The organism is Duganella sp. LjRoot269 (genome assembly GCF_964254095.1).
GTDB classification, from domain to species: Bacteria; Pseudomonadota; Gammaproteobacteria; order Burkholderiales; family Burkholderiaceae_D; genus Rugamonas; species Rugamonas hordei.
The window spans coordinates 1,887,289-1,942,611 of the sequence record NZ_CAXUSL020000001.1 but is presented as its reverse complement, the minus strand read 5'-3'; the positions used below and the strand labels follow the sequence as shown (position 1 = coordinate 1,942,611).

49 protein-coding genes (2 of these 49 cut by a window edge) are annotated in these 55,323 nt (G+C 64.8%); 26 read left to right on the top strand and 23 right to left on the bottom strand.

Annotated features, from left to right (window positions below):
• Positions 1 to 235: the 3' portion of a VanZ family protein gene (locus tag ACSQ3S_RS08530; protein ID WP_436142114.1), read on the top strand. It extends 158 nt beyond the left edge of the window; the window shows 235 of its 393 coding nt (coding positions 159-393); its start codon lies beyond the left edge, outside the window; the stop codon is at positions 233 to 235.
• Between the two features lie 357 nt (positions 236 to 592).
• Entirely contained in the window at positions 593 to 1,105 is a 513-nt protein-coding gene (locus ACSQ3S_RS08525) for a hypothetical protein (RefSeq protein WP_436142113.1), read from the top strand.
• Here ACSQ3S_RS08525 and ACSQ3S_RS08520 read toward each other — a convergent pair.
• On the bottom strand, positions 1,099 to 2,010 hold the full coding sequence (locus tag ACSQ3S_RS08520; protein WP_176654923.1) for a TraB/GumN family protein: 912 nt from the start codon (positions 2,008 to 2,010) through the stop codon (positions 1,099 to 1,101). The genes ACSQ3S_RS08525 and ACSQ3S_RS08520 overlap by 7 nt on opposite strands.
• Positions 2,011 to 2,307: 297 nt before the next feature.
• Between ACSQ3S_RS08520 and ACSQ3S_RS08515 the strand changes: the two genes are divergently transcribed.
• Positions 2,308 to 3,291, top strand: a complete 984-nt coding sequence (locus tag ACSQ3S_RS08515) for an LLM class flavin-dependent oxidoreductase (RefSeq protein WP_176654922.1) — start codon at positions 2,308 to 2,310, stop codon at positions 3,289 to 3,291.
• A gap of 111 nt (positions 3,292 to 3,402) precedes the next feature.
• Positions 3,403 to 4,542, top strand: coding sequence for an MFS transporter (locus tag ACSQ3S_RS08510; protein ID WP_176655220.1), 1,140 nt, complete (start codon positions 3,403 to 3,405; stop codon positions 4,540 to 4,542).
• A gap of 111 nt (positions 4,543 to 4,653) precedes the next feature.
• Here the strand turns inward: ACSQ3S_RS08510 and ACSQ3S_RS08505 are convergent, their stop codons facing one another.
• The 5 genes from ACSQ3S_RS08505 to ACSQ3S_RS08485 all read right to left on the bottom strand — a co-directional run bounded on the left by ACSQ3S_RS08505 (position 4,654) and on the right by ACSQ3S_RS08485 (position 7,952).
• Positions 4,654 to 5,118 carry a hypothetical protein gene (locus ACSQ3S_RS08505; protein ID WP_436142112.1) on the bottom strand — a complete coding sequence of 155 codons (465 nt, stop codon included), beginning with the start codon at positions 5,116 to 5,118 and terminating at the stop codon, positions 4,654 to 4,656.
• On the bottom strand, positions 5,118 to 5,969 hold the full coding sequence (locus ACSQ3S_RS08500; protein WP_436142111.1) for a hypothetical protein: 852 nt from the start codon (positions 5,967 to 5,969) through the stop codon (positions 5,118 to 5,120). Before ACSQ3S_RS08500 ends, ACSQ3S_RS08505 begins: the two co-directional genes overlap by 1 nt.
• A complete protein-coding gene (locus ACSQ3S_RS08495) occupies positions 5,969 to 6,763 on the bottom strand; it encodes a hypothetical protein (protein WP_176654919.1) in 795 nt (264 codons plus the stop codon). Before ACSQ3S_RS08495 ends, ACSQ3S_RS08500 begins: the two co-directional genes overlap by 1 nt.
• Before the next feature lie 47 nt (positions 6,764 to 6,810).
• A complete protein-coding gene (locus ACSQ3S_RS08490; RefSeq protein WP_176654918.1) occupies positions 6,811 to 7,320 on the bottom strand; it encodes a DUF6160 family protein in 510 nt (169 codons plus the stop codon).
• Positions 7,321 to 7,442: 122 nt separating this feature from the next.
• On the bottom strand, positions 7,443 to 7,952 hold the full coding sequence (locus ACSQ3S_RS08485; RefSeq protein ID WP_176654917.1) for a DUF6160 family protein: 510 nt from the start codon (positions 7,950 to 7,952) through the stop codon (positions 7,443 to 7,445).
• Positions 7,953 to 8,506: 554 nt separating this feature from the next.
• Here ACSQ3S_RS08485 and ACSQ3S_RS08480 point away from each other — a divergent pair.
• From ACSQ3S_RS08480 to ACSQ3S_RS08455, 6 genes are read left to right on the top strand one after another with little or no spacing between them, the layout of a single operon-like run.
• Positions 8,507 to 9,274, top strand: coding sequence for a C39 family peptidase (locus ACSQ3S_RS08480; protein ID WP_176654916.1), 768 nt, complete (start codon positions 8,507 to 8,509; stop codon positions 9,272 to 9,274).
• Between the two features lie 35 nt (positions 9,275 to 9,309).
• Positions 9,310 to 10,341: a transporter gene (locus tag ACSQ3S_RS08475; protein WP_176654915.1), complete on the top strand. Its 1,032-nt coding sequence runs from the start codon at positions 9,310 to 9,312 to the stop codon at positions 10,339 to 10,341.
• Between the two features lie 46 nt (positions 10,342 to 10,387).
• Positions 10,388 to 11,980, top strand: coding sequence for an OmpP1/FadL family transporter (locus ACSQ3S_RS08470; RefSeq protein ID WP_436142110.1), 1,593 nt, complete (start codon positions 10,388 to 10,390; stop codon positions 11,978 to 11,980).
• Positions 11,981 to 11,999: 19 nt separating this feature from the next.
• Positions 12,000 to 12,560, top strand: coding sequence for a DUF2059 domain-containing protein (locus tag ACSQ3S_RS08465; RefSeq protein ID WP_436142109.1), 561 nt, complete (start codon positions 12,000 to 12,002; stop codon positions 12,558 to 12,560).
• Positions 12,557 to 13,558, top strand: coding sequence for an AraC family transcriptional regulator (locus ACSQ3S_RS08460; RefSeq protein WP_176654912.1), 1,002 nt, complete (start codon positions 12,557 to 12,559; stop codon positions 13,556 to 13,558). Before ACSQ3S_RS08465 ends, ACSQ3S_RS08460 begins: the two co-directional genes overlap by 4 nt.
• A 21-nt stretch (positions 13,559 to 13,579) precedes the next feature.
• The gene (locus tag ACSQ3S_RS08455; RefSeq protein ID WP_176654911.1) at positions 13,580 to 14,293 is read left to right on the top strand and encodes a hypothetical protein; all 714 of its coding nucleotides are present in this window, start codon (positions 13,580 to 13,582) and stop codon (positions 14,291 to 14,293) included.
• Between the two features lie 99 nt (positions 14,294 to 14,392).
• Here the strand turns inward: ACSQ3S_RS08455 and ACSQ3S_RS08450 are convergent, their stop codons facing one another.
• Positions 14,393 to 15,721: an IS4 family transposase gene (locus ACSQ3S_RS08450; RefSeq protein WP_176656081.1), complete on the bottom strand. Its 1,329-nt coding sequence runs from the start codon at positions 15,719 to 15,721 to the stop codon at positions 14,393 to 14,395.
• A gap of 149 nt (positions 15,722 to 15,870) precedes the next feature.
• Here ACSQ3S_RS08450 and ACSQ3S_RS08445 point away from each other — a divergent pair, with 149 nt between their 5' ends.
• Positions 15,871 to 16,185: a transposase gene (locus ACSQ3S_RS08445; RefSeq protein WP_353403268.1), complete on the top strand. Its 315-nt coding sequence runs from the start codon at positions 15,871 to 15,873 to the stop codon at positions 16,183 to 16,185.
• Positions 16,182 to 17,048, top strand: coding sequence for an IS3 family transposase (locus ACSQ3S_RS08440; RefSeq protein ID WP_413449690.1), 867 nt, complete (start codon positions 16,182 to 16,184; stop codon positions 17,046 to 17,048). Before ACSQ3S_RS08445 ends, ACSQ3S_RS08440 begins: the two co-directional genes overlap by 4 nt.
• A 112-nt stretch (positions 17,049 to 17,160) precedes the next feature.
• Here ACSQ3S_RS08440 and ACSQ3S_RS08435 read toward each other — a convergent pair whose 3' ends face one another.
• The gene (locus ACSQ3S_RS08435; protein ID WP_436142108.1) at positions 17,161 to 18,786 is read right to left on the bottom strand and encodes a M28 family peptidase; all 1,626 of its coding nucleotides are present in this window, start codon (positions 18,784 to 18,786) and stop codon (positions 17,161 to 17,163) included.
• A gap of 85 nt (positions 18,787 to 18,871) precedes the next feature.
• Between ACSQ3S_RS08435 and gluQRS the strand changes: the two genes are divergently transcribed.
• Together gluQRS and ACSQ3S_RS08425 are read left to right on the top strand one after the other, a co-directional pair.
• On the top strand, positions 18,872 to 19,771 hold the full coding sequence (gluQRS, locus tag ACSQ3S_RS08430) for a tRNA glutamyl-Q(34) synthetase GluQRS (protein ID WP_436142107.1): 900 nt from the start codon (positions 18,872 to 18,874) through the stop codon (positions 19,769 to 19,771).
• Positions 19,772 to 19,810: 39 nt separating this feature from the next.
• Positions 19,811 to 21,322: a CHAD domain-containing protein gene (locus ACSQ3S_RS08425; RefSeq protein WP_436142106.1), complete on the top strand. Its 1,512-nt coding sequence runs from the start codon at positions 19,811 to 19,813 to the stop codon at positions 21,320 to 21,322.
• 10 nt (positions 21,323 to 21,332) lie between these two features.
• On the opposite strand, the gene ACSQ3S_RS08420 is transcribed toward ACSQ3S_RS08425, so the two are convergent.
• Positions 21,333 to 21,737 carry a hypothetical protein gene (locus ACSQ3S_RS08420; RefSeq protein ID WP_436142105.1) on the bottom strand — a complete coding sequence of 135 codons (405 nt, stop codon included), beginning with the start codon at positions 21,735 to 21,737 and terminating at the stop codon, positions 21,333 to 21,335.
• 27 nt (positions 21,738 to 21,764) lie between these two features.
• On the bottom strand, positions 21,765 to 22,364 hold the full coding sequence (locus ACSQ3S_RS08415; protein ID WP_436142104.1) for a LysE family translocator: 600 nt from the start codon (positions 22,362 to 22,364) through the stop codon (positions 21,765 to 21,767).
• Positions 22,365 to 22,549: 185 nt separating this feature from the next.
• On the opposite strand from ACSQ3S_RS08415, the gene ACSQ3S_RS08410 reads away from it, so the two are divergent.
• Positions 22,550 to 22,969: a DUF2000 domain-containing protein gene (locus ACSQ3S_RS08410; RefSeq protein WP_436142103.1), complete on the top strand. Its 420-nt coding sequence runs from the start codon at positions 22,550 to 22,552 to the stop codon at positions 22,967 to 22,969.
• Positions 22,970 to 22,978: 9 nt separating this feature from the next.
• Here ACSQ3S_RS08410 and ACSQ3S_RS08405 read toward each other — a convergent pair whose 3' ends face one another.
• The gene (locus ACSQ3S_RS08405; RefSeq protein WP_436142102.1) at positions 22,979 to 23,818 is read right to left on the bottom strand and encodes a helix-turn-helix domain-containing protein; all 840 of its coding nucleotides are present in this window, start codon (positions 23,816 to 23,818) and stop codon (positions 22,979 to 22,981) included.
• A complete protein-coding gene (locus ACSQ3S_RS08400; protein WP_176655657.1) occupies positions 23,815 to 24,771 on the bottom strand; it encodes a LysR family transcriptional regulator in 957 nt (318 codons plus the stop codon). The genes ACSQ3S_RS08405 and ACSQ3S_RS08400 overlap by 4 nt, the downstream gene beginning before the upstream one ends.
• Positions 24,772 to 24,870: 99 nt before the next feature.
• On the opposite strand from ACSQ3S_RS08400, the gene ACSQ3S_RS08395 reads away from it, so the two are divergent.
• The 4 genes from ACSQ3S_RS08395 to ACSQ3S_RS08380 are packed head-to-tail and all read left to right on the top strand — an operon-like array spanning position 24,871 to position 28,451.
• Entirely contained in the window at positions 24,871 to 25,572 is a 702-nt protein-coding gene (locus ACSQ3S_RS08395) for an HAD family hydrolase (RefSeq protein ID WP_436142101.1), read from the top strand.
• A gap of 54 nt (positions 25,573 to 25,626) precedes the next feature.
• The gene (locus ACSQ3S_RS08390; RefSeq protein ID WP_436142100.1) at positions 25,627 to 26,901 is read left to right on the top strand and encodes an NAD(P)/FAD-dependent oxidoreductase; all 1,275 of its coding nucleotides are present in this window, start codon (positions 25,627 to 25,629) and stop codon (positions 26,899 to 26,901) included.
• Between the two features lie 21 nt (positions 26,902 to 26,922).
• Positions 26,923 to 27,462 (top strand): DinB family protein, encoded by a 540-nt coding sequence (locus tag ACSQ3S_RS08385; protein ID WP_436142099.1) that lies wholly within the window; start codon positions 26,923 to 26,925, stop codon positions 27,460 to 27,462.
• Positions 27,459 to 28,451 (top strand): 2-hydroxyacid dehydrogenase, encoded by a 993-nt coding sequence (locus tag ACSQ3S_RS08380; protein ID WP_436142098.1) that lies wholly within the window; start codon positions 27,459 to 27,461, stop codon positions 28,449 to 28,451. The genes ACSQ3S_RS08385 and ACSQ3S_RS08380 overlap by 4 nt, the downstream gene beginning before the upstream one ends.
• Here ACSQ3S_RS08380 and ACSQ3S_RS08375 read toward each other — a convergent pair.
• Positions 28,441 to 30,426: an ATP-binding protein gene (locus tag ACSQ3S_RS08375; protein ID WP_436142097.1), complete on the bottom strand. Its 1,986-nt coding sequence runs from the start codon at positions 30,424 to 30,426 to the stop codon at positions 28,441 to 28,443. The genes ACSQ3S_RS08380 and ACSQ3S_RS08375 overlap by 11 nt on opposite strands.
• Positions 30,423 to 30,986 (bottom strand): YfiR family protein, encoded by a 564-nt coding sequence (locus ACSQ3S_RS08370; protein ID WP_176655651.1) that lies wholly within the window; start codon positions 30,984 to 30,986, stop codon positions 30,423 to 30,425. Before ACSQ3S_RS08370 ends, ACSQ3S_RS08375 begins: the two co-directional genes overlap by 4 nt.
• Positions 30,987 to 31,239: 253 nt before the next feature.
• Here ACSQ3S_RS08370 and ACSQ3S_RS08365 point away from each other — a divergent pair, with 253 nt between their 5' ends.
• The 3 genes from ACSQ3S_RS08365 (at position 31,240) to ACSQ3S_RS08355 (ending at position 36,085) form a co-directional block, all read left to right on the top strand.
• Positions 31,240 to 33,336, top strand: a complete 2,097-nt coding sequence (locus ACSQ3S_RS08365; RefSeq protein WP_436142096.1) for a TonB-dependent receptor plug domain-containing protein — start codon at positions 31,240 to 31,242, stop codon at positions 33,334 to 33,336.
• Entirely contained in the window at positions 33,320 to 34,615 is a 1,296-nt protein-coding gene (locus tag ACSQ3S_RS08360) for an ABC transporter substrate-binding protein (protein ID WP_436142095.1), read from the top strand. The genes ACSQ3S_RS08365 and ACSQ3S_RS08360 overlap by 17 nt, the downstream gene beginning before the upstream one ends.
• An 84-nt stretch (positions 34,616 to 34,699) precedes the next feature.
• A complete protein-coding gene (locus ACSQ3S_RS08355; protein ID WP_176655648.1) occupies positions 34,700 to 36,085 on the top strand; it encodes a DUF3422 family protein in 1,386 nt (461 codons plus the stop codon).
• Between the two features lie 21 nt (positions 36,086 to 36,106).
• Here ACSQ3S_RS08355 and ACSQ3S_RS08350 read toward each other — a convergent pair whose 3' ends face one another.
• Together ACSQ3S_RS08350 and ACSQ3S_RS08345 are read right to left on the bottom strand one after the other, a co-directional pair.
• Positions 36,107 to 37,240, bottom strand: a complete 1,134-nt coding sequence (locus ACSQ3S_RS08350) for a hypothetical protein (protein ID WP_436142094.1) — start codon at positions 37,238 to 37,240, stop codon at positions 36,107 to 36,109.
• A 72-nt stretch (positions 37,241 to 37,312) separates the two neighbouring features.
• On the bottom strand, positions 37,313 to 38,155 hold the full coding sequence (locus ACSQ3S_RS08345) for an alpha/beta hydrolase (RefSeq protein ID WP_176655646.1): 843 nt from the start codon (positions 38,153 to 38,155) through the stop codon (positions 37,313 to 37,315).
• A 115-nt stretch (positions 38,156 to 38,270) separates the two neighbouring features.
• Between ACSQ3S_RS08345 and ACSQ3S_RS08340 the strand changes: the two genes are divergently transcribed.
• The 3 genes from ACSQ3S_RS08340 to ACSQ3S_RS08330 are packed head-to-tail and all read left to right on the top strand — an operon-like array spanning position 38,271 to position 41,252.
• The gene (locus tag ACSQ3S_RS08340) at positions 38,271 to 39,044 is read left to right on the top strand and encodes an alpha/beta fold hydrolase (protein ID WP_353400374.1); all 774 of its coding nucleotides are present in this window, start codon (positions 38,271 to 38,273) and stop codon (positions 39,042 to 39,044) included.
• 58 nt (positions 39,045 to 39,102) lie between these two features.
• Positions 39,103 to 40,101: an acetamidase/formamidase family protein gene (locus ACSQ3S_RS08335; RefSeq protein ID WP_436142093.1), complete on the top strand. Its 999-nt coding sequence runs from the start codon at positions 39,103 to 39,105 to the stop codon at positions 40,099 to 40,101.
• Positions 40,098 to 41,252, top strand: a complete 1,155-nt coding sequence (locus tag ACSQ3S_RS08330) for a M23 family metallopeptidase (RefSeq protein ID WP_436142092.1) — start codon at positions 40,098 to 40,100, stop codon at positions 41,250 to 41,252. The genes ACSQ3S_RS08335 and ACSQ3S_RS08330 overlap by 4 nt, the downstream gene beginning before the upstream one ends.
• On the opposite strand, the gene ACSQ3S_RS08325 is transcribed toward ACSQ3S_RS08330, so the two are convergent.
• Positions 41,239 to 41,712 (bottom strand): MerR family transcriptional regulator, encoded by a 474-nt coding sequence (locus tag ACSQ3S_RS08325; RefSeq protein ID WP_436142091.1) that lies wholly within the window; start codon positions 41,710 to 41,712, stop codon positions 41,239 to 41,241. The two genes, ACSQ3S_RS08330 and ACSQ3S_RS08325, sit on opposite strands and share 14 nt — an antisense overlap.
• On the opposite strand from ACSQ3S_RS08325, the gene ACSQ3S_RS08320 reads away from it, so the two are divergent.
• Entirely contained in the window at positions 41,711 to 42,940 is a 1,230-nt protein-coding gene (locus ACSQ3S_RS08320) for an NADH:flavin oxidoreductase/NADH oxidase family protein (protein WP_436142090.1), read from the top strand. The genes ACSQ3S_RS08325 and ACSQ3S_RS08320 overlap by 2 nt on opposite strands.
• Positions 42,941 to 42,950: 10 nt before the next feature.
• On the opposite strand, the gene ACSQ3S_RS08315 is transcribed toward ACSQ3S_RS08320, so the two are convergent.
• The 6 genes from ACSQ3S_RS08315 to ACSQ3S_RS08290 form a co-directional block, all read right to left on the bottom strand.
• On the bottom strand, positions 42,951 to 45,731 hold the full coding sequence (locus ACSQ3S_RS08315; protein ID WP_436142089.1) for a glycoside hydrolase family 2 TIM barrel-domain containing protein: 2,781 nt from the start codon (positions 45,729 to 45,731) through the stop codon (positions 42,951 to 42,953).
• Positions 45,728 to 48,067 (bottom strand): glycoside hydrolase family 95 protein, encoded by a 2,340-nt coding sequence (locus ACSQ3S_RS08310; protein ID WP_436142088.1) that lies wholly within the window; start codon positions 48,065 to 48,067, stop codon positions 45,728 to 45,730. The genes ACSQ3S_RS08315 and ACSQ3S_RS08310 overlap by 4 nt, the downstream gene beginning before the upstream one ends.
• Positions 48,064 to 49,614 (bottom strand): GH39 family glycosyl hydrolase, encoded by a 1,551-nt coding sequence (locus tag ACSQ3S_RS08305; RefSeq protein WP_436142087.1) that lies wholly within the window; start codon positions 49,612 to 49,614, stop codon positions 48,064 to 48,066. Before ACSQ3S_RS08305 ends, ACSQ3S_RS08310 begins: the two co-directional genes overlap by 4 nt.
• Positions 49,615 to 49,616: 2 nt before the next feature.
• Positions 49,617 to 52,493 carry a TIM-barrel domain-containing protein gene (locus tag ACSQ3S_RS08300; protein WP_353400360.1) on the bottom strand — a complete coding sequence of 959 codons (2,877 nt, stop codon included), beginning with the start codon at positions 52,491 to 52,493 and terminating at the stop codon, positions 49,617 to 49,619.
• A 17-nt stretch (positions 52,494 to 52,510) separates the two neighbouring features.
• Positions 52,511 to 54,103 (bottom strand): DUF5597 domain-containing protein, encoded by a 1,593-nt coding sequence (locus tag ACSQ3S_RS08295; RefSeq protein ID WP_353400357.1) that lies wholly within the window; start codon positions 54,101 to 54,103, stop codon positions 52,511 to 52,513.
• Between the two features lie 66 nt (positions 54,104 to 54,169).
• A protein-coding gene (locus ACSQ3S_RS08290) for a TonB-dependent receptor (protein WP_436142086.1) crosses the window boundary here: on the bottom strand, positions 54,170 to 55,323 show its end. 1,852 nt of this gene lie beyond the right edge of the window; the window shows 1,154 of its 3,006 coding nt (coding positions 1,853-3,006); the start codon falls outside the window, past its right edge — the gene reads right to left on this strand; it ends in the stop codon at positions 54,170 to 54,172.

The following is a 55,323-nucleotide window of genomic DNA, read 5'->3' as shown; positions in this document are numbered from 1 at the left end:
CGCCGGCCTGACCTTCCTGCTGTTCACCGGCGGCACCGGCAGCCTGGCGCAACGGGCCGGCAAGGCGGTACTGACCATCGCCCTGATGGGGGCGCTCGACGAATACGTGCAGAGTTTCTTCCCGTACCGCCATGGCGCCGTGTCCGACTGGCTGGTCGATTGCAACGCCGCCGTGCTGATGGCCGCCTTTATGTGGGCCCTGTGGACCCGCTTCCGCATCCAGCCGTCGCGCTGATATCGCCTGTGCAGTTCGCGGACGCACACAAGGCCAGCTCGACATCCAAACGCATCTGCTGCAACTGCTCGGCCTTGGCCACACGTACCAATTCATGCAATGAATGCGCCAACAAGTGCCGGCTGCGGGGCGTGCCGCAGGTTGCATTAATTAACTCTTCGATAATAGTATCTGTCACGTGTGTCAACATATCGATGTCCTATAAAGTGATACCCGACAATTATTGCTTGCGACTAGCAACTTTCAATTGATGTACATCAATTGGCCGTCCGTAGAGCGGGAACAAAACGGCGGCGCCGCCCTCTGACTCAAATGGGGAGCCATTTTGATTAATCGACCGGGGGAGGAACTATGAAGATGAATATGACCCAAAAAGCCATCGCCGCACTGTGCATGCTGGCCGTGGCCGGCTGTGCGGCGGATCGCAGTAGCAGCAGTAGCGACAGCGGCATGTCCAGCAGCAGTTATCCATCCAGCAGCGGCAGCACCGGCAGCATGGCCAACACCACCGGCTCCGGCGCCACCGGCACCTCCGGCAGCAGCCCGAGCACGGCCGGCAGCGGCACCGCGTCCACCGGCAGCAGCTATGGCAGCGGCGCGCAGTCCGGCACCAGCACCTCCAGCTCGGCGCAAACCTCGTACGGCGTGGTGCAGGCCATCGACCAGATGCAGCGTCAGGATGTGGGCGTCGGTGCCGTGGGCGCGGCGGCGGCGGGCGGCAGCGCCGGCTTGCCAACCGACAAGGTCTACCGCGTCACCGTGCGCATGGACGATGGCACCAGCCAGATGGTGGTGGTCGACTCCATGCCGTCGTACAAGATCGGCGACCGCGTCCGCTACAACAACGGCATGCTGAGCAGCTATCAGTAGAGCTGTTCGACCTGGTAGCCGCGCCGCTTCAGCAGTTGCGGCAGGCCGTCGTCGCCCACCAGGTGCAGCAGGCCGACGCCGACAAACGCGACCTGGTCCTGCTGCATGATGCGCTCGATATTGCTGGCCATCTCGGGATTGCGCTTGCCTAGCAGCACGCGGTTCATGAAGCCGGCCGAGATCGAGTCGCCGCTGGTGGCGGACTGCCACGCCGCGTGGATGCCCGGGGCGTCCGCGGCGCTCCAGGCGTCGATCAGGGCGGTGGATTTCTTCAGCGAGGCGCCGTCGGCCAGGTCGGCCAGGTTTTCGAGCAGGTACTGCTCCTGCTGACGTTCGTCCAGCGTGTCGAACAGGCTCAGCTGGTAATCGGCGCTTTCCAGCTGGCGAACGGTTTTATCCTGCTTTTGCGCCGCCGCCAGCAAGGCATACTCCACCGCCTGGCTGCGCTGGTAGCCATGGACTTCCATCTCCGCGCCGATCAGCAGGTTGGCGATCAACCATGGCTTGTATTGCTGAACCGATTGCAGCGACAGCCCGGCTTGAGCCAGTGCCTGCACCGTCAGCCGCAGCGTGGCCGGGCTCAGATGATTTTGCACCGTATCGCCGTCGGCGTAGCGGCCATGGCGGGCCAGCGCCAGCTGGAATGGCGCGGCCTCGCGGATGTCGAGTTCGATCACCAGCGCCTTGGAATCGAGCAAGGCGCGCGTCACCACCGGGTCCAGCGGGTCAACGCCATCCCTGCCGACATGAATGGTCCCAAACAGATAGCTGGTCTTGCCGTCGTGCGTGACCCGGTACAGCTGGCCGCGATGCGCGGCCGGCGCCATCTCGGTCAGGCCGGCGCCGAACGCCGCCTGGCATACACCAATCAACACGCTAAATAAAATGGCAATTTTCGACGGCATGAGTTTTCCCCGCGAGGGCACGGAATGCCATCGAGATAATATTTACATTGAATAAGGGATTGGTAACGCGGCTTGGGTTACTGTTTCCAATAGTAAATCAGGAAAACGCCAAAGAAAATATCTTTTTAAAGGCCGATGAAAATATCGGCAAAAGCAACACATTTAAATATCAGGCCGCCAATAAAATAACTATTAAAAGATCAAGTTATTAGCGCTTTAATACTTTAACTGATGTCATACCCACATTCTTGCCATGGGTTTCATTGATAAATGTCGTACCGGCCCGACATACCGCCCATGATCCCATTTTCCATACTCGACCTTTCCCCGATCGCCGAAGGCAGCAATCCTTCCGCATCGTTCCGCAACACGCTGGACCTGGCGCAGCACGGCGAACGCTGGGGCTACCAGCGCTACTGGCTGGCCGAGCACCACGGCATGCCCGGCATCGCCAGCGCCGCCACCGCCGTCGTCATGGCGCACGTGGCCGGCGGCACCTCGACCATCCGCGTCGGCGCCGGCGGCATCATGCTGCCGAATCACTCGCCGCTGGTGATCGCCGAACAGTTCGGCACGCTGGAAGCGCTGCATCCGGGCCGCATCGACCTCGGCCTGGGCCGCGCGCCCGGCTCGGACCAGACCACCGCCCGCGCCTTGCGCCGCACGCTGGAAACCGACGCCGACGCCTTCCCGCAGGACGTGCTGGAACTACAAGATTACATGTCCGACACGCCGCGCCAGCGCGTGCTGGCCGTGCCCGGCAAAGGCGCCAAGGTGCCGCTGTGGATACTGGGATCGAGCACCTTCGGCGCGCAGCTGGCTGCGCACCTGGGCCTGCCGTTCGCCTTCGCCTCGCACTTCGCGCCGCAGATGATGATGCAGGCGGTGTCGCTGTACCGCAGCAACTTCAAGCCGTCGGCACAGCTGGACAAGCCGTATGTGATGTTGGGCTTCAACGTCTTCGCGGCCGACACGGACGAGGAAGCCCACTTCCGCGCGACGTCGATGCAGCAAGCCTTCGTCAACCTGCGCACCGGCAAGCCGTCGCAGTTGCCGCCGCCCAAGGCCGGCTATCTGCAATCGCTGGGGCCGCAGGAGCGGGCCATGCTGGACACGGTGCTGTCCTGCGCCGCCATCGGCGCGCCGGAGACGGTCGGCCGCCAGCTGCGCGAATTCATCGAGCGCACCGGCGCCGACGAGCTGATGATCACCTCGCAGATCTTCGACCATGCGCAGCGGCTGCGCTCCTACGAAATCACCGCCGAAGTGCGGCAGTCGTAAGAAAATACCTGCGCTCAGCAGCAATTTGTTATCGCCGGTAAAATTACGGCCTGCAAATTGAAGGAGCGCCCAGTGAGCCAGTCCCACGCCCAGCAAGACATCTCCTCCGGCATGGTCTGGCTGTTCGCCACCGCGACCGGCCTGATCGTCGCCAATCTGTACTATGCGCAAACGCTGATCGGCCCGATCAGCCGGGCCACCGGCCTCGACCCCGGCGCGGCCGGCCTGATCGTCACGCTGACGCAAATCGGCTACTGCCTCGGACTGCTGTTCATCGTGCCGCTGGGCGACCTGCTGGAAAACCGCCGCCTGATCTTCATCGCCCTGCTGACCACCGCGGTGGCCCTGCTGGCGGCCTCGTTCACCAGCAGCGCCGCCCTGTTCCTGCTGGCCGCCTTCTGCATCGGCCTGGGCTCGGTGGCGGCGCAGATCGTGGTGCCGTTTGCCGCCCACATGTCGCGGCCCGAAAAGCGCGGCCAGACGGTGGGCAAGGTGATGAGCGGCCTGCTGATGGGCATCATGCTGGCGCGTCCGGTGGCTAGCCTGGTGGCCGATGCGCTGAGCTGGCATGCGATCTTCGTCATCTCCGCGCTCACCACCACCGCCTTGGCGTTCTTGCTGCGCGCCAGGCTGCCGCAGCGCCAGCCGGATTCCGGCCTGCACTACTTCGCGCTGCTGGGTTCGATGTGGCAGCTGCTCAAGACCACGCCGATACTGCGCCGCCGCGCCGCCTACCAGGCCTGCATGTTCGGCGCCTTCAGCCTGTTCTGGACCTGCGTCTCGCTGGAGCTGACCGGCCCCTACTTCCACCTGAGCCAATCGGGCGTGGCGATCTTCGCGCTGGTGGGCGTGGCGGGCGCGATTGCCTCGCCGATCGCCGGCCGCCGCGCCGACCAGGGCAAGAGCCGCTCGACGACGGCCGCCGCGCTGACCTTGGGCGCCATCGCCTTCGCGCTGCCGCTGCTGATCCATTCGACGCGCCTGGTCGACCTGGGGGTGCTGGTGCTGACCTCGATCATATTGGACATGGGCGTCTCCGCCAATCTGGTGACGGGCCAGCGGGCGATCTTCGCCTTGCCGCCGGAAATCCGCAGCCGGCTGAACGGCCTGTACATGGCGCTGTTCTTCATGGGCGGCGCGCTGGGATCATCGCTGGGCGGCTGGATGTTCGCCGCCCACGGCTGGACCGGCGTGCTGTGGACCGGCCTCGCCTTCCCATTGACCGCCCTGTGCATCTTCGCCACCGAATAATCCGTAATCCGGGGTCAGATCTGACAATTGGACACGGGCTCTACCGTAGCAGCAGCTACGGTAGAGCCCGTGTCCAATTGTCAGATCTGACCCCGGATCCAGACTCCGGATTTAATGCGACCAGAGGCGGACCTGGCCTTGCAGCGAGATGTTGCCGTTGATGTTGAAGCTGCCCAGGTTGCCGGTGACCGGCGCGTTCGGGTCGGTCTGCACGCTCAGCGATTCGAAGCCGAAGTTGGTGTAGCGTACATATCCCGGCAGGCCGATGGCGATGTAGTCGCCGCCGCCGTCGCTGCGGTTCTGCACGCCCAAGGTGACGGCAAACATGTCCACCATGCCGCGCACATTCTTGAACACGATGTAGCGGTTCTGCCCGTCGCCGTTGAAGCCCAGCGACAAGCGGCTGTCGGCCACCGCCCCCACCAGCGTCGGATCGTTCAGCGAAATGTGCGCGGCAAAGCTGATGCCGTCCTGCCCGCTCACCTGCGACAGTTCCTTGTCGTCGAGCGCCTGCAGCGTGCCGCCCCGCGCCACGCCCGCCGCCAGCATCAACAGTAAATAGAGTGCGCGCGCCATCAGTGCTTGAACTTGATATCGAGGTACTGGATCTGGATCGAGCCTATGCGCGACGATCCCAGGTCCACCGCCGGCTGCCCCGGGCTGACGAAGGAAATATTGTCGACCGCGATCCCGCCCGCCGGCGCCACGCCGCTGCCGTAGCGCGGGTCCGGCCAGTCGATGCCGATGTGCAGCCGCGGCCCCGTCTCGTCGGTCAGCGCGTTGATCACCGCCGGCTGCGAGGCCACGTTCGCCAGCATCCACGGCGTGTTGTTGAACACGCCGTTGCCGTCGACGCCGCCGATGCGCACGCCGCTGAGCACCATCGCCTCGGTCGCATCCGTGCGTCCGCGCGGCTGGAACGACAGCTGGCCGATATCCATCCGCAGCGCCGCGCCGAAGGCGATGCCATCGTTCACCTGCGGCGTCGAGAACTGCAGGCCGCCGCCGTAGAACACCATGTCCTTGACCACCACGCTGCCCTGCTCGCGCGTGACGCCGTCCGCGCCCACGCCCCAGTCGTAAGCCATCTGCCAGCGCTGGTCGGCACTGGTGTTGAGCGGGAAGGCGATGTTGATGACGTCGGCCAGCCCCGGCGCGCCGGACACGATGTCGAGTTTGTAGGGGTCGGAAAACGGCAGCGGATTGTCGCTGCGCGAGGCGCTGAATTTTTCCGCGTACAGGCTGGTGCCGGTCGGCGTGGTGTAGGTGACGCGCGCATCGCCGCTCATGGCGAAACCGCTCAAGTCGAAACTGACGCCGTCGCGCCCGCGCACCGACGACAGCGCCGCGTCGTTCAGCGGCTCCATCGCCAGCGCCGGCAAGGCCGCCAGCAACGAAGACAACAGCAACGCGCGCGCCGCGCCCATCACTTCACCTTGGGCAGGTTGGGCGGAACGATGCCGGTGGTATTCAAGGCCTGCAGCTTGTCGCGCCAGTTCAGCCAGACGCCGGCCTGCGCCGGATCCGACACCGGCGCCCCGGCCGCCGTCGGGAATTGCACGCCGTTCTTCAGCACCGACACCCAGAAGTCGCGGCTCGGGCCGCTGGCGTCGCCCGCCGTCACGCCGCCCAGCTGCGCGAACGACAGGCACGGCGCCGTGCACGAGCCGTCCCAGCGCTTTCCGCCCAGCGCATCGGTATGCGAGTCGAGCAACACGCCCGTGCCGTCGGCCGCCAGCCCGCTCACCTTCATCGAGCCGGACAGGGTGTTGATCTTCATGCCGACGTCGCCGCTGATGGCGTCGAAGCCGAAGCGCATGCCGATCACTTCACGCGCCGCGCCGTCGCCGGCGTTGCGGTACACAAATTCAAAATAGGGATTGCTGATATGCACCAGGCGCTGCGCCTCGGTGCCGTCGCTGCGGCCGAACTGCAGCAGGCCGATGTCGATGTCGGCGCCGCCGCCGTTGCGCAGCGAGTAGTTGTATTCGCCCAGCCGCATGTTGCGCAGGTTGGCGCTCAGCGTGATGTCGGCGTCCAGCGCGATCTTGCTGAAGTCGTAGCCGCCCAGACTGCTATTGGTGAGCGCGACCAGGCCCTGGCCACGCGTGTTGGACAGTTCCTCTTCGCTCAGCGGCTGCATTTGCGCCGACGCCGGTTGCGTGCCGCAGGCCAAAGCCGCGCACAGCGCCAGCGCACGCCAGGTGGTGGGGGTTCTCATGATGGCGGGAGCGGCAGCCGCGCACGCGGCCGCCGCAGCTCAGCTGATTAGTGAGCGAAGATCCACACGGTGGTGCCGCGCATGTCGATCTGGTTCATCGCTACCGAGCCGAACGACGCTGCGTTGTTGCCCATCTTGATCGCGTCGACCGACACGTTCAGGTAGTGGCCGTCCGCAACCACGGAGGCTGGGATCGCGATCTGCACGACGTCGCCGCCGGTCGCCGGGCTGTAGAAGGTGCCTGGGTTGGTCACGCCGGCGGCGCCGGCAGCGGCCAGGAAGGAGTTCTTCGACAGGATATCGATGTTGGCGGCGATCAGGCCGTTGACCTTGATGCCGTTGAACGATACCGAACCGCCACCCAGGCCGTTGGCGTCGAGCGCGTCGGTGTCGGTGTAGGTGAACGAGTTGATCTTGATGTTCAGGTTGGCCGCGATCGACACGCCATCCTGGCCGCTGACGGTGCTCAGTTCAGCGTCTTGGATTGGGGTCATGGCCGATGCCGAGAAGGCCAGGGTTGCCAGGGCTGCTGCTACTGCGGTCTTGATGAATTGCATGTGTCGTCTCCGTGATGGTTTTGGTGTGGTTTTTTTTATACTGCGGGACCATCTTATGGCCCCGCAGCTGCTATCGTCCATGACTCGTCAGGCCAAGCTACAGGCCTTGCGAGCCGCCGGCATTAGTGTGCGAAGATCCACACGGTGGTGCCGCGCATGTCGATCTGGTTCATCGCGACCGAACCGAACGACGCTGCGTTGTTGCCCATCTTGATCGCGTCGACCGACACGTTCAGGTAGTGGCCGTCCGCAACCACCGAGGCTGGAATCGCGATCTGCACGACGTCGCCGCCGGTCGCCGGGCTGTAGAAGGTGCCTGGGTTGGTCACACCGGCGGCGCCGGCGGCGGCCAGGAAGGAGTTCTTCGACAGGATGTCGATGTTGGCGGCGATCAGGCCGTTGACCTTGATGCCGTTGAACGATACCGAACCGCCACCCAGGCCGTTGGCGTCCAGTGCGTCGGTGTCGGTGTAGACGAAGGAATCGATCTTGATGTTCAGGTTTGCTGCGATCGATACGCCGTCCTGGCCGCTGACGGTGCTCAGTTCAGCATCCTGGATCGGGGTCATGGCCGATGCCGAGAAAGCCAGGGTTGCCAGGGCTGCTGCGATTGCGGTTTTAACGATTTGCATGGTGGTATCTCCGAGTTAAAGTTGGAATTTTTTGTCTGGGCTCACGACCGTCAGGCTGATCCTAGGCTCCGGGTAGGAGCCGCGGCGCGCACTGTCCGGTGCCGTGAAAATCTTAATATTTGACTATTAATTAAGTTAATCATATGAGTCGCCCCCGACACGGGTCCATCTTTTCACGCTGACTTGGAAAGCCAACGTCTTGGCCTTGAGAGCCATACAGAGTGGGGGCTGTGCCACGCAAGTGTTGTCTGCGATAGCATAAGTTCAGTCCAAAATTTCTAGAGTCACATTTCTAAAAAACTTAATGCCTGACACAGGCAAAACATGCGTTAATAAGTTACAAAAATACAAAGACGAGTTGTCGCCCTAATAAAGCACGGTCGTTCTAATCTAGAATATTGGAGACAGCATGAAACCAGCATTGGGGCGCCCGACGCCTCTGGGCGGAGCTTATTCGCGAGCTTTGCCGGCACCCTCGCTTCATCATTTTTTACGCGCGCGCTTGAGTACGCCGTCGCGCGTGCGCAGCTGCCTGAGCTCGGCAGGCTGACGCCATGCTGATGCTGTTGCTGGGCGTAGTCGCCGCCCTGATAGGCGGCGCCGGTGTCATGTCCCGACACGAACCGCAGGACCGTCCGAAGAGCCAGTTCGAGATGCCGCAAGCCATGCTGGGCGGCGGCGCCTACGTGCAATCGGTGAGCCTGGAACCGTTTTCCGAACTCAAGTACAAGCACATCGTGCGCCAGGCGTTCGACTACAGCTGCGGCTCGGCCGCGCTGGTCACCATCCTCAACTATCACCTCGGCGTGATGGTCAACGAACAGCAAGCCATGGAAGGCATGCTGGACAAGGGCGAGAAGGAAAAGATCATCGAGCGGCGCGGCTTTTCGCTGCTCGACATGAAGCGCTACGTCGGTTCGCTGGGCCTGTCCGGCGCCGGCTTCAAGGCCGAGATCAAGGACCTGAAGACGCTGGAGGAACCGGCCATCGTGCCGATCGACTACGCCGGCTCCAAGCACTTCGTGGTGCTGCGCGGCATCCGCGACGGCGTGGTCTACATCGCCGATCCGTCGGCCGGCAACATCGTGTTCTCGGTCGAGGAGTTCGCGCGCTGGTGGGACAAGAACACGCTGTTCATCATCTCGCCGGCCAAGGGCCAGCGGCCGGTGGCGCAGCTGGCGCTGACCGACCAGGAACTGGGCGTGACCGACATGGACCGCGTGACCGGCAAAGGCCAGCAGACCGGCATCAGCAACTCGGCCCAGCTGTTGCTGCGCGCCGTCAATTCGGGCGCCGCCGGCACCTGGATGCACCGCAATTAATTCCGCAGCGCCCACACTTTCTCGAGGATGACGATATGATTTTCCGTACCATGCCTGTTGCTGCAGCCATCGCAACCATCATGATGGCGCTGCCGGCCACGGCGCAACAGACCAGCACCGGCAACGCCGCCGCCACCGCGCCGGCCAGCGCCGACGCCGCGCGCGACGCGCTGGCCAAGAAGGAAGGCGAAGGCGACCAGAGCGCGCTGCTGAAGCAGACGCTGACCGCCGTCGACAAGCAATACTCGCTGATACGCCGCAACCAGCTGTCCGTCACCTACGACCTGAGCTACGCCTACGTCGGCGAGGAGCGCATCGTCACCGACCTGGCCAACGGCAGCACCACGCTGTTCAACATCGAGAACACCAGCTCGCACACGGTCACCAACACCTTCTCGGCCGACTACGGCCTGCTCGACAACCTGACCGGCAACGTCACCTTGCCGCTGATCTCGCGCTACTCGGACAACAACCTGTCGAACGGCATCTCCAACTCGCTGGGCGACCTCAGCCTGGGTGCCCGCTGGCAGCCGTTCGAGGCGCGCCGCGACACGCCCAACCTGACCGTCACCACCAATGCCCGCCTGCCGACCGGCCGCAGCCCGTTCAAGATCATCGCCGGCAGCGGCGAGGCCACCGGCAGCGGCGTCGGCGCCTTCTCGGCCGGCCTCAACGTCAACAAGATCGTCGACCCGGTCGCGCTGTTCGGCTCGCTCAACTTCACCGCCAGCCTGCCGGCCAAGCATCTGTACCAGGTCAACGGCACCCGCATCCTGACCCGCGTCCAGCCCGGCAACTCGGTCGGCTTCGGCATGGGCTTCGCGTATGCGCTGTCGTACGGCATTTCCACCACGATCTCCTTCCAGGAGGCGATCTCGGCCGGCTCGAAGCTGCGCTTTGCCGACGGCCTGGAAGCCAAGACCCATATGCAGACGTCGAGCATCCTCAACATGGGCCTGGGCTACCGCGTATCGCCCAAGACCACCGTCAACGTCTCGGTCGGCATCGGCCTGACGCCGGACTCGCCGCAGTTCACCATCGGCATGAACCTGCCGCTGAATTTCTGATATGGCCATGCACAGCAACGTCCTCATGCGGAGGCGCGCCACGGCCATGGCTGCAGCGGTTGCCGGCGCGTGTGCCGCGCTGTGTCCGCTTTCCGTCCATGCCGCGCTGACCGAAAACCTGACCACCAGTGTGGTCGCCATGTCGCTCGGCAACGCCGTGACCGCCGATCCGCCCGGCATCGCCTCGATCCACTTCAACCCGGCCGGCCTGGCGCGGCTGAGCGGCGACGGCGAGAGCATCCACAACTTCGTCGCCTCGATCCGCACCTCGGCCGCCTTCACGCCCGGACCGAACTTCGACATCGGCGGCTGGACCGAGGATCCGATCTCCAACACCCGCACCGGCCCGGTGCGCCAGGTGATGTACGTGCCCGGCTACGGCATGCCCGGCTGGCGCCTGCCGGCGGTGGCCGTGCCCGGCATCGGCATGTACTGGAACAAGGCCGGCTCGCCGTGGACCTTCGCCACCGACAGCTATATGTCGCAGGCGATGAGCCTGGACCGCACCACCGATCCCAACGATCCCGGCCAGTACCAGGGCCGGCAGGAACAGATCCAGCGGCTGGTCTACCTGTCGCCGTCGATCGGCTACAAGTATTCGGACACCCTGCGCTTCGGCGTCTCGGTGCCGATCGCCCACGCCGCCTTCGTGGTCGACACCAATATGCGCTTCCCCAATGAGCTGCTGGGTGTGTTCGGCCAATTGCAAAAAGGCTGGTGCCCGGAAAACGGCGGCAACATCATCGACGTGTTCGGCTTCGGCGTGTGCGGCGGCGGCAAGGACGGCATGGTCAGCCCGTTCAAGAAGGCCGCCAACATGCGGCTGGAACTGACGGCGCCGGTCGACCCGACCATCAACCTCGGCGTGCTGTGGGAACCGGCGCCGTGGCTGGGGCTGGGCGCGGTCTACCAGGGCGGCTCGAAGACGCACTACACCGGCACCTATGTGTTCGACACCGAGCCGATGCTGCGCAACTTCGTCAAGGGCCTGAACGCCTCGCTGCTGGGACCGATCGCCGGCGCCGTGCTGGGCTTCCCCAACTCGATTCCGGCCACGCAGCGGGGCAATATGAGCGCGATCATCCCCTTCCCCTCCCACGTGCAGCTCGGCATCAAGCTGCGGCCGGTGCATTTCGCCCAGCTGAACGTCGACGCCAGCTACGCCCGCTGGAGCGACTGGGACGCGCTGCGCTTCCAGTTCGACCAGAGCATCAAGCTGCTGGAAGTGGCACGGCTGTACGGCATCCCGGATTCGACCCGGCTGGTGATCCCGCGCGGCTACAAGAGCGTGGTCAACTTCGCCTACGGCCTGCAGCTGTATCCAATGGAGCGGCTGGCGCTGCGCTTCGGCTTCGAGCCGCGCAAGTCCTCGGTGCCGGCCGACAAGATCGACCTGCTGGCGCCGCTGCCCAACACCAAGCTGCTGAGCGCCGGCCTGAGCTTCAAGCTCAACAAGAACACCGAGATCAGCGTGACCGGCTCCTACATGACGGGCAAATTCAACACGCCGGCCAACACCGACTGCAATATGAACTGCAGCAATTTCCTGAACATCATCTACAACCCGTATGCCGGCCAGAACGTCCAGGGCGACATCCATGTGCGCTATTTCGGTTTTGAGATCAACAAGCGTTTCTGATTTTTTGAGGAGCAAAAACATGACATCGACGAATACTCTGTACAAACGCGGTTTGCTGCTGCTGGCCCTGGGCGCGGCCTGCGCCGGCGCCCAGGCGGCGACGGCGCCGGTATCGCCGGCCAAGCAGGCGCTGGTCGACCAGGTCCTCAAGCTGTGGAACCCGGACTACATCGGCCAATCGATGCTGCAAGTGCCGGTGGGCGACGCGGTGCAGCAGGCGCGCGCCATGCTGCAGGGCCGCGCCGCGCCGGAGAAGCGCGACGCCGCGATGAACGACATCGTCGGCGAAGCCAAGCAGTTCATGGCCGAGGCCACGCCGATCACCAAGGGCAGCGCCGACAAGCTGATCCCGACCACCATCGCCCCGCTGCTGGCCGAGCGCTACACCGAGGACGAGCTGAAGCAGCTGATCGCCATCCTCGAATCGCCGGTCAAGAAAAAATTCGAGGCCATGCTGCCGGAAATGCAAAAGACCCTGGGTGAAGGCGTGGCCGCCGACACCCGCTCGGTCATCGATCCCAAACTGCAAGGCCTGAAAGAAAAAATCGGCCTGCGCCTGCGCACCGCGGTCACGCCATGACTTACTCCTCCGCCCTGCATCTGGTGCGCGGCGTCAAATCGCGCCTGACCCATTCCGGCGTGGAAGCGGAAGCGCTGTTCGCGCAAGCCGGACTGGACGAAGGAGACGGCCTCGCCTGCGACGCGCTGACCCTGTCCGACAAACTGAGCCACCTGTGGGAGCTGGTGGTGGAAAAATCGGGCGATCCGCTGATCGGCCTGAAGATCTCGTCGCCGCACCGGCTCGGCTGGCTGGGCGTGATGGGCCACATCATGCTGGTGTCGCCGACGGTGCAAAGTTCGATCGAGCGCTGCCACGGCCACACCCGCGTCGGCCTGTTGCTGCCGGGCGCGCGGCGCGACGTGCCGCAGCAGCGCTACGACTTCGTCTGGTGCGTGCTGCTGCGTTCGCTGCGCTGCGCCGCCGGCCGCGACGACATCGCGCCGGTGGTGGTCGAATACACCTTTCCCGAGCCGGCCAACGCCCACGTGTACCGCGAAACCTTCGGTTGCCCGGTCAAGTTCTCGATGCCGCACAACGTCATGGAGTTTTCCGACACCGACCTGGTGATGGCGCTGCCGGCCAACCCGCCGCTGATGCCGGGCAGCGGCGAACGCGTGCTGGCCTCGCTGGCGCGCGCCGAACCGCCGACCTTCAGCGCCAAGGTGCAGGGCCTGCTGGCGAGCCTGCTGCCGAAAGGCCCGCCGCACCGCGACGACGTCGCCGCCCAGCTGATGATGAGCGAGCGCACCTTGCAGCGGCGGCTGGCCGAGGAAGGCACCAGCTTCACCAACCTGGTCGACGACACCCGGCGCGAGCTGGCGCGGCAGTCGCTCAGTTGCGGCGAGCTGTCGCTGAAGATGCTCAGTTTCCAGCTGGGCTTCTCCGAGCCGAGCGCCTTCTACCGCGCCTGCAAGCGCTGGTTCGGCATGGCCCCGTCGGACATCCAGCATCTGGCGCACCAGCCGGGACCGGAGCCGGAATCGATGAACGCCACCACGCCGCGCAAGTCGGCATAAACAACAACGAGGGAGATGGCGATGGGATGGTTATCGAATAATCAAAGCAAGTCGATGCTGGGTCAGCTGCTGGTCAAGCAGAAGCTGATTACCGAAGAACAGCTGGCCAGCGCGATCGAGCTGCAGCGCGCCACCGGCCAGCGGCTGGGCGACATTTTCGCCGAGCTGAACCTGATCTCGCAGCAGCACATCGAACAGGCGCTGCGCAAACAGCGCCGCCTGCGGATGGCGGCGGCAATCGCCACCTCGCTGCTGGCGCCGATGGAGACCTACGCGGCGCAGGCGCTGCCGTCGCTGGCGATCGGCACGCCCATCATCCTCAGCAAGGACCAGCGGGGCTTGCAGATCAGCGAGCGCTCCGGCCTGCAGGCGCTCAGCGAAGAAGAACTGGGCGAGACCTCGGCGCAAGGCCTCAGCGACGAGCTGGTGACCGCCGTCAAGCAGGCCAGGAACAACGGGCTGGAAGTGGTCGGCGACATGGCCAAGCTGGTCAATCCGATCCTGGGTTTCCTGGAGGCGGACACCAGCATGAAGAACGTCGTCTACGACCCGAGCAAGGCCTCGGCGACGATCAACAAGGACGGCTCGCTGACGCTGAGCATGCCGTCGTCGATCGGCGAGATCAACTTCAACAACATCCGCGTGAAGGGCACGGAAGGCGCCAGCTTCGGCAGCATCTCGATCAAGGGCATAGACCTGACCGGCACCACCATCACGATGGCCTTCCACCATTAAAAAAATCCGGGGTCAGATCCGACATTTGGACACTAGCTCTGCCGTAATAGCCATTACGGCAGAGCTAGTGTCCAAATGTCGGATCTGACCCTAATGCCGTTAAGTTAAGGATTTCCTGAGCCTCCGTTCAGGATAGCGTTGCGGTTTTGCTTTGGTGACCCGATCGAATTTCCGGTCGGGTCGATAGACATTGAGTTCGAGGATCATCCTCTCGCGCATCCGTTTGATCGTTCCTGGTAGATTGCCCAAGGCCCGTTCGGAGGCCGCATGTAGCATCTCGAGCTGAAATATGCCGAGGGCGAAGACAAAGCTAACGTCATTGGGAGCGCATTTTGCCTGGTCGGCCGTGCGCGCCATTTCTAGTCGCACGAGGTTATAGGCGATAAGAATGCCCCAGATTTCCTGCCTGGTTGCTGCGACACTTTGGCTGCGCAGGCATAGGGCCATCCCCATCATGGTTTGCTTGATCTCGCGGTAGCTCGTTTCGATCTGCCAGCGCTCGCTATAACAGTCGCGGACGGTTTTGGCGGAGAAGCGCCGGCGATCCGTCAATGAGGTCAGCAAATAGCACAGTTTGCCCGTCGGATCTTTCGTTGCAATGGCACGCGCTTGCCACTGCTCGGGCATGGAGGGGACGCGCTTGCGTACTTGTGGGGAAACGCGCATTTCGACGATGCCATCCTCACTGTCGCCGCTCACAAGACGCCATTGCGTATTAGCCTTGGCCGGCACGAGGAAGTGCCGCTCCTGGCCTTGCATACGAAGTTTATGCAACAGCTCGGCGGCTAGAAAACCTTTATCGAAGACCGTCAGCGAATGGTCGGGTATATCGTCTAGCAACGGCAAGGCAAAGCTCATCTCGCCTTTGCTATAGGGGCCAAAATCGGCGGCCAAGACCAACTGGGTGCGCAGCGCAGCCAATGTCACCATGCGGGCATGGGGGTAACTGGCCAAAGCTCCCTTGGCGAAGTGTGGCGAATCGAAATGTGCCCGGTTTTCCGCGCTATCGGCTAATTTCAGGGTCGTCCCATCCATGGCGAGCAGTTGGAGGCCGTGGAAGTCGGAACGATGGGCGTCTTGCATCTGCCAATGGCGCGCGGACGTTGAGAATAGCCACGCCAACGGTTCTTCGCCCAGCCGCTGACGTGCTTGCGTTACAGCGCTATCAGTGACGCAAGTGTCCTTCAGATCCGGTAGCGCCAGTTCCAATTCACCCAGCACTTGTCGCACTGAGTGATGTCGGTAGATCGCTAGCGCGATGACCAACCAGACTACCTGCTCCGCCGGCAGACGCCGCTGCCGAATACTCGCCTTGCCGGTGTAGCTCAATGCTCCCATGATCCATTCGACGGGCAACTGCTCCCCAAGCCGGCCCCAGTCCGGAGCTGGCAAGTCACACGTGGTCAAAGGGAGAACGTCGGAAAGCATGGCGCGAAGGTTAACAGCCTTCGCGCATGTTTACAACAACTAACTGGGGCCGGCCTAGTTCCTTAACTTAACGGCATTAGGGTCAGATTGAGGAACCCCGGGTTTCATGGACACTCTAACAGAGGTCAGCATGCCTCGGGAGGATAGCCATGGAGAACGAAACAGCCAGACTGCGCACAGTGTTCTCGGATGAGTTTAAGCGGCAGGCGGTCGTTAGGTTGCGGCAACGAGAGCAAACTGCGACCGACCTGGCACTGGAACTAGGTATTCGCCGTAACCTGCTCTACAAATGGGCCAGGAAATTTGATCAGCTGGTTCCGGATGAGAAATTCCGAATCCCGGGGCGTCCACGCTTGGACGAGGAGGATGAAGTGACGCAACTGCGGCGCCGGTTGGCTAAGGCCGAGGAAGAACTGGACATCCTAAAAAAGTTCGATGCGTACTTAACTCGCCTAGCGAAGTGAAGTACGCCTATATCGACCGCTACCGCCGCGAGTTTGCCGTCAAGTCATTGTGCCGGGCGCTAGACATCAGTCGTAGCCGTTATTACGCCTACAAGGCGGCGCCACAGAGCTTGCATAGCTTGGAAGATATGGCCTTGCGGCAGGAGATTGTTCGCGTGCACACGGAACACCGCTGGATTCCGGGTTCAGTCAAGACCTGGCGCCTGCTTAATGGGCAAGGCGTTCGTTGCGGCAAACACCGCATTGCCCGGTTGCGTAAGCTCGACGGGGTGAAATCCAACCGCAGCCGTCGTGCTCACTCCAAACAAGCCAAGGACCGCTCGCAGCCACCGGCCCCCAATCTGGTGCAGCGTCGCTTTCAGGTTGGGCTGCCGAACCAGGTCTGGGTTGGTGACATGACGATGATACGCACCAAAGAGGGATTCCTGCATCTGGCGGTAGTCTTAGATCTGTTTGCGCGTCGGGTAGTGGGCTGGTCGATGCATGATGCCCCGGTCGTCGCGTTGCCGACCGCAGCACTTCAGATGGCTATTGATCAAAGAAAACCTGCACCGGGCCTCATCTTCCACAGTGACCAAGGCAGCGCCTATGGATCGCACGACTATCGAGAGTTGATGGGGCGACATGGCTTGCAGGCCAGCATGAGCCGCAAAGGAAACTGTCACGACAATGCCGTGGCCGAGAGTTTCTTTTCAAGCTTGAAGAATGAACTGATACACGACCGGATCTTTCCGACTCGCGCTGAGGCGGCAGCGGTCGTCAACGACTACATTGCGGTGTACTACAATCAAATGCGTCTGCACCAAACCTTAAGGTACCAGACACCGGTAAAAGTCGAGGCACAATTCTGTGTGCCTATTTAACTGTCCGGGAAATCCGGGATACCTCAGATCCGACATTTGGACACGAACCCTGCCGTAGCAGCCGCTACGGCAGGGTTCGTGTCCAAATGTCGGATCTGACCCCGGAGTTGGTTTACTTCAAGTTGCGCGGCTTGGCGAAGGCGTCGCCGGCTTTCCATTCGGGCAGCTTGGCGCCGTCGGCGATCAGGCGGCCCAGGTTGAGCGTGTATTGCGCCGTCTGCACCATGCCCGACAGATCCCAGGCGGCATCGTACTCGTCGCTGACCTGGTGGTAGCGCTTGTCGTACGCGTCGGCCTTGGCTTTCGAACCGGCCGGATCCTTGATGTACTCGCGGCCCGATTCGATCGAGAACGCCGGCACGCCATTCTTGGCGAAGTTGAAGTGATCGCTGCGGAAGTAACCGCCCGCCAGGTCCGGTTCCGCCTCGGCGATGTGCATGCCCATTGCCTTGGCGGCCGTCTCGGCCAGCTTGCCCAACTCGGTGCGCTCGCTGCCCTGGGTGCCGATGTCGCGCGTGGCGCCGACGAAGTTCAGGCTGTCCAGGTTCAGGTTGGCGGCGGTCTTGGCCAGCGGCCACAGCGGCGAGGCGGAGTACGCGGCGCTGCCCAGCAGACCCTGCTCTTCAGCGGCCACCCACAGGAACATCTGGCTGCGTTTGGCCGGCGCGCGCACGGCTTCCTGCGCCATCGCCAGCAGGGCGGCCGAACCGGAGGCGTTGTCGACCGCGCCGTTGAAGATCGTGTCTCCACTATCCCCCTGCTTGCCCAGGTGATCCCAGTGCGCGCTGTAGATCACTACCTCATCCTTCAGCTTTGCATCCGTACCCGGCACCACGGCGGCGATGTTGAACTGCTCGACCTTGCGCACAGCCGCCTTCATCTCGCCACTCAGCCTGGCGGCCAGCGGCACCGGCTTGAAGTCCTTGCTTTCGGCGGCGGCGCGCAGCGCGCCCAGGTCCTGGCCCGCGGCCTTGAACAGCGCGCGTGCGGTATCGTCGGTCATCCAGCCCTGCAGCTCGGTGCCCAGCGTGCCCGCCGCCAGCTGGAAGCGCTCCACGCCCGACCAGCTGTTCTGGATCACGCTCCAGCCGTACGACGCGCTCGGCGTGGTGTGGATCAGCAGCACGCCGGCGGCGCCCTGGCGCTTGGCTTCCTCGAACTTGTAGGTCCAGCGGCCGTAGTAGGTCAGCCCCTTGCCGTTGAAGCGCTTCGGCTGCTCGGCGGTGGGCTGCGGGTCGTTGACCATCATGACCAGGATCTTGCCCTTGAGGTCCATGCCCTTGTAATCGTTCCACTGCTCGTCCGGCGCGGTGATGCCGTAGCCGACGAACACCAGATCCGCGTTGAAGCTGTGCGCGGCGGTCGCATCGCCGGGCGCGAACACCCAGTCCTTGCCAAAGCTGATCGGCAGCGCCTGGCCGCCCGCTTCCAGTTTCAGCGTGCTCTCGGCCGGCTGCGTCTTGACGCCGGCGATCTGCACCGACTGGCGATAACTGTCGCCATTGCCCGGCTTCAAGCCCAGCGCCAGCGCTTGCGTTTCCAGATAGGCAACGGTCAGGTCGGCGCCGCGCTGGCCGGTGCCACGGCCTTCCAGCACGTCGCTGGAAAGGAAGGCAAGGTGCGCGCGCAACGGCGCTTCCTGCACGGTGGCGGCGTTTTTCGCGGCGTGGACAGGGAATGCCAGCGCCAGGCTTATGGCCAAGGCGGAGGCAACAAAGGATGGAGTCATTTTTTGCATGATTTCCTGGATAGGTAAGGGATAGGCGCGGTCCGTTAAATTGCCGCGCGCACATTGTATGCGATCGCCGCGCTAAAATGGCGGCATGACAGACCGCTCCCCCTACATCGGCCGCTTCGCGCCCTCGCCCACCGGCCCCCTGCACATCGGCTCGCTGGTGGCGGCCATGGCCAGCTACCTGGACGCCAAGGTGCACCACGGCCAGTGGCTGGTGCGCATCGAAGACGTCGACGGCGACCGCAACGTGCCCGGCGCCGACGAGCACATCCTGGCCTCGCTGCGGCGCTGCGGCATGCAGTGGGATGGCGACGTCACCTGGCAAAGCCGCCGCACCGATTTGTACCAACAGGCTTTGCTGCAACTGGGCGACCTGGTTTATCCCTGCGGCTGCTCGCGCAAGGAAATCGCCGATTCGCAACTGAGCCTGAGCGGACGCCAGGCACAAGCGCTGATCTATCCCGGCACCTGCCGCCACGGCCTGGCCCAGGGCAAGAGCGCCCGCGCGCTGCGCCTGAAGGTGCCGCGGCAACCGCACTGCGTCGTCAGCTTCGACGACCGCTGGGCCGGTCATGTCAGCCAGGACCTGACCGACGATGTCGGCGACTTCGTCATCAAGCGGGCCGACGGTTTCTGGGCCTATCAGCTGGCGGTGGTGGTGGACGACGGCGCGCAAGGCATCACCGACATCGTGCGCGGCGCCGACCTGCTCGATTCCACCCCGCGCCAGCTGTACCTGCAGCAAGTGCTTGGCCTGCCGCGGCCGACCTATCTGCACGTGCCGGTGGTGGTCAACGAGTCCGGCGAAAAACTGTCCAAGCAGACCGGCGCGCAAGCCTTCGACAACGGCGCCGCGCCGCAACAGCTGTTGCAGGACGCCATGCTGCCGGCTGCGCGTTTCCTCGGCATGGACATCCGCGCCGGCAACATCGAGGAATTCTGGCGCGCCGCCACGCCCGCATGGGAACAGGTTTTGCGCCAAAGATAAGGTGCGCTGCGCGCGTCCTACTTCATCTACACTGAAACGATGGAAGTCGAACTCAAACTTCTGCTGTCCCCGGCAGACAACGACAAACTGCTCAAGCATCCGCTGGTGGCCGCCCACGCGCGCGCGCAGCCGCGCACCCAGCAACTGTCGGCCCGCTATTTCGATACGCCGGACCTGCACCTGATGCGCCACGGCGCCGGCCTGCGCGTGCGCAAGGCCGACGGTTCGTGGACGCAAACCATGAAGGCCGGCGGCAGCGTGCAAAGCGGCCTGCACCGTCGCAATGAATGGGAAGGCCCGGTGGACCGGCCGTGGCCGCGCCTGGGCAAGCTGCGCAAGCTGATCGGCGAAGACGGACAATGGCAGGCGCTGCTGGATTCCGCCGACCTGAAACAGCGGCTGGAACCGCTGTTCGTCGTGACGGTGGAACGCCGCGTGTGGGACCTGGACGTCGACGGCAGCCATATCGAAATGGTGCTCGACCACGGCCGCATCGAGCGCCACGGCCATCAGGTGCCGGTCAACGAGATCGAACTGGAACTCAAGGAGGGCGATCCCGCCAGCCTGTTCTCGTTCGCGCTGCAGCTGCAGGAGCAAATTCCTGTGCGCGTCAGCAACACCAACAAGGCGGAGCGGGGCTACACGCTGTGCCGGCAGACCGGCACCGTGCCCTATCGCGCCAAGCCCGTGCAGCTGGACGCCGGCGCCACCGTCTCCGACGCGCTGCAGGCCGTGCTGGGCAACTGCCTGCAACACATCCAGCGCAACGAGAACGCCGTCATCGAGGGCGACGACGCCGAGACGCTGCACCAGATGCGGGTCGGCGTGCGCCGCCTGCGCTCGGCGCTGAAGCTGTTCGACGCGGTTGCGGCGTGCCCGCCTGGGCTGCTGGAGGACATCAGCTGGCTGGGCACGCAGCTGGGTGCGGCACGCGACTGGGATGTGCTGCTGACCTCCACGCTGGGCCAGGTGCAGGCGACGCCGGGGGGCAAAGGCGGCCTGCTGGACCTGCAGGCGCTGGCGCTCGACGCCGCGCGCACGGCGCGCCAGCGCGCGGCGCAGGCGCTGCTGTCGGCACGCTACTCGCGCCTGCTGTTGGCGCTGGGCTTGTGGATGCAGCAACTGACCTCCGAGCCCGGCCTGCAAGCACCCGCCGACGATTTCGCGCAATGGACGATCCAGCGCCTGCACCAGAAATTGCTGAAGCGGGCCAAGCGGATGGACGACAGCGACGCCACGACCATCCACCGCACGCGCATCGCGGCCAAGCGCGCCCGCTACGCAATGGAATTCTTCCACACGCTGTATCGCGGCAAGGCGGTGCGCGACTATCTGAAAACCCTGTCGGCGCTGCAGGATGAACTGGGGCAGCACAATGACCTGGTCGTGGCCGACCGCATGCTGCAGGAATTGGCGGAGGCGCAGAACGGGGCGGCCGCCGGCGTCGATTTCGCGCGCGGCTACTTGCGGGCGATACATGCCCAGCGCGGTGTCGACCCTGCTGAAATACGCAGGCAGCTGCACGCGCTGCGGCAACCTCGCGCCATCTGAACGGAAGCCTTTATTTGACCGGTTGCTGCAAGGCCGGCACCAGCTTCGACGCCACCGTCCACGTCAGCTTGCCGGGGCAGCGCGCGTGCTGCACGGCGGACAGCGCGTCGTCCGCTTCAGTGTCGGCCTGCGCATACTCCTTGCTGGCCGTCACCTTGAAATGCAACACCGGATCGGCCGAGCTGGCGGTTTTCGACAGCGTCCGCAGCAGGCCGCGCGCGGCGAGAATCTTGCCGCAGCGTTCAATGCCCACGCCGTCGTCCGATTCGATCTCGATGCTGAACACCCAGCGCTCCGCGTAACCGCGCACCGCCAGGGCCGGCGTCGGACGCATCAGGTCCGAGGGCAAGGTGACGGCGCCGGCAAGCACGGCGACGCCGGACAGCAGCAGCCCGGCAAGAATTCGGCGATACATCGGCACTCCTCGTTATCCGCTAAAACCCTATGTTATCAGGATAGGGTACAAGGTAGCCACCAGCGCCAGCGCCATCACCACATTAAAGATCCGCACCGAGCGCGCGTCCTGCAGCACGCGGCGCATCGCCACGCCGAACATCGCCCAAGAACCGACGCAGAAGATGCCGATCACGCCGAACACGCCGGCCAGCAGCGCCACGTCGCCCACCTTGAAGCCGGGCGGCAGATAGGTGGTCAGCGCGCTGACCGCCATCACCCAGCCCTTGGGATTGACCCACTGGAAGGCCGCCGCGCCAAGAAAGCTCATCGGCTTGGAGATGGCGGCCTGCTCGGCGCTCATCGGCGCCGCATGGGCCAGCTTCCATGCCAGCCACAGCAGATACACCGCGCCGGCGTATTTGAGCATCACCTGCAGCATCGGCGCCTGTTCGAACACCGCGTGCAGCCCCATGCCGGTGGCGAAGATCATGAAGGTGAAGCCGCAGGATATGCCGAACAGGTGCGGCAGCGAGCGGGCAAAGCCGTAGTTCAGACCGGACGCCAATATCATCGCGTTGTTCGGTCCGGGCGTGATGGAACTGATGGCGGCAAAGGTGCACAGCGGAAACAGCAGATCGAGCGACATAAGAAATATCCGGTGATGGGCATGAATATTCATTGTAGTGAAAGCGCACGATACTGCACCAGTACACTTTTACAAACAGTTGTTAGTGGTGTACTGGTCGTTTCGCCGATACGAGCGTGCAATAGCGTTCAAGACAGGCGCGGTGCCACATGACATGATCAGCTTTTACCCCAACTGGAGCAAGCATGGAAACAGCAATCGCAACCCCGCGCTGCGTGGTGATAGTGAACAGCGACCTGGCCGCGGGTCGCGCCGCAAACGCGGCCGCCGTACTGGCCTTGACGATGGGCCAACGCCACCCGTGGCTGGTCGGCGGCGCGCTGATCGACGCCTCCGGCTTCCCGCATCCGGGCTTGATACCCATAGGAATAGCGGTGCTGGCCGCCGGCACCGGCGAGCTGGCGGCGATACGCGGCAAAGGCATCGCCGCCGGCTGCGACGTGGTCGATTTCCCCACGCAAGGCCAGCAGACGACCGACTATGCGGCGTTTCAAACCGCGGTGCTGGCGGTGCCGACGGACGATCTGTCGTATGTGGGTGTCGCGCTGCTGGGCGAGAAAAAAGCTGTCGGCAAGATCGTCGCCAACCTGGGCCTGCTGAAATAGCCGGCGCCCCTAGCGGGCGGCCTTGCCCAGCACAGCGCGCTGATACTGGCCCGGCGTGACGCCCATGAAACGGCGGAACCAGCGCGTCAGGTGGGCCTGGTCGGAAAAGCCCGACATGACGCCTGCCTCCACCAGCGCATGGCCGCGCCGGATCAGCTGTATCGCCAGCCGCACCCGGGCCTGGCGCTGATATGCATGAGGCGTCATGCCCAGCGCGCGTTCGAAGGCGCGGAACAGCTGGAACGCCGGCAGGCCGGCAGCGGCGGCGATATCCTCCAGGCTGACCTGGTCATCCAGATGCTGATCGAGGAATTCGCGCGCGCTGCGGATCGCCGCCCGCTCCGTGCCGGCGTCCGGCGGTGTCACCGCATGATGCAGGTAGCGGCCAGTCAATCCGGCAGCGAAGTTAAGGTAAGCCTGGTCGCGCAACAGCGTGGGACCCTGCTCCTGCGAACAGCGGTGCATGGTGTAGAGCGCGTCGGCCAGGCCGGCGTCGCGGATGATGGGCCCGGCCAGCGGGCGGGCATGCGCGGCATGCTCCTCGCCGGCGAGGCGGCGCAAATGCAGCATGTCGACATAGAGCGTGCGCTGCCGCCAGCCGCCGTCATCCACCGGCCAGCCGGCATGCGCTTCATCGGCATCTATGGCATACAGGTCCCCCTGCCGCGCCACGAACTCGCTGCCGCGCATGCGGATGCGGATCGCGCCATGCGTCAGCAGCGCAAAGCATGCCGTTTCATGCGTGTGCACGTCGTAGCTGAAATCCACGAAGCGCCCGCGCAACAACTCCGCCTTCAGTTCGGGCGCGTGCCAGATGGCGATGTCGCTGGAATCCTCCCGGTCTGTCACTGTTTTCCCTTGCGCTGGCGGCCCAGCAGTTTGTAAAAGCCCTCCAGCTCGCGCCGCACCAGGTCCTGGCCATTCTCGATGACGAAATCCTGGAACGACGCCGCCACCTTGGGAATGGGCTGGTCGGTCAGGTGCATGATATGCCAATCCGCCTCCACCGGGTTTTCCTGCATCGGCAGGATCGCCAGCAGGCCGGCCTCGAATTCCAGTCCGCAGGCGTGCACCGACAGGAAGCCCAGCCCCAGCCCGGCAGACACCATGCGCTTGATCGCCTCGTTGCTCGACACCTCGGAGCCGAACTCCAGCGGGTGGCCGGCGTCGCGCAGCAGACGCTCGACGGCGGTCCGGGTACCGGAGCCGCGTTCGCGCACCAGCAGGTTGGCCGCCATCACGTCGTTGAGCGTGATCTTTTTCTTCTTCATCAGCGGATGCGCGGGACTGGCGACAAACGCCATCGGGTGCCGCGCGAACTTGGCCGCGTTGGTGCGCAGCTCGCGCGGCGGCGTGCCCATGATGGCCAGCTCGATCTCGTGCCGCGCCAGCATCTGCACGATCTCGGCGCGGTTGCCTACCTGCAGTTTCAACCGCACGTCCGGACGTTCCATCGTAAACGGCACCAGCAACGGCGGCAACAAATGTTCCGCCGTGGTGACCGCGCCAATGCGCAGCGTACCGCTGGTGACGCCCTGCAGCGCGGCCAGCTCGTCGCCGGCCTGCTCCCACAGCCGCAGGATGCGCTCGGAAAATTCCACCATCACCTCGCCCGCCGCCGTCAGCTGGATGTTGCGGCCGACCTTGCGCGTCAGCGCGATGCCGGCGATCTCCTCCAATGTGCGGATTTGCAACGATACCGCGGGCTGCGTGACGTGCAGCGCGTCGGCCGCGCGCGACACGCTCTCGTGCCGCGCCACCAGCACCAGCGACTGCAGCTGGCGGAAACTCGCATGATACATAAGTCGTTCCTTATCGATTATCGAATATGTTTAATTTTTCTTTTGTTCATTCTACCTCTATATTCATAATCATCTGATATCGTTTTAAGCGAGACCGACATGAGCATCGACGTGATCTTCCTGGGCCTGGACGGCGTACTGTTCGACACCGAAGCGCTGCACCTGGCCGCGTGCAACGCGGCATTCGCCAACGCCGGGCTGTCCGTACGCTGGACCTTGCCGGCGCTGCGCAGCGCCGCCGCCACCCACGGTTACGCCCGCGCCATCGGTTCCGCCATCGCCTGCGAGCTGTTGTCGCGCGACAAGCAGCGCGTCGCCGAGCTGTTTGCCGACAAGCACCGCCAGTTCCACCAGGCGATCAGCGCCAGGCCGCCGCAAGCGCTGCCGGCCGCGCTGGCCCTGATCGACGACGCGCTCAACGCCGGCTGCAAAGTCTGCGTGCTGACCGACCTGCCCGCCCCCGCCACGTCCGCGCTGCTGGCCAACTGCTTCGGCGCCGACGTCAACAGCCTGTTCACGGTGGTGACCGGCGGCGCCAATTTCGACGGCCCGTCCGGCACCGGCCCGTATGCCCGCGCGCTGCACGCGATGGGCGTGGCGCCGCAGGACGCGATCGCCATCGACACCGCCGTACCCGGCCTGCGCGCCGCCGAGGAAGCGGGCCTGTGGACCGTCTCCGTCGCCCCTTACGGCAACGACGTCGTGCGTCCACGCCAGTTCATCACGTTCGACGCCTTGCGCGAACTGCATTCCAGTCCCTACACGCCGGACCAGCACCAGCGGGACGTGCTGGCCGCATAGCATAGACAGCAGCGGCAAGCTGCGCACAGTTTTTTACACTCGTCTGGAGGCATCATGGAAACCATCGTCATCGTAGGCGGAGGTGCGGGCGGACTCGAACTCGCCACCCGCCTTGGAGATACACTCGGCAGCGCCAAGCGCGCCCGCGTGGTGCTGGTGGACCGTTCCCACGGCCACTTCTGGAAGCCCCTGCTGCACACGGTCGCTTCCGGCAAATGCGACCCGCAAGTGGTGGAGCTGGCCTTCCCGGCGCAGGCGCTGGAGCACGACTTCGAATTCGTGCAAGGCGAAGTATTGTGCCTGGACCGCGCGCACCAGACCATCACGCTGGCGCCCCGCCACGGCAAGGGCAGCGACGGCGCCTGCCGCACCATCGCCTACGACAAGCTGGTGCTGGCACTGGGCTCGGTGACCAATTTCTACAACGTGCCCGGTGCCGCCGAACACGCGCTCACGCTCGACAGCGTGGCCGATGCCGAAGCGTTCCGCCGCCGCTTCAACGAAGCCTGCATCAAGGCCGGCGAACAGGGCACGCAGGTGGACGTGGCGATCATCGGCGGCGGCGCCACCGGCGTCGAGCTGGCGGCCGAGTTGAGCACCAGCGCCCGCGCGCTGGCAGCGTACAAGGTGCACGCGCTGGACCCGGACCGCGACATCCGCATCAGCGTCATCGAGCGCGGCCAATACCTGCTGCCACAATTGCATCCGCAGCAGTCGCAGCGCGCCGCGCGTCACCTGCGCTCGCTCGGCATCGAGGTGCTGACCGGCACCACCGTCGCCGAAGTGACGCAGGACGCCGTCATCGACGCCACCGGCGCCGTGCACCGCGCCGACCTGACCTTGTGGGCGGCCGGCGTCGAGGCGCCGCAGCTGTGCGCCACCTTCGGCCTGCAGGTCAACCACCTGAAGCAGATCGTCGTCGATGCCAGCCTGTGCTCGGCCAACGACAGCCAGATCTACGCCTTCGGCGATTGCGCCAGCTACACCTGCCCGGTCAAGGGCGCGGCGCCGCCGCGCGCCCAGGTCGCCCATCAGCAGGCGATGTTCCTGGCCGACCTGCTGACGCGCCGCAACGGCACGCCGCGACCGCACTTCCGCTACCACGACTACGGTTCGCTGGTGTCGCTCGGGCCGCAATCGGCGGTCGGCGTGCTGACCGGCGCGGTCACCGGCAAGAGCGTGCGCGTCGGCGGCGCCGTCGCCGGCCTGCTGTACCGGCTGATGTACCAGAAGCATATGCTGTCGCTGCACGGCACGCTGCGGGTGGCGACTCAGGCTCTGGCCGACTGGCTGCGCGCACGCATCCTGCCGCCGGTGAAGCTGCACTAGGCTTGGGCATATAATGGGGTCATGAATACTCCAGACCTCACCATGCTGATGGCGGCGTACAACGCCTCGATGAACGAGAAGCTGTACGCCGCCGCGGCCAGGCTGCCGCACGCCGAGCTGGCCGCGGACCGCAAGGCCTTCTTCGGCTCCATCCTCGGCACCATGAACCACCTGCTGGCGGGCGATACCATCTGGCTCAAGCGTTTCGCCGCCCACTCGCCGAAGTTCACCGCGCTGGCGCCGATGCTGGACATGCCGCAGCCGTCCGGCCTGACGCACACCTTCGGCGACGACCTGCCGCCGCTGCACGAACACCGCCTGCGGCTGGACGCCATCATCACGCAATGGGCGGCGCAGGTGGACGCGCACGACCTGGCGCAAACCCTCGAGTACCGCAGCACCAAGGGCGACTTGTACCGCAAGCACTTGGGCAGCGTGGTGCAGCACTTCTTCAACCACCAGACCCACCACCGCGGCCAGATCACCACGCTGCTGTCGCAGGCGGGCGTCGACATCGGCGTCACCGACCTGCTGCTGTGGGTGCCGGACCTGCCGGCATGAAGATCGCCGTCTACAGCGCCCAGCCCTACGACCGCCGCTTCCTCGGCGAAGCGTGCCCGCCGGCGGCGGAAACGGTTTACTTCTCCGATCCGCTGACCCTGGACACGGTGGCGCTGGCGCAAGGTTGCGGCGCCGTCTGCGTGTTCGTCAACGACGTGCTGGATGCGCCGGTGCTGGAGGCGCTGCATGCGCTGGGCGTGCGCGCCGTGCTGCTGCGCTGCGCCGGCTTCAACAACGTCGACCTGGGCGCCGGCGCCCGCCTCGGCCTGTTCATGGCGCGGGTGCCGGCCTACGCGCCGGAAGCGGTGGCCGAACACGCGCTGGCGCTGGTGATGACGCTCAACCGTAACACGCACCGCGCCTACGCGCGCGTCCGCGAAGGCAACTTCGCGCTGGATGGCCTGCTGGGCATGACGCTGCACGGCAAGACCGTCGGCATCGTCGGCGCCGGCCAGATCGGCACGGCCGCCGCGCGCATCTTCAACGGCATGGGCTGCAAGGTGCTGGTGAGCGATCCCTCGCCGTCGCCGCAGCTGGACGGACTGGCCGCGCGCGTCGGCCTCGACGAGCTGCTGGCCGCATCGGACATCGTCTCGCTGCATTGCCCGCTGATGGACGCCACCCGCCACATGATCGACGCCGCCAGCCTGGCGCGCATGAAGCCCGGCGCGATGCTGGTCAACACCTCGCGCGGCGGCTTGATCGACACCGCCGCCGTCATCGAGGCGCTGAAGTCGCGCCACCTGGGCGCGCTGGCGATCGACGTCTACGAGCAGGAGGCCAGCCTGTTCTTCCACGACCACTCCAGCGACATCATCGCCGACGACCTGTTCCAGCGGCTGATGACCTTCCCCAATGTGCTGGTCACCGGCCACCAGGGCTTCTTCACGGTGGAGGCGATGCGCGAGATCGCCGCCGTCACCTTCGCCAACCTGGCCTGCCACCTGAACGGCAGGCCGTGCGCGAACGCCTTGCCGGTCAGCTCGTGACGGGCAAGGTCAGGATGAAGCGGGTGCCTTGACCCAGCGCACTCTCGACTTCGATCTTGCCGCGCAGGAGGCCGTAGACGATGTTGTAGACGATGTTCAGCCCCAGCCCCGAACCGCCCCGCCCCAGCTTGGTGGTGAAGAACGGATCGTAGATGCGGCTCATGTTTTCCGGCGCGATGCCGGCGCCGTTGTCGCTGACGACCACCTGCACCCGTTCGTCCTCGAGCGCGCGGGCCGACACCAAGATCTCGCCGTCGGCGCGGCCTTCGAAGGCGTGCGTCAGGCCGTTGTTGATCAGGTTGATCAACACCTGGCCGAACGGGCCGGGATAGCTGTGCATCTGTATCGTCGCCGGAATGTCCTGGCGCACCGTGATGCCGCTCTTCTTGAAGGTCGGCACCAGCACCAGCAGGATCTCGTTGGCCAGGTCGGACAGCAGGAACTCGCGGCACTGCGACGTGGTGCGGTCCACCGCCACCTGCTTGAAGCTGGACACCAGGTCGACCGCGCGATGCAGGTTGCGCAGCACGATCTCGCCGCCGCTGCCCACGTCGTCGATGTAGGCCTGCAGCGTCGAGCGCTTGATGCCCTCCTCGCTCATGCGCTTGAAGACGCGGGTCTGGTCGATCAGCGTGCTGACGGCCAGCAGGCTGTTGCCGATCGGCGTATTGAGCTCGTGCGCCACGCCGGCCACCAGCGATCCCAGCGCCGCCAGCTTCTCGCTGCGCACCAGCTCATCCTGCGCGCGCCGCAGCGTCTCCAGCGATTCAGCCAGCTCCCTGTTAGCCTCCTGCATCTGCGCCGTGCGCAGCTGCACCAGTTCCTCCAGCTTGTCGCGATACTGGATCAGCTCCACCTCGCCCTTCTTGCGGTCGGAAATATCGGTCGAGATGCCGCCCATGGCCCAGACGTTGCCTGCCTCGTCGCGCAGGCAGAATTTTTCCGAGATATAGGTGCGCAGCTCGCCCTCGGCGTTCGGCACGGCCTCCTCGTAGATGTAGGAATTCGGCGACGCCAGCGCCATGCGGTCGCCGTCGCGTATCACCGCCACCGTCCGCTCGTCGAACAGGTCGGCGTCGCGGTGGCCGATCGGGTCCACCGAACCGGCCGGCAGCACCTGGCGCAGGCGCTGGTTGACCATCAGGTAGCGCCCCTCCAGATCCTTGACATAGATCACGGCCGACGACTTGTCGGCGATGTTGGTCAACAGCGACTGGCTGACCCGTAGCGCGGCGTCGCGCGCGGCGATGGTCGCCAGCATGGTGTTGAAGGTGGCCGACAGCCGTCCCACCTCGTCGTTCGAAGCGACCGGCGCGCGCAAATCGTAGCGCTGCTCGCGCGTGACCTGGTCGGCCAGCTTCGACAGCGCCAGCAAGGGCTGCGTCACCAGCCGCCGCAAGCCGATCGCCTGCAGCATGCCGCCGATCAGCAGCGTCAGCGCCACCATCACCAGCACCAGGCCGTATTTGCTCAGGCGCTCGGTCACCGGCGGCAGCGCGTAGTCGACCTGCAGGTAGCCCACAACCTCGTGCTGGAAACGCACCGGCGCCAGCATCGACAAGCTGTCGCCGTGGAAGCTGTGGCCCGGCGCCGCCATGTCGTCCGGCCATGTGCAGCGCACGGCGCCGTTGCCGTCGCCATCGCTGCCGCTCGCGCGGCGGGAATAGCTGGCGAAGGTTTCGTGCAGCGGATCGAACAGGCAGGCGCTCTCGATGTCCGGCGTGCCGCGCAGTGCGGACAGCGTGCGGGCGGCCGCGCTGCGGTCGCCGAAATTCAGGTCCACGTCCAGGTTCACCGACACCAGCTCCATGCGGCTGGCCAGGTCCGCCACCAGCCGCGTGCGCACCACGCTGATGTCGTAGGTGACCAGCGCCGCCAGCGCCACCAGCATCGCCGCCAGCGCCGTCGCCAGCGAGACGATCAGCAGCTTGCGCTGCAGCGCCATGTCTTGCCAGCGCATCATCAGTGCGCTCATTTCGCGTCTCCGCCGACCACCCGCTCGGCCAGCGCCAGCATGCGCGGATTGAGGCTGACGCCCGAATGCTTGGCGGCAGTCAGGTTCACTTCGAAACGGATGCTGCCGTCGACCAGCATCAGGTTGATGATGCCGCCGTCGGCCAGGAACGACGACGAGTCGCCGATGGTGAGTACGGCCTGCCCGCGCAGGCGGGTCAGCCAGGCGGCCTGGCGGCTGCGCTCTCCCACGGCCAGATAGACCGCGTGGCAGGCGTCGGTTTCTTCGATGCGGCTGATGATGCGCAGCTCCAGCGGATGGCTGCCGGCGGCGCGGCTGCGCAGCTGGCGCGCCACGTCGGCCGCGCCGGCGCCGGCCATGCATACCACCAGCGGCGCGTTCGGATCGGCCAGCGCCGGAGGCGGCCAGATGGCGTAGCGGGTGAAGTTGAGGATGTAGGCGGCCTTGACCTGCTGCTCGGGGATGGCCTGTTCGGCGCTAGCGCTAACACAACCCAAGACAGCCAGCAGGCAAGCCCGCACGGCCAGCTTCCTGATTTCGGCGGCGCCCAGTCGTCTCATCGTGCACGCATCTCCTTGTAGCGCAACCCGCATGTTCGCATGGTTACAGCACGTCACGATTCTATCCGAATAGCCCGCAGCGCAAGTTTTTTTTGCGTGGCGCAAGCCGGTTGTGCGCGAAACACAACGTAGTAGGCGCGTAGTCTGCAACACCGGCGCCGGCCGCTTGTGATCGTGTCGGAATTAGGCAATACTTTGTTAAAAATCGCAGCGGAGGGATGTTCTTTTGACCGACTGTAAAGAGCAGCATCGCATGTCCGCGGCACCGCTACGCCTTCATTGGCGCCTGGCCGCATGTGTGGCCGCTTGCGCCTTGCTACCGTTGACCTGCGCGGCCGCCGACGGCGACAACAACCTGTTCGACCTCAGCCTGGACCAGCTGCGCAACGTCAAGGTGCTCACCGCCACCAAGACCGCCACCCCGCTGCACGCCACGCCGGCCGTCGTGACCCTGGTCACGGCCGACGACATCGCCCGCTACGGCTACCAGACGCTGGCCGAGGCGCTGTCCCACGTGGCCGGATTCATCGAAAGCGACGACCGCCTCAATCACAACTTCGGCGTGCGCGGCATCAACGCCGGCGCGCAGTCGGCCAGCCGCGCCATCAAGATCCTGCTGGACGGCCAGCCCATCGCCTTCCGCAGCACGCAGCAGCAGCTGATCGGACTGGAGTTCATCCCGATGAACATGGTCGAGCGCATCGAGATCGTGCGCGGGCCGGTGTCGGTGCTGTACGGCGCCGATGCGCTGCTGGGCGCGGTCAACGTCATCACCCGCCGCGACGGCACCGAACAGCGCCTCGCGCTCGGCCATGAATGGTCCGGCGGCGGCCGCGACGCCAGCGTGCTGGCCGCCAGCGGCAGCGCGCAGTTCGGCAACGGCGATACCGCCGCAGCAGCGCCGGCCTGGCTGGCCTGGGGCGTGCAGGCATCGCGGGCCGATCGCAGCGGCCTTGCGCTGCCGCGCATCTCGCCCGACTACAAGCGCTACGCCGCGCTGGGCGCGGCCCCGATCGACGATGCCGCGCCCCGCAGCGCCTACCTGCGCCTGGGCTGGAGCGGCGCGCAGGACGAGCTGCAGGCCAGCGCCTTCTGGCAAAGGCAGGACAGCGACAACGTCTTCGCCAGCCTCAATCCGCTGCTGCATCCGCCCAGCCACGTCGACCTGCAGCAGGGCTTTTTGCGCCTCAACGCCAACCACCGCTTCAACGACGAACACATGTTGCGCGCCGCCGTCAGCTACGGCGAGGGCGAACCGGGCGACGGCGACCGCGTGCAGACCGGCGCCAAGGACTATTACCTGGTGCGCGACTTCGGCTACAAGGCCGTCGACGGCGGCGTTGAATGGCTGTGGCAACCGAGCGCGCAAGCTAGCCTGCTGCTGGGCGCCGACATGCTGCGCGACCGCGAAACGCTGGAATCCTTCCAGCGCCACAGCCTCGTCGACGGCAGCATTTTCCAGCTCAGCCAGCCGTCGAGCAAGACGCTGCGCAACACCGGCCTGTATGCGCAGTGGCAGTTCCCGCTGCTCGCCCAGTGGCAGGCGATCGTCGGCGGTCGCCAGGACCGCCACTCGGTCTACGGCAAGCAGGAATCGCTGCGCGCCGGCGTGGTCGGCACGCTGCCCGGCGATTGGGGCGTGAAGCTCCTCAGCGGCACGGCGTTCCAGGCCCCGTCGGCCGAGCTGCTGTATCGCAGCGCCGTGCAGCCGGGCGACATCAAGGGCAACCCCGACCTGGCGCCGCAGAAGACGCGCACCATCGAACTGCAACTGAGCACGCCGCCGGCGCCGCACTGGAACGGCGCCCTCACCGTCTACCACACCAAGGTCAGCGACCTGGTGACGCTGGAGCAGGCCTTCTTCAACCTGGTGGCGCGCAACAGCAGCGACAGCAAGGTCAATGGCATCGAGCTGGAACTGCGCTACCAGCAGGACTGGTTCAACGCCTACGCCAACCTGAGCCGCGCCAACACCGACCGCGGCCTCAACCGCTACACGCTGGCGCCGCTGGCACAACGCAGCGAAGGCGAACTGTTCCCCACCAACAGCGCCAACTTCGGCGCCAGCGCCAGCCTGCTGGAGCAAAAGCTCCTGCTCAGCGTGGACACGCGCTACGTCGGCGCGCGGCCGGCCGCCACCGCCAACGTGCTGCTGGCAAACCAGGCATATCATTTATCCAATTACACCGATACCACGCTGAGCGCGCGCTGGAGCCTCAGCCACCGCTCCAGCATCCGCCTGCAGGTGCGCGATTTGTGGAACAGCCGGTACGTCGATCCGGGCGTGGGCGGCATCGACTATCCATCGCTGGGCCGCCGCTATGGAGTGCAATATGAATACCGCTACTAGGTCCGCGCTGGCCGCCGCGCTGGCGATGCTGGTCTCCTGCGGCGGTAGCGGCAGCGGCGGCGCCGGCGACGCCACCACGCCGCTGCCGGCCAATCCGGTCAAGGCGCTGATCGATCCGGACGCCATCAACATCGGCTCGGTGGGCTGGCGCACCTCGACCCGCGACGCCTTCCTGCTGGCGGCCAAACAGATCAACGACGCCGGCGGCGTGCTGGGCAAGCGGCTGAACGCGATCGCGCTGGTCGCGCGCGACAACGCCGAGGCGCAGGACATGGGCCAGCAGCTGCTGGACGCGGGCGTCATCGCGCTCAACGTCTCGACCTCCACCCGTGTGCTGAACCTGCTGCCGCAGGCGATGGCCAAGGGCGTGCCGATACTCACGGAATCGAGCTCCTCGCCGACGCTGACCAGCGTGGCCGACAACGACCTGGTCTACCGCATCGGCGTCTCCGACGTCGACGCCACGCCGGTGCTGGCCAGCGTCGCCTGGCAGGCCGGCAAGCGCCGCGCCGTGGTGCTGGTCAACGAGGGCGATGCCTTCGGCGCCGGCCTGGCCAGCCTGTTCTCGCCGGCCTTCCGCCAGATCGGCGGCGAGGTGGTGGCCACGGTCACGATACCTTTCGGCCTGAAAAGCGGCTTCGCCTCCTACCTGCAAAAAGTCTACGACGCCAAGCCGGACGTGATCCTGAACGGCATCCTGGCCGCCGACATCTCGGCCAATGTGCTGAACGAGGCGCTGCCGTTCCAGAGCAACGCCATGTGGCTGCTGCCCGGCACGGCGGCCGGCAACCAGACCTTCATCGACAACCTGGCCGATCCCGGCAAGATCCTCGGCGGCGCGCGCGGCGCGGCGGCCACCATCGGCGCCTACGGCAACAGCTCCTACCAGGCCTTCCGCGCCGGCTACATCGCCCAGTACGGCGCCGAGCCGCAGGACTTCACCGCGCCCACCTACGACATCGCCATGGTGATGGCGCTGGCCATCGAACGCGCCGGCCTGGTCAACAACAGCAAGCCCCCCACCGGCCTGATGGTGCGCGACAGCCTGCGCTTCGTCATGAACGCGCCGGGCGACAAGGTGAGGCCGGAAAACATCGCCGCGGCATTGACGCAGATCAAAGCCGGCAAGGACGTCGACTACGCCGGCGCCTACGCCGACATCGACTGGGACAGCCACGGCGACATCGTCGGCATGGTGCCGTTCACTGTGTTCCGGCTCGACGCGGCGGCCCGCAGTTGGGACGCCAGCCAGCAGCTGATCATCTCCATTCCCCGGTGAGCGGCATCGCTTGTGCTGAAAAAGTGATCGCTTAGATACTTTTTTAACGGTACCATCGAAGTTCCACACTTTATGGGGAAGGTCATGTCTCTCGCTTACCGCGCCAATGCCGATTTCGCCAAGCTGAATCACCCGATGCGGGTACCGCTGTCGGCGGAAATCCACTCACGCCCCTTCCTGCAGCTGCAAGCGCCGGAAAGCCTGACCCATTTCGCGCTCTATGTGCAACAGGACCAGCCATCCCAAAAAGTCCACCGCAGCACCCAGCACCAGATCCTGCAGCAGCTGTGCATGCACTACGGCGTGGCCGTGCCCAATCCGCAGGCGCGCTATTTCTTCCATGATTTCGGCCGTTTCCGCCTGAAATGGGAGTGCCACACCGAGTTCGCCACCTACACCTTCGTCGAGCGCGGCGATCCGGCCACCGGCTGCGTGGAAGCGTTCGAGCGCATGCCGCTGCAGCACGTGCCGCAGGAGTGGCTGGCCGGCCTGCACGGCAAGATCATCGTCGCCTCGCACGTGCTGCTGTGCAAGGGCGAAGCGGACGACAGCGGCGTGGTGGAAGCCATCCGCGACATGTTCCAGGGTAAATCGCTGGTCGGCAGCAGCGTCGGCAGCGGCGCCGAGGTGTGGACCGACTTCCTGATCCAGCCGGACGGCTTCAGCCGCTTTGTCGTGCGCGACCTCAATCTGCGCGAATTCCAGGCCGGCCGCCTGGTCGGGCGCCTGCTGGAGATCGAAACCTACCGTATGATGGCGCTGCTTGGCCTGCCGCAGGCCGAGGCCACCCAGCCTATGTTGAACGGCATCGAGAACGAACTGGCCGACCTGACCGCCCAGCTGGTGCAGGCCGACCAGCCGGACGGCCAGCCCGGCGAGGCGCGCGAGGAGCAGACGCTGCTGCACCGTATCACCAGCCTGGCGGCGCGGCTGGAGAAGCTGTCGGTCAACAACAGCTACCGTTTCGCCGCCTCGCAAGCGTATTTCAGCCTGGTGCAGGCGCGCATCCACGAATTGCGCGAAGTGCGCATCCCCGGCATTCCGACGCTGGCCGAATTCATGGGCCGCCGGCTGGCGCCGGCCATGCACACCTGCACCTCGGTGTCGCAGCGGCAGGAAGGGCTGGCCAAGCGTATCGCCCGCAGCAACGACCTGCTGCGCACCCGCGTCGGCATCGAGCAGGAACGGCAGAACCGCAAGATCCTGCAATCGCTGGACGCGCGCGCGGCGCAGCAGCTGCGCCTGCAACAGGCGGTGGAAGGCTTGTCGGCGGTAGCGATCTCCTACTACACGCTGGGCCTGATCGGCTATGCGGGCAAGGCCATGAAGGCCAGCAACCTGCCCGTCAATCCGGACATCCTGACCGGCATCGCGGTGCCGCTAGTCATAGGCAGCGTGTGGCTGGGCTTGCGCCGGCTGCACAAGGAGCTGACCGGTCCGGGCGGCGCGCTGGCCCGCCATGGCGCCTGACGCACGACGGCGCGCCCGGCATCAGGGAGCGACGCTGACGTCCAGCTCCTTCTTGCCGGCCCAGCGGCCGCGCAGCGCGCGGGCAGGTTCCGACCAGCTCAGCTGCAGCGTCGCGCTGACCTTCTCCCCGCTGTGCTCGTTCAGCGTCAGCTTGCCGTCGCGCTCGGCGCCATCAAGCGCGATCGGCTGGCGGAACTTATCGTAAAAATACGTCCCCTGAATGGAGCCGTCGCTCTCTTTTTTCAGCGTCATCGTGATCGCCATCGGCCCCAGGCTGCCGTGCAGCACCTGGCCGGAATAGCCGCCGCCAGCCGGCACCGCCCCCGTTCCCACCAGCAGCGCCTTGCCATACGGGCTCAGGCGCGGCGACAGCTCGGCATAGGGAATGGCCAGCCTCACGCTGTCGACATCGTCCAGCGCGCGCTCGGCATGGCTGGAGCAGCGCGGCGCACTGACGTTGTAGTTCTGCGTGGCCGCCTCCAGCTGATAGGACTGGAATGCCGCAAGCAAGGCGGCATCGGACTGGCCATCCGGCTGATTTTCCGCGTCGGCGCAATCGCTGTTGAACGCCACACGCTGCTCCAGATCGTCGATATCGTCTTTGGACGCGTTCCTTTTCTTGCGCAGCGCGTCCAACAGTGTTTTCTGCCGCGCCGCCTCGTTGCGGTAGCTTGCCAGGCGCTGCTTGTGCATCTGCCGCGCCAGATCGCGCATGCCGGTCACGCTGAACATGTCCTCCGCCTCCATCGACCGCCCGCTGGCCATGTCGAAGCTGTAGTAGGTCTGCGAGCTCTCGCAGTAGGCGGCGCAGAATTCGCTGTCGAAGGCGATGGTCAGGATGCGGCCGTCGTTGCGGCTGATCTTGAAGGATTGGGAGGTGATGCCGTCAAGGGCGATGCCGTCGGCCGCGCCCACAGACTTGCCTGCCTGCTTGGGCGCCAGCACGCCAAAGCGCGAGAGAAACAGCTTGTCGTTGATTTTCGCCGACACCAAGGGATCGCCGGCCTGCACCAGCGGCATGACGATATCGCCTGCGGGCACCGGCTTGCCATCGCCCTGCTTGCCCTGAACCGCCAGACTACGGACAACGGCGGGCGCGGCTGCCTGCGCCAGGCCGGCACAGCACAGCAGCAGCAACAAAGGAGAGAAACGCATGACCGACCCCGCTATGGTGGAAAAGCCACAGCATGTCCTGATTGCCTGGCGTGGTCAACCTTTAAGGCGCCGTCAGCTGGCCGGCTGGCTGAACCGTCCGCTGAGGAAGCTGGCGATGCGGTCCTGCGTGGCCTCCAGGTAGGGGATGTTCATGTGGTCGGAATCGGGCACGGTTTCGTCCGCATGCAGCCGGCCCAGCTTCTCGACCAGCAGGTCCGTATGCGAATGGGGCACCACGTCGTCGAAGGCGGCGCGCAGCACATAGGTCGGCGCCTTCAGCTGGTGGGCGTACTTGATCGATTCGAATTTATGCTGCAGCACGTAGTCGATCGGCAGCGCCTTGAACCTGCGCTTGGCGATGGCCAGGATCGAATCGTAAGGCGTGATCAGCACGATGGAATTGGCGTCGCGCTCCATCGCCACCTGCACCGCCACGCCGGAACCGAGGCTGCGGCCGACCACGGCGATGCGCTTCGGGTCGACGTGGTGGCGTTCGCTGAGCCAGTCGAACAGCATGCGGCCGTCCTCGACGAAATGAGTTTCGGCCGGATCGCCGTGCGAATCGCCGTAGCCGCGATAGTTCACCGCCAGCACCGCCATGCCGGGGAACAGCTTGCCCGCATCGCGCGCCACCCACGACACTTCTTCCGACCGGCCGCCGAAATATACGACGCCCGGATGCGGCCCCTTGACCGGCGGCGTCATCAGCCAGCCGGACAGCCGCGTGCCGTCCTTGGCGCGCACCACGATGGGCCGCGTGCGGTGGCCGGAGCTGTACGGCTTCAGCACCTCGCGCTTGCTGCCGATGGGATTGAACAGCAGCCGCTTCTGGCTGGCCGCCACCGCCGCCGTGAGTCCGACCCACAGCACACTGACGATGCCGGCTAGACCGGCGACTTTTTTGGAATGATTCATACCCATTACTTTACTCTTGTCCGGCCCTGTCGCGGCGCCGATTTTGACCTTGATGCGTGGTTTAGGCCACACTGCCAGTATAATGTGCGCTCCGTTTTTTCATGCCATGTAGATAATGAAACCTGCCATCGTCCTGTTGCATAGCTCCATGAGTTCCAAAGCCCAATGGGCTGACCTGACCGCGCAACTGGACGCCGGTTTCCGCTGCATCGCCGTCGATCTGCTTGGCTACGGCGCCTCGCCGTTCCCAGCCGACGTCGGCGCCGGCTACACCCACACGCTGGCCCATGAAGTGGACGCCGTCAACGCCGCCATCGCCTCGCGCCTGGAACCGGGCGAAGCCTTCCACCTGATCGGCCATTCCTACGGCGGCGCCTCGGCGCTGCACATGGCGCGCCGCATGCCCGAACGCGTGCTGTCGCTGACGCTGTTCGAGCCGGTGGCGTTCCACCTTCTGGCGGACGAGCATCCAGCGCGCGCGGAGATCGTCTCGGTGGTGGCCTGCATCAACGCCAGCGCATCGGACCGCGACGCCACCCGCATCTTCATCGACTACTGGAACCGCGCCGGCGCCTTCGACGCCGCGCCGCCGGCCGCGCAGGAGAAGATGATCGGCATGATCGCCAAGGTGCGGCTGGACTTCCAGGCGCTGCTGGGCGAGCAGGCCACGCTGGCCGACCTGTCGGCGCTGACCATGCCGTCGCTGGTGATGTCCGGCCTGAACAGCCCCGCCTCCACCCGCCTGCTGGCCGAAGCGCTGGCCGCCGCCCTGCCCGACGCCACCGCACTGCAAACGCGCGGCGGCCACATGGGACCCATCACCCACGGCGCCGTCGTCAACCCGGCCATCGTCAACTTCCTGGCCGGCGCCGAAGTCACCGCCGATTGACAAAGCCGGCTCAGGTGTGACACTGTCTGGGCTTCGCCCTCAGCCGGAGTGTCATGCCATGCGCCGTTCTGCCTTGTTGTCCGCCCTTCTCGCCACAGCCTGCGTGCAGGCGGCCGACTACAACCTGCCGGCGCGGCCGGACACCGTAGCCTGGGGCTACTACTCCGGCCAGTCCAAGCCGGTGCTGACGGTGCACAGCGGCGACACGGTGCGCATGCAGACCCTGTCCACCTGCGGCACGCCGGAACGCATGATCGCCAACGGCGTCAAGCCGCAAGACATCCCGCCCTACACCGCCGCCATCTACAACGAAGTGAAGGACAAGGGCCCGGGCGGCCACATCCTCACCGGCCCGGTGGCCATCGCCGAGGCGGAACCGGGCGATGTGCTGGAGGTGCAGATCCTCAAGGTCGACCTGGACGCCAACTTCGCCTGCAACGGCTTCGCGCTCGGCAAAGGCTTCCTGCCGATGGAGTATCCGTACAGCCGCAGCAAGATCATTCCGCTGGACCGGCAAAAGATGATCGGCCACTTCGCGCCGGGCATCGAGATTCCCCTGAAGCCATTCTTCGGCAGCATGGGCCTGGCGCCGGCCGGCGGCAAGATCGACAGCGCACCGCCGTTCGCCCACGCCGGCAACATGGACAACAAGGAGCTGGTGGCCGGCACCACGCTGTACATCCCGGTCGCAGCCAAGGGCGCGCTGTTCCAGGCCGGCGACGGCCATGCGGCGCAGGGCAACGGCGAGGTCGATATCACCGCGCTGGAGACCTATTTGAGCGGCAGCTTCCGCTTCATCGTCCACAAGGACCGTCACCTGATCTGGCCGCGCGCGGAAACGCCGACCCACTACATCTCGATGGGCTTCAGCCCCGACCTGAAAACCGCCACCGAACACGCGCTGCGCGACATGATCGACTTCCTCGTCACGGAAAAACACCTTAGCCGCGACGACGCCTACATGCTCTCCAGCGTGGCGGTGGACATGGAAATCACCCAACTGGTCGACGGCAACGTCGGCGTGCACGCCATGCTGGCCAAGAAGGTCTTCAAATGATGCGGACCACGCTGGCCATCGCGGCACTGATGCTCTCCACCGCCCATGCAGCGCCGGCGCAGGCGCCGGTCGAGGTCCACGCGCTGTACGCACCGCAAACGGTGCCGGGCAGCGACGGCACGCGCCGCCTCTACTATGAACTGGACATCGGCAACTACTACGCCGACACCGGCACGCTGAGCCTGACCGAGGTTGCCGTGTATGCCGACGGCGACGCCAAGCCCCTGGCCACCTTCAGCGGCGCCGGCCTGGCAGGCCTGCTGCGTCCCAACAAGGAACTGGAGGCCGACAACAGCCTCGCCATCAAGGGTGGCGCGCATGCGCTGATCCTGATCGCCGCGCCGCTGCCGGACGGCCGCAAGGCGCCTCAGACGCTGCGCCACAAGCTGACCTTCAAGACCGACAAGGGCGTGGTGCAAACGGCGGACGACATTCCGGTCGCCGTCGCCGCCCGGCCCGTGGTCGTGCTGGGCGCGCCGCTGCGCGGCGGCCTGTGGCTGGCCGACGAAGGCCCCGGCCACGCACAATCGCATCACTGGGGCAGCGTGATCGCACAGAACGGCCGCCTCACCATCCCGCAGCGCTATGCCATCGACTTCTTCGGCCTGGACCCGAAAGGCCACGCCGTACAGGTGCCGCTGGAAAAACTGGCGGAGAGCCGCGTCGAAGACTGGACCGGCTGGAACACCGACGTGCTGGCCGCCGCCGACGGCATCGTGCGCGACGCGCAGGACGGCGTCGCCGACCGCAAGCCCCTGTCGCCGCAGGAGGAGCCGGAAGAACTCAGTGCCCGCACGCTGTACGGCAATTTCGTCGTGCTGGAAGTGGCGCCCGGCATATTCGTGCACTACGCGCATCTGCGCCAGGGCAGCGTGCAGGTCAAGCCGGGGCAGCGCGTCAAGCGCGGCACGGTGATTGGACATCTGGGACTGACCGGCGGCGCCGGCGCGCCGCACCTGCACCTGCACGTTTCGGACAAGCCCACCTTCGCCGATTCGCAAGGCCTGCCCTTCGTGTTCGACAGCTACACGCCCGCCGGCCGCACCACGGAAAGCGACGCGATGAACAACACCTCGACGATACAGCTTGCGCCGCAAGCGCCCCGGCAGCACGGCCGCATGCCGCTGGATGGAGACATCATAGGTTTTTGACCGCGGGCGGCGACAGGTTGGCATTGCTCAGGCATTCCGCTCTCGCCCACGCGTCCCTCAGCTTCTCGCGCGTGTCCAGCAGCGACTGGCGCTGGGCGCTCAAGGCTTCCATCATCTGGTCGATCTCGCCCAGCCGCGTGTCGAAGTTCTGCATCAGACCATCCTGGAGGGCCGCGCCTTCGAGCGCCATCACGGCGCGGATCGCGTCCAGCGTGAAACCGAGATTCTGGCCAATGTGAATCAGGTGCAGCCGCTCCAGCACCGCCTCCGTATAGACACGGTAGCCATTCGCTCCCCGCACAGCCTTGGGCAGCAGCCCCTCCTGCTCGTAGAACCGGATCGCCGACGCCGCGATGCCGGAACGCTCCGCCAACTCGCCTATTTTCATATTTCGCTTGACCTTAAAGTGAACTTTAAGCTTAGGATACATCATCTCCTTTTTCAAGCACGGAATCGACATGATGTTCACTCCACTGACACTGCCGAACGGCAGCACCCTTCCCAACCGGCTGGCCAAGGCGGCGATGGAAGAAAACATGGCGGACGCGGGCCAGCTTCCCGGTCCGGCGTTAAACCGTTTATACGAAAGCTGGGCGCAAGGCGGCGTGGGCCTGATCATCACCGGCAACGTGATGATCGATGGCCGCGCGATGACCGGTCCGGGCGGCGTGGTGCTGGAGGCCGGCACGCCGCTGGCGCCGTTCCGGCAGTGGGCACAGGCGGCGCGCCGGCAAGGCGCGCAGGCGTGGATGCAGATTAACCATCCCGGCCGCCAGGTGATGGCCGACATGGGCGGCAACGCGTGGGCGCCGTCGGCGGTGGCGCTGGACATGGGCAAGCACAGTAAGCTGTTTGCGCAGCCGGTCGAGATGAGCACAGCGCAGATCGAGGAAGTCATCGCCCGCTTCGCCGCCACCGCGCACGCCGCCGAGCAGGCAGGCTTCAACGGCGTGCAGATCCACGCCGCGCATGGCTACCTGATTTCGCAATTCCTGTCGCCGTTGACCAATCGCCGCACCGATGACTGGGGCGGCAGCCTGGCCAACCGCGCGCGCCTGCTGTTGGCGGTGGTAAGTGCGGTGCGCTCGCGCGTGTCGGCCGGTTTCAGCGTGTCGGTCAAACTGAACTCGGCGGACTTCCAGCGCGGCGGCTTCTCCGAGGACGACGCGAAGCAAGTGGTCCTGCTGCTGAACGAGCTGCCGGTGGATTTGATCGAGCTGTCCGGCGGCAGCTACGAAAGCCCGGCCATGCAAGGCCGCACCGCAGACGGCCGCACGCTGGCGCGCGAAGCCTACTTCCTGGAGTTCGCCAAGGACCTGGCGGCCATCGCCCGCATGCCGGTGATGACCACCGGCGGCATCGCCCGCAAGGCCGTGGCGGAACAGGTGCTGGCCAGCGGCGTCGCCGTGGCGGGCATCGCCACCGCGCTGGCCGAAGTGCCGGACCTGCCGCTGCAATGGCGCGACGGCCGCGAGCCGGCAGCATTGCCGCCGGCAGTGGAATGGAAAGACAAAACCATGGCGTCGGTCGCCGCCATGGGCCTGGTCAAGCGCCGGCTGCGCGCCCTGGGTGACGGCGCAAGCAAAAGACGCCGCTACTCGCCGCTGTGGACCGTGATACTCGGCCAGCTGCGCACCGCCAGCCTGACCAGGCGTTATCGCGCATGGCGCGTAACGGCTGCCGGCTGATGGCCGCCGGCTAGTCGCCCACCACGATATCGATGGTGTTCTCCAGCCAGATGCCAAGGTTGGGAGTGCGGGCACGCTGGCCGGCCGGCCCCAGCTCCTCCGGCGGATGGAACTTGGTGCCGATGGGGACGATCGCGTTCAGGAACGAGATGTCACCCGGCGGAAAATCGATGTGAGTGGCCTTGGGCTCGGAGCCCGCGCCGCTCGCTTCCGTCGGTGTGAACATGCGCAACGCGATGTCGTCGCTGTGGTTGATGAAGGTTAGCGGCAGGTTCTTCGTCGCCAGCTGCGCCCAATACACCTTGTCGTGGAAGCCCTTGAATTCCGGGTAATTCCATGACAGGCCGGATACCGTGTCGTTGTAGGCTTTCTGCCAGACGTCGAATTCCACGCCCTGCGTGCGGTTCTTCCAGACGCGGTAAGGTCCCTTGCCGAGCCAGCGCATGGAGTTCACCTGCGTTTCGGGATAATCGAAGCTGACGCCCAGCGCATCGACAGGCTTGCCGCCTTCCATCTGATAAGCGTAGTTCACGCTCAACGTGCCGGACGCGTCCAGGCGCCACTTCACCTTGCGCAGGTTGCCGGTATATTCGGCCTGCACGACGACGGCGTCGCCGTCACGGCTGGCCTGGATGCTCTTCAGTACGGCCTTGCCGGCGACCAGGCGTGGGCCGTTGGTCAGCGGCGCGACGATGCCGCCCTTTTTCAGCTCCCGCAGATAACCGGTGGATTTATCGATGGCGACGCTCAGTTGGCCGGCCCGCATTACAAAGCCATCCGCCAACTCCGCGACCTCGGCCCCCGCCGACTGTGTCACGGGAGCTTGCGCCGGCAGCATGCGCTGGGCGACCTGCGCGGCGCTGGCGATCATCCACGACCACGTGTAGATCTCCCGTCCCTCGCTGTCGGCCGCCGTGAAGTACAGCGCGTCCTGTTGCGCCCAATCCTTGGGCAAGGCCATGCTGGCGTAACCACGCATGCCGGCTGCCACATCGGGCGCCTTGACGGCGCCTTGCGCCACCACCGTATGTCCGGGTTCGCGGCCGAACTTCGCCAGCTTCCAGCTCAGCTTCAACTGATTCAGGTTACGGAAATCGTAGCGGTTCTCCAGCACGATCTTGCCGTCGAACGTGGGCGGCAGGTATGACAACTCCCCCATCGGCAGATACACCGGCGACCAGATCTTCTTGATCGCAAAGAAGCTGCCCTCTTTCTCACGGTACGGCCCGAGTACGCCGTCCGGCGCCTGGTTGCCCGCCACGTCGATAGCACCGCCCTTGTCGCCGCGCACGATGCCCTCGTCGACAAACGCCCAGATAAAGCCTCCGGCGCTCAAAGGATTCGCGAGCATCGCGTTCCACCAGTCGTTCAAGCTCGCGCCCGCGCCGCCGTCGTACAGGCCATGCAGGAACTCGGTCGGCATGAACACGTCGCGGCCATGGAACAGGGAGGTCGCGCAGCAGTCGTAGCTTGGATAGTGCGCCGTGTCGATGCCGCCGAAGTTCTCCCACGGATGTATCACCGGCCGCCGCTGCGCATCCCACTTCGGATACAGCGCGTCCAGGTCGCGATTGAAGCCGCCCTCATTGCCGTTGGCCCAAAGGATGACCGAAGGATGATGCTGGTCGCGCTGTACCAGTTCCTTCACCAGCGGCGTGGCGACATCGGTGTCGTAGGATTTCTGCCAGCCGGTCAGCTCGTCGATGACATACAGGCCCAGCTCATCGGCCACGTCGAGGAAATGCGCATCCGGCGGGTAGTGCGACATGCGCACCGCGTTCATGTTCATTTCCTTCATCAGCTTCGCGTCCTGGTAGCTCAGCTCCTTGCTGGTGGTGCGGCCGGATGTCGGCCAGATCGAGTGCCGGTTCGAACCTTTCAGGCGCACCTTGCTGCCGTTGACGTACAGGCCGTCGCGCGGACGCAGCTCTATCGTGCGGAAGCCTATGACCTTGCTCACTTCATGCACCACGCGCTTCCCGCTGAGCAGCTGGAAGCGTACCTGATAGCGTTGTGGATACTCGGCCGACCACGGAATGACGTGATCGACATGGCCGTGCAGATGCGCCTGCCCTGCCACAACCTCCGCGTTGATCTCCTTGCCGAGAGCTTTGCCGTCAAGCGTCGTGACGCGGGCGGTGACTTTGCCGTCCGCTTGACCGGCCAGGAACACGTCGGCATCGAAGTCGCCGGTGTGGCGCGCATCCAGACTCACGCGTTCGATATTGTGCTGCGGCTTGGCCTCCAGCCATACCGGCCGGTAGATCCCGCTGAACAGCCAGAAATCGGCGGTACGCTCGGCGCGGTTGACCGACTCGTTGGCGGAGAAGCGATTGACCGTTACCTCCAGCTGGTTCAACTCACCGACCTTCAGCAGTTTGGAGACGTCGTAACGAAACTCATAGAATCCGCCCTGATGCACCGGTCCCGCCGGCTGGCCGTTGATCTGGACCAGCGTATCGGTCATCGCAGCGCCGAACACGATGTCGATCTGTTTTCCTTGCCAAGCCGCCGGCACATTGAATTTGTAGCGGTAGATGCCGGTCGTATCGGGCGCCGGATCCTTTTGCCAGTCGCAGTAGTAGCGGTAGGTGCCGTAGCCTTCCATCTCCCAGTTCGACGGCACCGGGATGGTCTTCCATGCACCGCTATTGCGCCCTCCGTTGACGAAGAACTCCCAATCCACGCGGTGGTCCTTGTCTGTGCCGCTCAGGTACTGTACCCGCGTCGGCTCCGCAAAAGCAAAGCTGCCGGCTGCCAGCAACAGGCAGCACAGCGCGCCGCGTATCACAGCGCGCCCCCCAGGCGTTTGCTCTCGCCGACCTTCAGGTTCAGGGGAATGACCTTGTCGCCGTAGCGCACCTTGCCGGCGCCGGATCCGGCGGTGCGGCGTATCGTGGCGGAGGTCAGCTTGCCGCCGGCCCAGGCCAGGTCGACTTCGTAGCCGCCGCGCGCCTGCAGGCCCTTGACCGAGCCGGCCGGCCACGCCGACGGCAGCGCCGGCAGCAGATGCAGTTCGCCGGTCTGCGACTGCAGCAGCATCTCGCAGATGGCGGCGACGGCGCCGAAATTGCCGTCGATCTGGAACGGAGGGTGCGCGTCGAACATGTTCGGGTAGGTGCCGCCGGCGTTGTTGTTCTCGCTGCCCTTGCTGCCCTGCTGCGCCGCGCGCGCGCCCGGCTTGGCCAGCTGGCCGCGCAGCATCTTGTAGGCATGATCGCCATCCAGCAGGCGCGCCCAGTAAGCGGTCTTCCATGCCATCGACCAACCGGTACCTGCGTCGCCGCGCCCTTCGAGCGACTTGCGCGCGGCGGCCGCCAGTTCAGGCGTCTTGACCGGAGAAATCTGGCGGCCCGGGTAAAGGCCGAACAGGTGCGAGACGTGGCGATGCGTATCGCCCGGCGTATCCAGTACCGGATCCTTCTTCTCGTCCATCCATTCCAGCAGCTGCCCCCAGCTGCCGACGCGCGGCGCGGCCAGCTTGTCGCGCATGGCTGCGATCTCGTTGCGGAAAGCCTGGTCGTCGCCCAGTGCGTCCGCCGCTTCCACGGTGTTGTTGAACAGGTCCCAGATAATCTCCTGATCATAGGTGACGCCGTCCTCGATCGGACCATGTTCCGGCGACCAGCCCAGCGGCGCCACCAGGCGGCCGTCCGGCAGCTGCTTCAGGTAGTCCTGCCAGAAGTGCACCGCTTCCTTCATCATCGGATAGGCCACGTTGCGCAGGAAGGTCTTGTCCTGCGTGTAGGCATAGTGTTCCCAGAAGTGTTGGGCATACCAGGCATTGCCGGTCTTGTTCCATACATAGCGCATGCCGCCGAAAGGATTCGACTCGGTGCGCACGGTCCAGCCGCGCACCGGCTTGCCGGCGCTGCTGACAAAAGTCTCCTCGCGCTGTACCGCTTTGCCGCTCAGGTCCGTCGGCGCCATCGGCACGGATTCGGGATGCGCGATCGCCTGCGCCGCCGTGTCGGCAACCAGCTTGCGGTACACCGGCGACACGCCCTGCACAAACGAGAAGAACGGCAACGCGTTCCCCGACAGGTTGGCCGGTTCCGCCGGCCAGTAGTTCATCTGGATGTTGATGTTGGTGTGGTAGTCCGAACTCCATGGCGGCGTCAGGCTGTTGTTCCACAATCCCTGCAGGTTGGCCGGCAGCGTATCGCGCGAGCTGGAGATCAGCAGGTAGCGGCCGAACTGGAAGAACTGCGCTTCCAGGCCGGGATCGTTGCCCTCCGCCGTGTAGGTCTCGATGCGCTGGTCTGTCGTCAGCGCCGCGCGTGCAGGTGTAGCTGCGCCGAAGTCCACGTTCATGCGGTTGAACTGCGCGCGGAAGTCCTTCTGGTGCTCCGCCAGCAGCGTCGCCCACGGACGCGCCGCCGCGCTGACTTGCGCAGTCACGAGCGGCAGCGGAGGTTCGCCCTGGAACTTCTTCGCTGCATCCAGCACGTAGCTGGTGCCCGCGCCGATGATCAGCGTAACGGCGTCGCAGTCCTTGAAGGTGATCTTGTTCCCGTCCAGCGCAATGGCGCCGCCTTCGTTCAACACTTGCACCTGGCTGGCATAGTTCATCGCATTGGGCAGCGAGCCGGTAGCGACGATGCGGTTGCCCAGCGCGTCGATCTTCGCGTCGTGCATGTCGGTCAGCTCTATCGATCCGGTGTACTGCCCGCGCTTGCTGGCGCTCAAGCGCATCGCAATCACCTGCGCCGGGTAGCTGGCGAAGGCTTCGCGCTTGAACTTAACGCCGCCATGCGTGTAGCTGACGCTGTGCAGGCTCTGGCCTATGTCCAGCCGGCGCGCGTAATCGGTGGTGGCCTGCTCGTGGCCCGGCAGATTGATGTAGACGTCGCCGAACGCCTGGTACGCGCCCAGCGCCTTGTCGTCGCCGGTCCACAACGTGATGTCGTTGAACTGGATGCGCTCGCGCGCCAACTGCCCAAAGATCATCGCGCCTATGCGGCCATTGCCGATGGGGAGCGCCTCCCGCTCCCATCCCTGCGCGGTGTCCGGGGCCGGCCTGTTGTAGCGTAGCGTCAGGTCTGCGGCCGAAGCGGTAACGGCCACCAGCGTCAAGGCGACTAGGAAGGCGGCCACATAGACCGCGGCGCGCAGGAGTCGGTTCATTTGGGCGTTATCTGGATCAGTACGACGTCGTTCACCCGCATGGCCACCTTCAGGCTGGCGGTACCGGATTTGAGGACGCGCAGGTTGCGCAGTTCCGCGCGGTCCGTGGTCTTCGCCTGCAACTGCTGCAGCTGCGCGGCGTTCAGCATCTTCGGCGATCCCATTTCCAGGTAGGCGGTATGCGCATCGTTGGCCTTGAAGCCGGTGCGCTGGATGCTGACCGCGTAGGCGCCAGGTTTGAAGCCTTTCAGCTCAAGGCTCAGCGCCTTGCCCGGGGTGGTCGGGAACACCGTGGTATAGAACGGCCGGTTGCTCTTTTCCTGCTTCGGCGTCTGGAAATCCCAGGCCAGCACCTGCACGCCGCGGCCGTCGCGCGCGACGTAGCTTTGCGCATCCGATGTTTTCAGCTCGGTATCGCCCAGCTGGTTCAGGTACTTGTACGCGAACCAGCTGGGCTTGCGCACGCCCTGCGGATTCATCAGGCCAAAGCCGCCTTCGAAGGGCGCGGTCGGCGGACCTGGTTCCTCGAACAAGTCGCTGTAGGTCCAGTAGCTCATGCCTTGCGCGAGCCCTTCGGTGGCTTTGAGCTTGCTCAGGATATAAGGCGCGCTGACATAGGAATCGTGCACCGGATCGCGCGGCGTGTAGCTGGTGCTCCACTCGGTGAAGTACAGCGGCAGGCCGGCCCTGCCGGCGTCCGTGATTTGCTGGCGCACATTGCGCACGTCGCCGACGATGGCGTCCGGCGACGGCGACAACTTGGTGTCGCTTTGGCCCTTCTCGTCAAGGAAACCGCCATCGACGCCATAGGTATGCGTGGTGATGAAATCGACCGGAGCACCGGAAGCCTTGGTATGCGCCAGGAACTCCGGCACCCAGGCCGCGCCGGCGGTCGACGGGCCACCGACCTTCAGTTCCGGATCGAAGCTCTTGATGGTGCGCGCGGTCAGGTCGTACAGGCCGAAGTAAGCCTGCTGGTCGGCCTTTTCCCAGAAGCCGTCGAGGTTAGGCTCGTTCCATACTTCGAAGTACCAGGAACGCACTTCTTCCCTGCCGTAGCGCTGCTCGATGTGGCGCACGAAGGCGTCCACCAGCGCCGCCCATTTCTGCGGATCGGGGTGGGAAGTGTTGCCCTTCCAGTAGAAGATGCTCAGGTCCGAGCTGCGCATCGCCAGCGGCGTGAAGCCCAGCTCCACAAAGGGCTTGATGCCGATCTTCAGCAGGCGGTCGTACAGATAGTCCAGCTTCGACCAGTCATACACGCCCTTGCCGTCGACTTCCTTGTACGTCCCCAGCACGTCGTGAAAAATGGCGTGGAAGCGGATGTAGCGGAATCCCAGTTCATCCTTGGCGATCTTGAGCTGGGCCAGGCTGTCGTCGCGTATCAACGTGCCCGGATAGTCGGAGCCGACCGACAGATCGGCGAAGCGGTCGCGCGGCGCCGAAGCGCCGCCCAGATCGACGGGGATGCGGCGGACATCGGCGGCGGCGGCGGCCACCGATGTTCCCAACGCCAGCAGCAAAGGTAGTACTGTTTTCAGTTTCATGCTCAACGCTTTACGGTAATGGCCTTGCCTTCGTAGCTGACGACCTTGTCGGCCGCGTCGAAGTCATCCGAACTCGATACGCCGGCCTTGATGAAGCGCACCTTGAACTGGCGCTTGGCCACCATGCCCTTGTACTGGCCGGCGCGTTCGCCGATGGTGACGGCGCCGGTCTTGTCGTTGTAGCTCAACGGGATGCGGCTGAACTCACCGCGCTGGTAGGCGTTCGTCACGCCGTCATCCTCGTACAGGCTGAATTTGCCGTCGGCGCCGGTGTAGATATTGAGCGTGAGCGGCGCGTCCGGCTTCTCGTCCACGTACTGCGTCACAGGGCCCATCGGCAGGATCGCGCCGGCCTTTACCAGCAGCGGCATGCGGATCTCCGGCGCGTTGATCGACGCCGTGGTGCCGCCCTTGTACAGCTGGCCGGTGTAGAAGTCATACCAGTTCGCGCCCTTCGGCATGTACACGCTGCGCTCGCGCGCGCCGTAGACATACACCGGAGCGACCATCATGTTGTGGCCGAACAGGTACTGGTCCTTGATGTCCTTGACCGCCTCGTCCTGCGGGAAGTCCATCACCAGGCCGCGCATGATGGCGCCGGATTCGTAATGGATATCCGCCGCGGCCGAATAAATATAAGGCATCAGGCGATAGCGCAGCTTGTCGTACCAGACCATCGAATCGCGCATCGGCGAACCGGCCGGCGAGATTTCGTGGATCTCGCGCTTGACCACCTCGCCGTGGGAACGGAACAGCGGCGAGAACGCGCCGAACTGGAACCAGCGCAGATTCAGCTCGCGCCATTCCTTCATGTCCTCCTCGCTGCCCTTGGCGGCGCCGGTGTCGCGGTTCTCCTGCGCCGAGCCGACATCGCCGAACTGGTAGCGGGTTTCCTGCGCATAGCCGCCGATATCGTGCGTCCAGTTCGGGATGCCCGACATCGAGATGCTGACGCCAGCCGATATCTGGTCGTACAGGTTGTTCCAGCGGCTGGCCGTATCGCCGCTCCACACTGCAGCCGCGTTGCGCTGGATGCCGGCGAAGCCCGAACGCGACAGGATGAACTGGCGCGTGTCCGGCTGGTCCTTCTTCAGTCCCTGATAGAAGCCCTCCGTATGCACCAGGCTATACGGATTGAAGGTGATCTCGCCGCCGCCATACACGGTCGGTCCGACCAGTTTCTTGAAGTCGGCAGGACGGGTGTTGGACAGCACGTCCGGTTCGGTGTTGTCCATCCACCAGGCGTCGAAGCCCAGGTCCACCAGTTTCGGCTTCATCTGGCGATAGTAGATATCGCGCGCTTCCTTGGTGTACGGATCGTAGTGGCTGTTCTTGTAGCCGGGGCCTACCCAGTCGAGGGCGCCGTCTTCGACGTTCTTGGTCCACATGTGGCCCTTGGCCGCAAGTTCCTTGTAGTTGGCGGTATTCGAGTAGAACTTGCCCCAGATCGAAATCATGATGCGGGCGTTGGCCTTGTGGACTTCATCCACCATCGCTTTCGGATTCGGGAAACGGACCGGGTCGAAATCGTGCGAGCCCCACTGGTCCTGCGGCCAGTAGAACCAGTCCTGCACCATGTTATCGACCGGCCAGCCCTGCTTGCGGTATTCGCGCAGCACGCCCAGCAGCTGCTCCTGCGTTTCATAGCGCTGGCGCGACTGCCAGAAACCGTAGGCCCACTTCGGCATCATCGGCGCCTGTCCCGTCAGGTGGCGGTAGCCGGCGATGACGTTGTCGATGCTCTCGCCGTTGATGACGTAGTAGTCGATGCCCTGCGCGACTTCCGACGAGAAGGTCAGCGAGTGGCGCTCGGCGTCCGGCAACGGATCGTTATGCGTGATCGCGACCATGCCGCCGGTCGGCTTCCATTCCAGGTGCAGCTTGACCGGCTTGTTGGCCTCGAACTTGACCTCGAAATTGTGGTACCACGGGTTCCAGCCCTGGCGCCACACGTCCATCACCTGCTTGCCGTCCAGGCTCAGCGTCGCATAGTCCGACGAGTACAGCTGCATCTTGTGCACGCCCGGCTTGTCGCTGCTCAGCGTCGCATCCCAGACGACCTTCACGCCGGTGGCCTTCTTCGGATCGCCCAGCTCCTTCGGCCAGTTCTCGGCCACGTCCTTCAGATACTGGTAGGAGATGTCCTTCTCCTGGCGCGTCAGCACCAGTTTGTCATTGACGTAGTAGCGCGCCGTCAAGCCGCCCGGCTTGCCCTCGTCGTCGACCAGTTTCAGGTCGCGGCTCAGGTAACCGTAAGGCTTGGCGTTGCCGAAGCGCGAGATGGCGTTGTTGTCCCACAGGACGCCGTAGTTCTTGTCCGAGACGACGAAAGGCACGGCGATCGCCATGTTGTGCTGCATGAGCAGCACGTCCTCGCCGTTGAGGTTCATCTGATGGTTCTGGTGCTGGCCCAGGCCGTAGTAGGCGTCCTTGGTGCCGTGGTTGAAGCCTTCCTTGATGGCGAGGAAAGGCTTGCCGTCGACGTCGACCGGCGCCATGCTTTCCGAGGCCTGGCTCAGGAAGGCCTTGCCGGCCGCATTGAAGAATTGAACCTGGCCGGTCGCCAGCGACACCGCCACCGAAATCTTCTTCGCCTTCAGCGTGACCTTGTCCTTGCCCGAAGCGGCGACTTTGAAGTTACCGCTAACAGGAGCAGCCACGGTCATCAGCGATGGCGTCAGCGTCTTGCCGGCCTGGTCGAGCTTCACCACGTGGATGATGTTATCGCCCATGACTTCCAGCCGCACCTCTTTGGCGGCGCCGCTGTCGGGCTTGACCACCACGCCGGTGGCGGTTTTTTCAAACGTGCCGGCCGACGCGTGGCCGGCCATCATCACCGCCAGGCACGAAGCCGCCGGCACCATCGATTTGAATCGCATTCTTTCTCCTGTTATTTTTAGTACGTACCCATTTTGACTTTGAGAACCACCGGATTGCCGGTCAGGTTCAAGCCATAATCCGTCTGGTCGCCATTCCAGTTGCGCTCCATGATCCACTTGCCCGACGCATCGAAGTAGCCTTCCTCCACGCGCGCCAGCATCGACGGCTTGCCGTCGGCGCTGCCGAAACTCACCCGCGCGTGCTGGCCCACGACGATAAATTCATTGTCGCCGATTTGCGCGATCGAGACGCCGCCATTGGGCTGCTCGGTATTGGCCGGCATGTCCTTCACCTTGGCCAGCCATTCCGCATCGCCGAACTGCCACAGGCGGAAACTGACGGTGGCGTCCCAGTTCTTCATCTTGATCGTTTGCGGCTTGCGGTCGTCGCCCTCGGCCACGCCGTGCGTGCGGCCCTCGAACGCCCACTTGGCCCACTGCCGCTCCATCGGCCGGAACGCCGCGTAGATTTTACCGAAAGGCTCGACCATGGTCTTGTCGACGGCCTTGGAGCCGAGCGGGAAGTTGCTGTAGTCGGCGTAGTCGATGCCGAACGGCGAGAAGGCCAGCGAACCGCGGCCCAGCACCAGGTAGGCATAGCGCACGTAATTGGCGGCGTTGCTCATCTCCGGCAGCATCAGCGGATTGTCGGCGCGCTGGAAGCGGTCCAGCGTGGCGGTGAATTTGTCCGACTCGGGTCCGTAGATGTCCGGCGCGGCGATGTCGATATGCGGCGCGGCGGCCTTGTAGATATCGATGACGTCGTAGGTCGGGCCGCCGCTGGCGAAGTTGCCCTTCCACGGCATGACCGGCGATTCCAGCGGATCACGCAACGCGTTGTTGACGTACATCGGCAGGTTGTAGACGGCGCGGCCGGCCTTGGCGATTTCCTCGATATAGCTGGCGATCGAGTAGGCGTGGAAGTATTCGTCGGCGTAGTCGCCGTAGACCTGCTTCCAGGTTCCCGACGCGGCCAGCGTCGGCTTCTTGTGATCGAGCACGGCTTGCGGCACCTTCTGCTCGAACGCCGCCTGCGCCTTCGGCGCGAAATCGCGCACGAAACCGTAGGTGCCGACTTCATTCTCGACCTGCATCATGATCACGGTGCGCTGCGCCGTATCGACCTTCTTGATATGTTCCATCAGCGCGACAAAGGCCTTCTTGTCGGCCTTCATCGTTTCCTCGCTGTTCGGGGACAGGCAGTAGATCGTCTTGCCGTCCTTGTCCACCATGCGCGGGAAGCGCTTGTTATCGAACTTGACCCATTCCGGCGTGTACTGCGGGCCGGTGTTCTTCCAGGTGCCGAACCACAGCAGCACCAGGCGCATCTTGTTCTCGCGCGCCTGGGCCAGCAGGGTGTCGACATAGCTGAAATCGAACTTGCCCTCGACCGGCTCGATCTGTTCCCATGCGACCGGGATTTCGAGGGTGTTGGCGTGCATGTCCTTCAGCGCCGGCCAGACCTTCTTCAAGGCCAGCGGATAATTGCTTGAATTGTGCGCCTGGGCGCCGAACATCACAAACGGCGCGCCATCGACCATCAGGGCGTGGCGGCCATCCTTCTTCACAATCTGCGGCAAATCGGCGGCCGCCGCACCAGCTGCGGCCATCAAAAAACTCATGGAGGTAACAAGCTGGCGGGCGGTGTGCTTCATCTGGTTAAAGCCTTTCGTGATTTAGAAGTCGTAGCTCAGTTTTGCCACCACGCGACGGCCGGTCTTGAACCATGCGCGGCCCATCATACCGATATTTTGCTGCATCAGCTGCTTGTAGGTCGAGTCGGTCAGGTTCTGCGCTTCCAGACCCAGTTGCAGCTTGTCGGTGAACTTGTAGAACATCGACGCGTCGAGCTGGCCGTAAGAGTCGGACCAGGTAGGCAGGCCCCATGCGACGTTGGTCTGGCCGTAGGTCGGGCTGGCAGGATTGGTATCCAGACCGTCCGTACCCTGGGTGCCGTTGACGTTGACCGCCTGCAGCGCCTTCGAACGCCAGTTGTAAGCCAGTCGAGCCGAGATCGGGCCTTTATCGTACAGCAGCGCGAGGTTATACGTCTGGCGCGACAGGTTTTCCAGCGGCAGATCGCCGAAGGTGGTGCCGTTGGTGTCGCAGCCGTTCAGGTTCAGGTTGACGTTGTCCGCGGTGTTCCCGCCGGTGCAGTACTTCTGATACACAGGCTTGTACAGATCGCGCTTGCTGTCGACGAAGGTGAAGTTGGCTTGTACGCCCAGGCCGGACCATACGCCTGGCAGCTTGTCGAAGTACTGCTGGAAGGCCAGCTCGAAGCCGCGGGCATAACCCTTGGCGCCGTTGACCGGACCGGTGACCGTGAAGTCGTGCTGTTTGCCGGCGGTGTCAGGCAGCTGCACCACGTAGGTCTGGTTGACCACGATGTCTTTCAGGCGCTTGTTGAACACCGTCGCGGTGAACGAACCGGTAGGCGCGAAGTACCACTCCATGGTCGCGTCGAGCTGCTTGGAGGTGGTCGGACGCAGCAGCGGGTTGCCGGTGCCGGTACCGGTCAGGCTGACGCTGTTGACGGTGGTGACGCCGGTGGCGGTATTGGTCGAGGTGTTGGCCGTTTCCGACAGCGTGGTGTAACCCTGCAGCTGCGTGAAGTCCGGACGCGACAGCGCCGATGCGGCGGCGAAGCGGAACTGCAGCGTGTCGGTCGCTTTCAGGCGCAGGTTCAGGCTAGGCAGGAAGTTGTGGTAGTCGTTCTCGTAATCCTTGACCTGGGCGAACGGCAGGATGTTCGGGACCGGCACGCCAACCTGGTTGCCGCCGTTCGGCGCGGTCGAGGTGAACACCGTGTAGCCGCGCGCGCTCGAAT

What these genes read in the sequence shown, in the direction of transcription:
- ACSQ3S_RS08525 (WP_436142113.1), top strand. Translation starts at nt 593, where the DNA reads ATGAATATGACCCAAAAAGCCATCGCCGCACTGTGCATGCTGGCCGTG.
- ACSQ3S_RS08520 (WP_176654923.1), bottom strand. Translation starts at nt 2,010, where the DNA reads ATGCCGTCGAAAATTGCCATTTTATTTAGCGTGTTGATTGGTGTATGC.
- ACSQ3S_RS08515 (WP_176654922.1), top strand. Translation starts at nt 2,308, where the DNA reads ATGATCCCATTTTCCATACTCGACCTTTCCCCGATCGCCGAAGGCAGC.
- ACSQ3S_RS08510 (WP_176655220.1), top strand. Translation starts at nt 3,403, where the DNA reads ATGGTCTGGCTGTTCGCCACCGCGACCGGCCTGATCGTCGCCAATCTG.
- ACSQ3S_RS08505 (WP_436142112.1), bottom strand. Translation starts at nt 5,118, where the DNA reads ATGGCGCGCGCACTCTATTTACTGTTGATGCTGGCGGCGGGCGTGGCG.
- ACSQ3S_RS08500 (WP_436142111.1), bottom strand. Translation starts at nt 5,969, where the DNA reads ATGGGCGCGGCGCGCGCGTTGCTGTTGTCTTCGTTGCTGGCGGCCTTG.
- ACSQ3S_RS08495 (WP_176654919.1), bottom strand. Translation starts at nt 6,763, where the DNA reads ATGAGAACCCCCACCACCTGGCGTGCGCTGGCGCTGTGCGCGGCTTTG.
- ACSQ3S_RS08490 (WP_176654918.1), bottom strand. Translation starts at nt 7,320, where the DNA reads ATGCAATTCATCAAGACCGCAGTAGCAGCAGCCCTGGCAACCCTGGCC.
- ACSQ3S_RS08485 (WP_176654917.1), bottom strand. Translation starts at nt 7,952, where the DNA reads ATGCAAATCGTTAAAACCGCAATCGCAGCAGCCCTGGCAACCCTGGCT.
- ACSQ3S_RS08480 (WP_176654916.1), top strand. Translation starts at nt 8,507, where the DNA reads ATGCTGATGCTGTTGCTGGGCGTAGTCGCCGCCCTGATAGGCGGCGCC.
- ACSQ3S_RS08475 (WP_176654915.1), top strand. Translation starts at nt 9,310, where the DNA reads ATGATTTTCCGTACCATGCCTGTTGCTGCAGCCATCGCAACCATCATG.
- ACSQ3S_RS08470 (WP_436142110.1), top strand. Translation starts at nt 10,388, where the DNA reads ATGGCTGCAGCGGTTGCCGGCGCGTGTGCCGCGCTGTGTCCGCTTTCC.
- ACSQ3S_RS08465 (WP_436142109.1), top strand. Translation starts at nt 12,000, where the DNA reads ATGACATCGACGAATACTCTGTACAAACGCGGTTTGCTGCTGCTGGCC.
- ACSQ3S_RS08460 (WP_176654912.1), top strand. Translation starts at nt 12,557, where the DNA reads ATGACTTACTCCTCCGCCCTGCATCTGGTGCGCGGCGTCAAATCGCGC.
- ACSQ3S_RS08455 (WP_176654911.1), top strand. Translation starts at nt 13,580, where the DNA reads ATGGGATGGTTATCGAATAATCAAAGCAAGTCGATGCTGGGTCAGCTG.
- ACSQ3S_RS08450 (WP_176656081.1), bottom strand. Translation starts at nt 15,721, where the DNA reads ATGCTTTCCGACGTTCTCCCTTTGACCACGTGTGACTTGCCAGCTCCG.
- ACSQ3S_RS08445 (WP_353403268.1), top strand. Translation starts at nt 15,871, where the DNA reads ATGGAGAACGAAACAGCCAGACTGCGCACAGTGTTCTCGGATGAGTTT.
- ACSQ3S_RS08435 (WP_436142108.1), bottom strand. Translation starts at nt 18,786, where the DNA reads ATGCAAAAAATGACTCCATCCTTTGTTGCCTCCGCCTTGGCCATAAGC.
- gluQRS (WP_436142107.1), top strand. Translation starts at nt 18,872, where the DNA reads ATGACAGACCGCTCCCCCTACATCGGCCGCTTCGCGCCCTCGCCCACC.
- ACSQ3S_RS08425 (WP_436142106.1), top strand. Translation starts at nt 19,811, where the DNA reads ATGGAAGTCGAACTCAAACTTCTGCTGTCCCCGGCAGACAACGACAAA.
- ACSQ3S_RS08420 (WP_436142105.1), bottom strand. Translation starts at nt 21,737, where the DNA reads ATGTATCGCCGAATTCTTGCCGGGCTGCTGCTGTCCGGCGTCGCCGTG.
- ACSQ3S_RS08415 (WP_436142104.1), bottom strand. Translation starts at nt 22,364, where the DNA reads ATGTCGCTCGATCTGCTGTTTCCGCTGTGCACCTTTGCCGCCATCAGT.
- ACSQ3S_RS08410 (WP_436142103.1), top strand. Translation starts at nt 22,550, where the DNA reads ATGGAAACAGCAATCGCAACCCCGCGCTGCGTGGTGATAGTGAACAGC.
- ACSQ3S_RS08400 (WP_176655657.1), bottom strand. Translation starts at nt 24,771, where the DNA reads ATGTATCATGCGAGTTTCCGCCAGCTGCAGTCGCTGGTGCTGGTGGCG.
- ACSQ3S_RS08395 (WP_436142101.1), top strand. Translation starts at nt 24,871, where the DNA reads ATGAGCATCGACGTGATCTTCCTGGGCCTGGACGGCGTACTGTTCGAC.
- ACSQ3S_RS08390 (WP_436142100.1), top strand. Translation starts at nt 25,627, where the DNA reads ATGGAAACCATCGTCATCGTAGGCGGAGGTGCGGGCGGACTCGAACTC.
- ACSQ3S_RS08385 (WP_436142099.1), top strand. Translation starts at nt 26,923, where the DNA reads ATGAATACTCCAGACCTCACCATGCTGATGGCGGCGTACAACGCCTCG.
- ACSQ3S_RS08380 (WP_436142098.1), top strand. Translation starts at nt 27,459, where the DNA reads ATGAAGATCGCCGTCTACAGCGCCCAGCCCTACGACCGCCGCTTCCTC.
- ACSQ3S_RS08375 (WP_436142097.1), bottom strand. Translation starts at nt 30,426, where the DNA reads ATGAGCGCACTGATGATGCGCTGGCAAGACATGGCGCTGCAGCGCAAG.
- ACSQ3S_RS08370 (WP_176655651.1), bottom strand. Translation starts at nt 30,986, where the DNA reads ATGAGACGACTGGGCGCCGCCGAAATCAGGAAGCTGGCCGTGCGGGCT.
- ACSQ3S_RS08365 (WP_436142096.1), top strand. Translation starts at nt 31,240, where the DNA reads ATGTCCGCGGCACCGCTACGCCTTCATTGGCGCCTGGCCGCATGTGTG.
- ACSQ3S_RS08360 (WP_436142095.1), top strand. Translation starts at nt 33,320, where the DNA reads ATGAATACCGCTACTAGGTCCGCGCTGGCCGCCGCGCTGGCGATGCTG.
- ACSQ3S_RS08355 (WP_176655648.1), top strand. Translation starts at nt 34,700, where the DNA reads ATGTCTCTCGCTTACCGCGCCAATGCCGATTTCGCCAAGCTGAATCAC.
- ACSQ3S_RS08350 (WP_436142094.1), bottom strand. Translation starts at nt 37,240, where the DNA reads ATGCGTTTCTCTCCTTTGTTGCTGCTGCTGTGCTGTGCCGGCCTGGCG.
- ACSQ3S_RS08345 (WP_176655646.1), bottom strand. Translation starts at nt 38,155, where the DNA reads ATGAATCATTCCAAAAAAGTCGCCGGTCTAGCCGGCATCGTCAGTGTG.
- ACSQ3S_RS08340 (WP_353400374.1), top strand. Translation starts at nt 38,271, where the DNA reads ATGAAACCTGCCATCGTCCTGTTGCATAGCTCCATGAGTTCCAAAGCC.
- ACSQ3S_RS08335 (WP_436142093.1), top strand. Translation starts at nt 39,103, where the DNA reads ATGCGCCGTTCTGCCTTGTTGTCCGCCCTTCTCGCCACAGCCTGCGTG.
- ACSQ3S_RS08330 (WP_436142092.1), top strand. Translation starts at nt 40,098, where the DNA reads ATGATGCGGACCACGCTGGCCATCGCGGCACTGATGCTCTCCACCGCC.
- ACSQ3S_RS08320 (WP_436142090.1), top strand. Translation starts at nt 41,711, where the DNA reads ATGATGTTCACTCCACTGACACTGCCGAACGGCAGCACCCTTCCCAAC.
- ACSQ3S_RS08325 (WP_436142091.1), bottom strand. Translation starts at nt 41,712, where the DNA reads ATGTCGATTCCGTGCTTGAAAAAGGAGATGATGTATCCTAAGCTTAAA.
- ACSQ3S_RS08310 (WP_436142088.1), bottom strand. Translation starts at nt 48,067, where the DNA reads ATGAACCGACTCCTGCGCGCCGCGGTCTATGTGGCCGCCTTCCTAGTC.
- ACSQ3S_RS08305 (WP_436142087.1), bottom strand. Translation starts at nt 49,614, where the DNA reads ATGAAACTGAAAACAGTACTACCTTTGCTGCTGGCGTTGGGAACATCG.
- ACSQ3S_RS08300 (WP_353400360.1), bottom strand. Translation starts at nt 52,493, where the DNA reads ATGCGATTCAAATCGATGGTGCCGGCGGCTTCGTGCCTGGCGGTGATG.
- ACSQ3S_RS08295 (WP_353400357.1), bottom strand. Translation starts at nt 54,103, where the DNA reads ATGGCCGCAGCTGGTGCGGCGGCCGCCGATTTGCCGCAGATTGTGAAG.